This window comes from Amorphus sp. MBR-141 (assembly GCF_053628695.1).
Genome location: NZ_JBRJGW010000005.1, coordinates 224,595 through 281,966 on the forward strand (window position 1 = coordinate 224,595; position 57,372 = coordinate 281,966).

At 69.2% G+C, this 57,372-nt stretch carries 45 protein-coding genes (2 of these 45 running past the window's edge); 23 read left to right on the forward strand and 22 right to left on the reverse strand.

Going from position 1 to position 57,372, the window contains the following annotated elements:
- The 4 genes from fabF to gmk form a co-directional block, all read left to right on the forward strand.
- A protein-coding gene (gene fabF, locus ACSSVZ_RS09160) for a beta-ketoacyl-ACP synthase II (RefSeq protein ID WP_453969507.1) crosses the window boundary here: on the forward strand, nt 1-829 show its 3' portion. It extends 437 nt beyond the left edge of the window; the window shows 829 of its 1,266 coding nt (coding positions 438-1,266); the start codon falls outside the window, past its left edge; the stop codon is at nt 827-829.
- A 106-nt stretch (nt 830-935) separates the two neighbouring features.
- Nucleotides 936-2,096 carry an endolytic transglycosylase MltG gene (gene mltG, locus ACSSVZ_RS09165; protein ID WP_453969508.1) on the forward strand — a complete coding sequence of 387 codons (1,161 nt, stop codon included), beginning with the start codon at nt 936-938 and terminating at the stop codon, nt 2,094-2,096.
- 58 nt (nt 2,097-2,154) lie between these two features.
- Entirely contained in the window at nt 2,155-3,042 is an 888-nt protein-coding gene (locus tag ACSSVZ_RS09170; RefSeq protein WP_453969509.1) for a YicC/YloC family endoribonuclease, read from the forward strand.
- 46 nt (nt 3,043-3,088) lie between these two features.
- On the forward strand, nt 3,089-3,694 hold the full coding sequence (gmk, locus tag ACSSVZ_RS09175) for a guanylate kinase (RefSeq protein WP_453969603.1): 606 nt from the start codon (nt 3,089-3,091) through the stop codon (nt 3,692-3,694).
- Between the two features lie 168 nt (nt 3,695-3,862).
- Here gmk and rsmA read toward each other — a convergent pair whose 3' ends face one another.
- The 6 genes from rsmA to lptF all read right to left on the reverse strand — a co-directional run bounded on the left by rsmA (nt 3,863) and on the right by lptF (nt 11,547).
- Entirely contained in the window at nt 3,863-4,729 is an 867-nt protein-coding gene (rsmA, locus tag ACSSVZ_RS09180; protein WP_453969510.1) for a 16S rRNA (adenine(1518)-N(6)/adenine(1519)-N(6))-dimethyltransferase RsmA, read from the reverse strand.
- Complete coding sequence (pdxA, locus tag ACSSVZ_RS09185) at nt 4,722-5,768, reverse strand: 4-hydroxythreonine-4-phosphate dehydrogenase PdxA (RefSeq protein ID WP_453969511.1); 1,047 nt, start codon at nt 5,766-5,768, stop codon at nt 4,722-4,724. Before pdxA ends, rsmA begins: the two co-directional genes overlap by 8 nt.
- Before the next feature lie 3 nt (nt 5,769-5,771).
- Nucleotides 5,772-6,707: a SurA N-terminal domain-containing protein gene (locus ACSSVZ_RS09190; protein WP_453969512.1), complete on the reverse strand. Its 936-nt coding sequence runs from the start codon at nt 6,705-6,707 to the stop codon at nt 5,772-5,774.
- Between the two features lie 150 nt (nt 6,708-6,857).
- Nucleotides 6,858-9,170, reverse strand: coding sequence for an LPS-assembly protein LptD (locus tag ACSSVZ_RS09195; protein WP_453969513.1), 2,313 nt, complete (start codon nt 9,168-9,170; stop codon nt 6,858-6,860).
- Between the two features lie 95 nt (nt 9,171-9,265).
- Nucleotides 9,266-10,357, reverse strand: a complete 1,092-nt coding sequence (gene lptG / locus ACSSVZ_RS09200; RefSeq protein WP_453969514.1) for an LPS export ABC transporter permease LptG — start codon at nt 10,355-10,357, stop codon at nt 9,266-9,268.
- Nucleotides 10,354-11,547, reverse strand: a complete 1,194-nt coding sequence (lptF, locus tag ACSSVZ_RS09205) for an LPS export ABC transporter permease LptF (protein WP_453969515.1) — start codon at nt 11,545-11,547, stop codon at nt 10,354-10,356. Before lptF ends, lptG begins: the two co-directional genes overlap by 4 nt.
- A gap of 270 nt (nt 11,548-11,817) precedes the next feature.
- Here lptF and ACSSVZ_RS09210 point away from each other — a divergent pair, with 270 nt between their 5' ends.
- Nucleotides 11,818-13,311 (forward strand): leucyl aminopeptidase, encoded by a 1,494-nt coding sequence (locus ACSSVZ_RS09210; RefSeq protein ID WP_453969516.1) that lies wholly within the window; start codon nt 11,818-11,820, stop codon nt 13,309-13,311.
- A gap of 123 nt (nt 13,312-13,434) precedes the next feature.
- On the forward strand, nt 13,435-13,884 hold the full coding sequence (locus ACSSVZ_RS09215; protein ID WP_453969517.1) for a DNA polymerase III subunit chi: 450 nt from the start codon (nt 13,435-13,437) through the stop codon (nt 13,882-13,884).
- Between the two features lie 12 nt (nt 13,885-13,896).
- Here ACSSVZ_RS09215 and ACSSVZ_RS09220 read toward each other — a convergent pair whose 3' ends face one another.
- Both ACSSVZ_RS09220 and ACSSVZ_RS09225 read right to left on the reverse strand, forming a co-directional pair.
- A complete protein-coding gene (locus ACSSVZ_RS09220) occupies nt 13,897-15,783 on the reverse strand; it encodes an ABC-F family ATP-binding cassette domain-containing protein (RefSeq protein ID WP_453969518.1) in 1,887 nt (628 codons plus the stop codon).
- A gap of 67 nt (nt 15,784-15,850) precedes the next feature.
- The gene (locus ACSSVZ_RS09225; RefSeq protein ID WP_453969519.1) at nt 15,851-16,360 is read right to left on the reverse strand and encodes a DinB family protein; all 510 of its coding nucleotides are present in this window, start codon (nt 16,358-16,360) and stop codon (nt 15,851-15,853) included.
- Nucleotides 16,361-16,457: 97 nt separating this feature from the next.
- Between ACSSVZ_RS09225 and ACSSVZ_RS09230 the strand changes: the two genes are divergently transcribed.
- Together ACSSVZ_RS09230 and ndk are read left to right on the forward strand one after the other, a co-directional pair.
- Nucleotides 16,458-17,150, forward strand: coding sequence for a glutathione S-transferase family protein (locus ACSSVZ_RS09230; RefSeq protein ID WP_453969520.1), 693 nt, complete (start codon nt 16,458-16,460; stop codon nt 17,148-17,150).
- 172 nt (nt 17,151-17,322) lie between these two features.
- A complete protein-coding gene (gene ndk, locus ACSSVZ_RS09235) occupies nt 17,323-17,745 on the forward strand; it encodes a nucleoside-diphosphate kinase (protein ID WP_453969521.1) in 423 nt (140 codons plus the stop codon).
- Between the two features lie 112 nt (nt 17,746-17,857).
- On the opposite strand, the gene ACSSVZ_RS09240 is transcribed toward ndk, so the two are convergent.
- Nucleotides 17,858-18,595 carry an SDR family oxidoreductase gene (locus tag ACSSVZ_RS09240; protein ID WP_453969522.1) on the reverse strand — a complete coding sequence of 246 codons (738 nt, stop codon included), beginning with the start codon at nt 18,593-18,595 and terminating at the stop codon, nt 17,858-17,860.
- A 99-nt stretch (nt 18,596-18,694) separates the two neighbouring features.
- On the opposite strand from ACSSVZ_RS09240, the gene ACSSVZ_RS09245 reads away from it, so the two are divergent.
- On the forward strand, nt 18,695-19,639 hold the full coding sequence (locus tag ACSSVZ_RS09245) for an AraC family transcriptional regulator (RefSeq protein WP_453969523.1): 945 nt from the start codon (nt 18,695-18,697) through the stop codon (nt 19,637-19,639).
- A gap of 96 nt (nt 19,640-19,735) precedes the next feature.
- Here the strand turns inward: ACSSVZ_RS09245 and ACSSVZ_RS09250 are convergent, their stop codons facing one another.
- Entirely contained in the window at nt 19,736-26,800 is a 7,065-nt protein-coding gene (locus ACSSVZ_RS09250) for an apolipoprotein A-IV repeat region-like domain-containing protein (protein WP_453969524.1), read from the reverse strand.
- A 415-nt stretch (nt 26,801-27,215) separates the two neighbouring features.
- Between ACSSVZ_RS09250 and ACSSVZ_RS09255 the strand changes: the two genes are divergently transcribed.
- Nucleotides 27,216-27,536: a 2Fe-2S iron-sulfur cluster-binding protein gene (locus ACSSVZ_RS09255; RefSeq protein WP_453969525.1), complete on the forward strand. Its 321-nt coding sequence runs from the start codon at nt 27,216-27,218 to the stop codon at nt 27,534-27,536.
- A gap of 205 nt (nt 27,537-27,741) precedes the next feature.
- Here the strand turns inward: ACSSVZ_RS09255 and ACSSVZ_RS09260 are convergent, their stop codons facing one another.
- Complete coding sequence (locus ACSSVZ_RS09260) at nt 27,742-29,415, reverse strand: electron transfer flavoprotein-ubiquinone oxidoreductase (protein ID WP_453969526.1); 1,674 nt, start codon at nt 29,413-29,415, stop codon at nt 27,742-27,744.
- Nucleotides 29,416-29,667: 252 nt separating this feature from the next.
- Here ACSSVZ_RS09260 and ACSSVZ_RS09265 point away from each other — a divergent pair, with 252 nt between their 5' ends.
- From ACSSVZ_RS09265 to ACSSVZ_RS09285, 5 genes are all read left to right on the forward strand, one after another.
- On the forward strand, nt 29,668-30,504 hold the full coding sequence (locus ACSSVZ_RS09265; protein ID WP_453969604.1) for a uracil-DNA glycosylase family protein: 837 nt from the start codon (nt 29,668-29,670) through the stop codon (nt 30,502-30,504).
- Nucleotides 30,505-30,697: 193 nt separating this feature from the next.
- Entirely contained in the window at nt 30,698-32,098 is a 1,401-nt protein-coding gene (locus ACSSVZ_RS09270) for a cytochrome ubiquinol oxidase subunit I (RefSeq protein WP_453969605.1), read from the forward strand.
- Between the two features lie 6 nt (nt 32,099-32,104).
- Nucleotides 32,105-33,109 carry a cytochrome d ubiquinol oxidase subunit II gene (gene cydB, locus ACSSVZ_RS09275; protein WP_453969527.1) on the forward strand — a complete coding sequence of 335 codons (1,005 nt, stop codon included), beginning with the start codon at nt 32,105-32,107 and terminating at the stop codon, nt 33,107-33,109.
- Nucleotides 33,110-33,360: 251 nt separating this feature from the next.
- A complete protein-coding gene (locus tag ACSSVZ_RS09280) occupies nt 33,361-34,206 on the forward strand; it encodes a S49 family peptidase (protein ID WP_453969528.1) in 846 nt (281 codons plus the stop codon).
- A gap of 137 nt (nt 34,207-34,343) precedes the next feature.
- Nucleotides 34,344-34,520: a hypothetical protein gene (locus tag ACSSVZ_RS09285; protein WP_453969529.1), complete on the forward strand. Its 177-nt coding sequence runs from the start codon at nt 34,344-34,346 to the stop codon at nt 34,518-34,520.
- 122 nt (nt 34,521-34,642) lie between these two features.
- Here ACSSVZ_RS09285 and ACSSVZ_RS09290 read toward each other — a convergent pair whose 3' ends face one another.
- Entirely contained in the window at nt 34,643-35,062 is a 420-nt protein-coding gene (locus ACSSVZ_RS09290; RefSeq protein ID WP_453969530.1) for a hypothetical protein, read from the reverse strand.
- Between the two features lies 1 nt (nt 35,063).
- Nucleotides 35,064-35,279, reverse strand: coding sequence for a hypothetical protein (locus tag ACSSVZ_RS09295; protein WP_453969531.1), 216 nt, complete (start codon nt 35,277-35,279; stop codon nt 35,064-35,066).
- Nucleotides 35,280-35,567: 288 nt separating this feature from the next.
- Between ACSSVZ_RS09295 and ACSSVZ_RS09300 the strand changes: the two genes are divergently transcribed.
- On the forward strand, nt 35,568-36,515 hold the full coding sequence (locus ACSSVZ_RS09300; RefSeq protein ID WP_453969532.1) for a glycine--tRNA ligase subunit alpha: 948 nt from the start codon (nt 35,568-35,570) through the stop codon (nt 36,513-36,515).
- 67 nt (nt 36,516-36,582) lie between these two features.
- Here ACSSVZ_RS09300 and ACSSVZ_RS09305 read toward each other — a convergent pair whose 3' ends face one another.
- Both ACSSVZ_RS09305 and ACSSVZ_RS09310 read right to left on the reverse strand, forming a co-directional pair.
- A complete protein-coding gene (locus ACSSVZ_RS09305; RefSeq protein WP_453969533.1) occupies nt 36,583-36,726 on the reverse strand; it encodes a hypothetical protein in 144 nt (47 codons plus the stop codon).
- Between the two features lie 125 nt (nt 36,727-36,851).
- Nucleotides 36,852-37,763, reverse strand: a complete 912-nt coding sequence (locus ACSSVZ_RS09310; protein WP_453969534.1) for a LysR family transcriptional regulator — start codon at nt 37,761-37,763, stop codon at nt 36,852-36,854.
- Between the two features lie 91 nt (nt 37,764-37,854).
- Here ACSSVZ_RS09310 and ACSSVZ_RS09315 point away from each other — a divergent pair, with 91 nt between their 5' ends.
- Both ACSSVZ_RS09315 and glyS read left to right on the forward strand, forming a co-directional pair.
- On the forward strand, nt 37,855-38,847 hold the full coding sequence (locus ACSSVZ_RS09315) for an NAD-dependent epimerase/dehydratase family protein (RefSeq protein ID WP_453969535.1): 993 nt from the start codon (nt 37,855-37,857) through the stop codon (nt 38,845-38,847).
- Nucleotides 38,848-39,000: 153 nt separating this feature from the next.
- Complete coding sequence (gene glyS, locus ACSSVZ_RS09320) at nt 39,001-41,232, forward strand: glycine--tRNA ligase subunit beta (RefSeq protein ID WP_453969536.1); 2,232 nt, start codon at nt 39,001-39,003, stop codon at nt 41,230-41,232.
- Nucleotides 41,233-42,657: 1,425 nt separating this feature from the next.
- Here glyS and ACSSVZ_RS09325 read toward each other — a convergent pair.
- Entirely contained in the window at nt 42,658-42,807 is a 150-nt protein-coding gene (locus ACSSVZ_RS09325) for a hypothetical protein (protein WP_453969537.1), read from the reverse strand.
- A 250-nt stretch (nt 42,808-43,057) separates the two neighbouring features.
- Here ACSSVZ_RS09325 and ACSSVZ_RS09330 point away from each other — a divergent pair, with 250 nt between their 5' ends.
- Both ACSSVZ_RS09330 and ACSSVZ_RS09335 read left to right on the forward strand, forming a co-directional pair.
- Nucleotides 43,058-43,465: a VOC family protein gene (locus tag ACSSVZ_RS09330; protein ID WP_453969538.1), complete on the forward strand. Its 408-nt coding sequence runs from the start codon at nt 43,058-43,060 to the stop codon at nt 43,463-43,465.
- A gap of 394 nt (nt 43,466-43,859) precedes the next feature.
- Entirely contained in the window at nt 43,860-44,873 is a 1,014-nt protein-coding gene (locus tag ACSSVZ_RS09335) for a methyltransferase (protein ID WP_453969539.1), read from the forward strand.
- Nucleotides 44,874-44,939: 66 nt separating this feature from the next.
- Here ACSSVZ_RS09335 and ACSSVZ_RS09340 read toward each other — a convergent pair whose 3' ends face one another.
- Genes ACSSVZ_RS09340 through purB form a run of 3 tightly spaced genes read right to left on the reverse strand, consistent with a single transcriptional unit; the run spans nt 44,940 to nt 47,878 of the window.
- Nucleotides 44,940-45,953 (reverse strand): zinc-binding alcohol dehydrogenase family protein, encoded by a 1,014-nt coding sequence (locus ACSSVZ_RS09340; RefSeq protein ID WP_453969540.1) that lies wholly within the window; start codon nt 45,951-45,953, stop codon nt 44,940-44,942.
- Between the two features lie 57 nt (nt 45,954-46,010).
- Nucleotides 46,011-46,562: an RBBP9/YdeN family alpha/beta hydrolase gene (locus tag ACSSVZ_RS09345; protein ID WP_453969541.1), complete on the reverse strand. Its 552-nt coding sequence runs from the start codon at nt 46,560-46,562 to the stop codon at nt 46,011-46,013.
- Nucleotides 46,559-47,878, reverse strand: coding sequence for an adenylosuccinate lyase (gene purB, locus ACSSVZ_RS09350; RefSeq protein ID WP_453969542.1), 1,320 nt, complete (start codon nt 47,876-47,878; stop codon nt 46,559-46,561). The genes ACSSVZ_RS09345 and purB overlap by 4 nt, the downstream gene beginning before the upstream one ends.
- A gap of 277 nt (nt 47,879-48,155) precedes the next feature.
- On the opposite strand from purB, the gene ACSSVZ_RS09355 reads away from it, so the two are divergent.
- Entirely contained in the window at nt 48,156-49,406 is a 1,251-nt protein-coding gene (locus ACSSVZ_RS09355) for an NAD(P)/FAD-dependent oxidoreductase (RefSeq protein ID WP_453969543.1), read from the forward strand.
- Nucleotides 49,407-49,543: 137 nt separating this feature from the next.
- Here ACSSVZ_RS09355 and ACSSVZ_RS09360 read toward each other — a convergent pair whose 3' ends face one another.
- Nucleotides 49,544-50,032, reverse strand: a complete 489-nt coding sequence (locus ACSSVZ_RS09360) for an Lrp/AsnC family transcriptional regulator (RefSeq protein ID WP_453969544.1) — start codon at nt 50,030-50,032, stop codon at nt 49,544-49,546.
- Nucleotides 50,033-50,246: 214 nt separating this feature from the next.
- On the opposite strand from ACSSVZ_RS09360, the gene ACSSVZ_RS09365 reads away from it, so the two are divergent.
- Complete coding sequence (locus tag ACSSVZ_RS09365) at nt 50,247-53,753, forward strand: indolepyruvate ferredoxin oxidoreductase family protein (RefSeq protein ID WP_453969545.1); 3,507 nt, start codon at nt 50,247-50,249, stop codon at nt 53,751-53,753.
- Nucleotides 53,754-53,775: 22 nt separating this feature from the next.
- Here ACSSVZ_RS09365 and ACSSVZ_RS09370 read toward each other — a convergent pair whose 3' ends face one another.
- Together ACSSVZ_RS09370 and ACSSVZ_RS09375 are read right to left on the reverse strand one after the other, a co-directional pair.
- Nucleotides 53,776-54,786 carry a P1 family peptidase gene (locus ACSSVZ_RS09370; protein ID WP_453969546.1) on the reverse strand — a complete coding sequence of 337 codons (1,011 nt, stop codon included), beginning with the start codon at nt 54,784-54,786 and terminating at the stop codon, nt 53,776-53,778.
- A 106-nt stretch (nt 54,787-54,892) separates the two neighbouring features.
- Nucleotides 54,893-56,152 (reverse strand): hypothetical protein, encoded by a 1,260-nt coding sequence (locus ACSSVZ_RS09375; protein ID WP_453969547.1) that lies wholly within the window; start codon nt 56,150-56,152, stop codon nt 54,893-54,895.
- A gap of 213 nt (nt 56,153-56,365) precedes the next feature.
- Between ACSSVZ_RS09375 and glmU the strand changes: the two genes are divergently transcribed.
- A protein-coding gene (glmU, locus tag ACSSVZ_RS09380; RefSeq protein ID WP_453969548.1) for a bifunctional UDP-N-acetylglucosamine diphosphorylase/glucosamine-1-phosphate N-acetyltransferase GlmU crosses the window boundary here: on the forward strand, nt 56,366-57,372 show its 5' portion. Its footprint extends 340 nt past the window's final position; 1,007 of the gene's 1,347 nt are visible here — the first part of the coding sequence; the start codon lies at nt 56,366-56,368; the stop codon falls past the right edge of the window.

Genomic DNA, 57,372 nt, shown 5'->3' on the forward strand with positions numbered 1-57,372 from the left:
CAATCTCGCGTCGGGATACGTGTCCATCCGCTACGGCCTCAAGGGGCCGAACCATGCGGTGGTGACCGCCTGCTCGACGGGGGCGCACGCCATTGGCGACGCGGCCCGCCTGATCGCGCTCGAGGATGCCGACGTGATGGTCGCCGGCGGCTCGGAATCGCCGATCGGCCGCCTTTCGCTGGCGGGCTTTGCCGCCTGCCGCGCACTGTCCACACATTTCAACGACGCGCCCGAGAAGGGCTCACGGCCTTATGATCGCGACCGCGACGGCTTCGTCATGGGCGAGGGCGCCGGCGTCGTCGTGCTCGAGGAATACGAGCACGCCAAGGCCCGCGGCGCGCGGATCTACGGCGAGGTGATCGGCTACGGCATGTCCGGCGACGCCTATCACATCACCGCGCCGTCGGAAGACGGCGACGGGGCGTTCCGGTGCATGACCGCGGCCCTCAAGCGGGCGGGAATCACGCCGGCCGACATCGACTACATCAACGCGCACGGGACCTCGACGCCGATGGGCGACGAGATCGAACTCGGCGCGGTGGAGCGGCTGATGGGCAATGCGGCGGGCGGCCTCACCATGTCGTCGACCAAGTCCGTCACCGGCCATCTTCTCGGTGCGGCCGGGGCCGTCGAGGCGATCTTCTCGCTGCTCGCCATCCGCGACAACAAGATCCCGCCGACGATGAATCTCGACAATCCTTCGATCGAGACGGCCATCGATCTCGCGCCAAACGCCATGCGGGAGCGGGAGGTCAACATTGCGCTCTCGAATTCCTTCGGCTTTGGCGGTACGAACGCGTCATTGGTGTTCCGCAGCGTCGACGCATAAGCCCGCGCCGGCCTGACGGGATCTGGCCACAATCGGCGGTCACGAAGCGGTCTCGGCATCGTCTCCGATCGCCGGTTGAGCGTGTGTCGCGGATCAGGGAATCAGGATGAACAAGGACGCGTCAGACAAGCCCGGTCCGGGCAATCGCAACCGGCCTAGGCCCGTCGCCGCGCGTCCGTCCCCGCGCAGCCCGCGCGAGGCGCTGCAGCCGGAGATCGCCCCGCCGCCGCCGCCGAAGGTGCGGTCGCGCCAGGCGCGGCATCCGGTCGTCATCGTCCTGAACTTCTTCCTGACCCTCGGGCTGATCGGCGCCTTCGCCGCCGGCGTCGGGCTGTACTGGAGCCGCTACGAGTACCTGTCGGCCGGGCCGAACGGCTCCGACGCGAACTTCTTCGTCGACCAGGGCGCAACGGTCGAGGGCGTCGCCGCCCAGCTGGAGGACCGCGGCCTGATCTCCAACCGCTGGATCTTCGTCGGCGCGGCGCAGATGCTGAAGACCGCCACCAAGATCAAGGCCGGCGAGTACCTCATCCCCGCCCACGCCAGCATGGATTCCATCATGGAGAAGCTGGTCGAGGGGCGCTCGATCCAGCATGCCATCACCATTCCCGAGGGCCTGACCAGCGCGCAGATCATCGCGCGCATCAACGAGAACCCGATTCTCGTCGGCGACATCGGGTTCATCCCGGCCGAGGGCAGCCTGCTTCCCGAGACCTACAAGTTCACCCGGGGGGCCAACCGCCAGGATGTGCTGGAGCGGATGCAGCGGGCGCACCAGAAGGTGGTCGACGATGCCTGGGAACACCGCAACGAAGACCTGCCGCTGAAGACCAAGGCCGACGTCGTCACGCTCGCCTCGATCGTCGAGAAGGAGACCGGACGGGCCGACGAGCGCACCCGGGTGGCGGCCGTCTTCCTGAACCGTCTCAAGAAGGGCATGAAGCTGCAGTCGGATCCGACGATCCTCTACGGCCTGTATGGCGGCGAGGCATGGGAGAAGTCGCGGACGATCTACCGTTCCGACATGCAGCGCCCGAACGCCTACAACACCTATCAGATCGAAGGCCTGCCGCCGGGCCCGATCGCCAACCCGGGCCGGGCCTCCATCGAGGCGGTGACCAACCCGTCGCGCACCGACGACCTCTATTTCGTGGCCGACGGCACCGGCGGCCACGCCTTCTCCGAGACCTACGCGGAGCACCAGCGCAACGTCGAGAAGTGGCGCGCCGTCGAAGCCAACCGTCCCACCGAAGGGACGGACAATTGATGCCGTCCTCCGCGAACGGTCCGTCCGCGCCGCTGCTGATGCGCCGGGGGTTCCGGCGATGAGCCTCTCGTCGATGACCGGCTTTGCCGCCGCCCGCGGGACCAGCGGCAGCGTCAACTGGCTGTGGGAGGCACGTTCGGTGAACGGGCGGGGCCTGGATCTCCGGGTGCGCCTGCCCCAGGGCTGGGAGCGCTTCGACCCGATCGTGCGCGACCTCGCCACCAAGCGCTTCAAGCGCGGCTCCGTCTCCATTTCGCTGAGCCTTTCCCAGGTCGACACGGTGACCCGCTACGCCATCAACGAGCCGCACCTCAACGCGCTGCTCGAGCTGGTGCGTCCGCTGCAGGAGCGGGGCGACGTGGCGCCCCCGACGGCCGACGGCCTGCTCGCGATCAAGGGCGTGCTGGAACCCGTCGACGAGGGATCCAACGGCAACGGCGACAAGGAGCTCGAGGCCGCGGTCCGCGACGGCATCCAACGGACGCTCGATGCGCTGCACGACAACCGGCTGTCGGAAGGCGCCCGTCTCGGCGACGTCGTCGGGCGGCAGGTCGCGACGATTTCGGGGCTGTCCAAGTCGGCTCGGGCCCATCCGTCGCGCACCTCCGAGGCCATCCGTGAACGGCTTGCCGCGCAGGTCGCGGCGCTGCTCGACGCGTCCGCCTCGTTCGACAGTGTCCGCCTGCATCAGGAGGCGGCCCTTCTCGCCGCCAAGGCTGACATCGCCGAGGAGATCGACCGGCTCGACGGCCACGTCGATGCGGCCACCACGCTGCTCGCGGAGGGCGGCGCCGTCGGACGCCGGCTCGATTTCATCGCCCAGGAATGCCATCGCGAAGCGAACACCCTGACCGCCAAGTCGGTGCACCGCGAGGTGACGGCGATCGGTCTCGACCTCAAGGTCGTGGTCGACCAGCTCCGCGAGCAGGTCCAGAACATTGAGTAGCCCCGCCGTGCCCGAGACGACGACTGTCCCGATCCGGCGCGGGGTCATGCTCGTGCTGTCGTCGCCGTCCGGAGCCGGAAAGACGACGCTGTCGCGCGCGGTGTTGGATACGGACGACAACATCGAGCTGTCGATCTCGGCGACGACGCGCGCCAAGCGGATGAGCGAGGCGGACGGCGTGCACTACCACTTCGTCAGCCAGCGCGCGTTCGAGGCGATGCGGGACCAGGACGAACTGCTGGAATGGGCCGAGGTGCACGGCAACTACTACGGCACGCCGCGCGCGCCGGTGGAGGCCGCCCTCGCCAGGGGCGAGGACATCCTCTTCGACATCGACTGGCAGGGAACCCTGCAGCTCTACAAGACCTGCCGGGAGGACGTCGCCTCGATTTTCATTCTGCCGCCTTCGGGCAAGGAGCTGAAGGCGCGCCTGGAACGCCGGGCCGAGGACGACCCGGAAACCATCGCGAAGCGGCTCGTCAATGCCAAGACCGAGCTGGCACACTGGCACGAGTACGACTACGTGATCGTCAACGACGATCTCCAGCGGGCACTCGCCGGCGTCCGGGCGATCCTGTCCGCCGAGCGCCTCAAGCGCACGCGGGCACCGGCGCTGGACGGCTTCGTCGATCGGCTGATCGGCGATCTCTGAGCCCGGCCGATCTCAGGAATTGCTCTCAACCGTCTGATTTCAGGTCGATTCAGGCCTAGAGCATTTCCCGTTCAGATCGCAGCGATCTGACCGAAACGGATTTGCTCAAGGTATTGATTCTGGAGCCATTTCTTATCGGTCAGGTGAGTCCACTTGACCGGAAAGGCTCTATTGGTCGGGGCTTGGCCCGGCCTTGCGGGCTGCCTCGACGGCCCGGGCGAGCGCCACGAACCCTTCCACCGGCACATTCTCCGCCCGCTCGGTCGGCTCCAGTCCGGCCGCCTCGATCAGGGCCATCGTGTCGAGGCCGAGGGTCTTCAGGCTCTGGCGCAGCATCTTGCGGCGCTGGCCGAAGGCGGCCGCGGTGACCCGGCTCAGGATGCGTCCGTCGCAGGCGAGCGGCTCGGCGCGCGGCCGGACGTGCACCACCGACGACCACACTTTCGGCGGCGGGGTGAACGCCTTCGGCGTCACGTCGAACATGATCCGCGCCTCGGCCCGCCATCCGGTGAGCACGCTGAGGCGACCGTAGCTGTCGCTGCCCGCGGCGGCGACGAGGCGCTCGGCCACCTCGCGCTGGAACATCAGCGTCAGCGACTGCCACCAGGGCGGCCACGGGTCGGTCTCCAGCCAGCCGACCAGCAGGGCCGTTCCGACGTTGTAGGGAAGGTTTGCCACCACCGCGCCGGGCCGCCCCTCAAGGCGTGCGGCCATGTCGACCTGGAGGGCGTCGCCCTCGACGATGTCCAGCCGGTCCGGATAGTGGGCGGCGATCTCGCCGAGCGCGGCGATGCAGCGGCGGTCGCGCTCGATCGCCACCACCTTCGCTGCTCCCTCCATCAGGAGCGCGCGGGTGAGGCCGCCCGGACCCGGGCCGACCTCGATGATGGTCATCTGCGACAGGTCGCCGGCGGTGCGCGCGATGCGCCGGGTCAGGTTGAGGTCGAGCAGGAAGTTCTGGCCGAGCGACTTGCGCGCGGACAGCTCGTGCTCGCGGATGACGTCGCGCAGCGGCGGCAGCGGATCGTCAGACATGGGCGGCGGTTTTCCGGCCGGCAGCGGTCATCCGGTCGGCCATGGCGATCGCCGCCAGGAAGCTGTCTGGCCGCGCCCGGCCGCTGCCGGCGAGGTCGAAGGCGGTTCCGTGGTCGGGGGACGTGCGCACGAACGGCAGCCCCAGGGTCACGTTGACGGTCTCGTCGAAGGCCAGCGTCTTCACCGGAATCAGCGCCTGGTCGTGGTACATGGCCAGCACCACGTCGTAGGTGGTGCGGGCGGCGGCCGAGAAGATCGCGTCGGCTGGGAAGGGGCCGCGCGCATCGATGTTGCGCAACTGCAGCTCGCCGACGGCCGGCGCCACGATGAGCTCGTCCTCGTGTCCGAGCGCGCCGCCTTCGCCGGCGTGGGGATTGAGGCCGGTGACGGCGAGACGCGGGGTGGCGATGCCGAACCGGTCGACGAGGTCACGCGCCACGATCTGACCGGCGGTCACGATCATCGCCGCCGTCAGCGCACCGGGCACGTCGCGCAGCGGAATGTGCACGGTCACAGGGACCGTCCTGAGATCGGGGCCGGCCAGCATCATGATGGGGGTGGCGGTGACCCCGAACAGGCGCTGCGCCAGCGTGCCCAGATATTCGGTATGGCCGGGATGGGTGAATCCCGCGGCGTAGAGCGTGCGCTTGTGGATCGGCGCGGTGACCACCGCGCGCGCCGTTCCGGAACGGATCGCCCCGACGCAGGTATCGATGGAGGCGATCACGCCGTCGGCGTCGGCGCTGCTCGGTTCGGCCGGCCGGCCGCACGCGGCGTGGCCGGTGGCGACGACGGGAAGCGCATCGGCAAACACGCTCGCTGCGTCGGCCTCGGCGCACGCCTGGATGGCCACATCGAGCCCGAGCAGGTCGGCGCGCCGGGCAAGGAAGTCCGGATCGGCGGCAACGAAGAACGGCGGCAGCCCGCGGGCGCGGCGCTCCAGCCAGGACTGCAGGATCAGGTCGGGCCCGACGCCGGCCGGCTCACCGAGGGTGACCGCCAGCGGAAGGGCGGGAGAGGGAGGTGTGCGATCCACCATCCCTCAGCGCCGTTCGATCACGGCGTCCTTTCTGAGGTTGCGGAGATACTGCCGCGAGAACAGCGCTCCTTCCTCGCCGATGATCTCCGACTGGACCTCCTGGATCGCCGCTTCGGTGCTGCGCACGGTATCTTTGGCGCAGACGGCGTACATCTCCAGGCCTTCATCGGTCTTGTCGGGGGCGGAGAGGTGACCGACTTCGGTGGTTTCGATGAGTTTCAGGACGTTGTCGGGGATCTCGTTCGACGTGCGGCGGCCGGCCTGCTTCACCACGACGCCCTTCGCCTGCTTGGCAAGATCCAGGCCGGTGTCGCAGGAGGTAAAGCGCGAGCGGAGCTGCCGGGCCGTGGTCTCGGCGGAGGAGACTTCGCCGCGCGAGGCCGACTTCGGAATGACCACGATGACCCGTTCGAGGAGATACTGGGACGTTTCCTTGCTGGACTCCGTGCCCTTGCTGCGCAGCGTGGCAATCAGATCCTGCTCGGTGACCTTGCGGGAGGAGCGGAAGCGCGTTCCAACCACCCGGCTCCACGCCAGCTGCACGCGCAGCCGGTCCTTGAGCGTCTCCGGATTGACGCCGTTCTGGTTGAGTGCCGTGGCGAAATTCGCGGGCGACAGCTTCACCCGCGTGGCGATCTCGGCGAAGGCCTCGTTTACCTGGGCGTCGGAGATCGTGACGTTCGCGCGCTTGGCCTCCTGGCGCTGCAGGACTTCGTCGATCAGCTGCTCGATGGCCTCTTCGCGCACGTTGCCCTTGGCACCGGTCAGCTTGAGAAGCCGGGCACGCTGATCGATCGCGTAGTTGGTGATCGCCTGGTCGTTGACGACGACCTCGATGCGCGTCGCCGCCTCGCCTGGCCCCGCAAGCATGATGCAGATGCCGAGCAGAGCTCCCAAGCTCGCCAAGACGGCCCGGACGGGTCGAGTCGCTGTCGCCACGAATATCCTCCTGCTGGATGCGCTGTCATCCATCCCGCCCCCACGTCAAGTCGGAGCCGGTTCAACGTTCTGATGTCATTCTACAGGATCGAGTGCCCACTTCGTAGGGCGAAAGCGTGGCAAACCGGCGATCTAGGCGATCCGCAGGCCTCAGTTGCTCAGATAATCGCTGAGGCCGGTCGACAGGTCGCTGTCGCCGAGCGTGCGCAGCCCGAAGCGCAGGAACACCGAGCGGTCGATATCGGTGGTGTCGCTGCGGTCCTCGGCGAAGGTCACCGACACCGACAGCGAATCGTCGTCATAGCCGACGCCGAAGCCGTCGCGCACGATGCCGGAATCCTCCAGATCGTAGCGCACGCGGCCGAACAGCCGCCATTTGCGCAGCAGCTGCAGGCTCGCCGCACCCTGAACTTCGCTGCGGTCGTCGTTGATGCCGAGGTCGGGCTGGGCGCGCAGGAAGGCGTAGATGAGCTGCGACGTCAGGGGGCCGCTGACGCCCGTCGCCTGGGCCTCGAAGCGGTTGGTCTGCAGGTCCTCGTTGTCGAAGCGGCCCTGGGCGCTCATGCGCACGCCCATGTTGGTATCGAGGTAGAGGCTTGCGATGTAATCGGACTGGTCGGTCTCCAGGCCGGAATACTGGGTCGCGTCGAGAATGCCGGGAACCGCGTAGGAGTTCTCGCCGGCCAGCTGGAACGACTGGCCGACCAGGCCCGAGATGAAGCCGCCCGAATAGGTGGCGACCGTGTACTTCATGCCGAGGTTGGCGCGGGTGCCGCCTTCGACGCGGTCGAAGCCGGAGAACTTGTCGGCGTCGAACAGCGTCGTGTCGTCGAAGACGATGCTCTGCGCGTCTTCGTTGGGCAGCTTGCCGATGCTGGTCTCGTTCGGGCGCACCACGATCTGGCCGATCGGTTCGAACAGCTGGGTGCCCCAGGAGTGGGCGCTGAGCCATGGGTAGCGGTAGGTGACGCCCGCCGCCGGCATGGCCCGCGCGACCAGCGTCTCGCCCTCGAGCGCGCCGACGTTGTTGTCGGTGGAATTGAGGACGAACAGGTCGGCCTGGGCCGACACGAACGGCGTGAAGACCTGGCCGATCGGATCGATCATCTGTCGGCGCCATTCCGACTTGGCGGAGGTCCGGGTGAACGTTCCTGCGACGCCACGGAAGCGGGCCTGGCCCGTCGACGTGAAGATCGCGTCGGTTTCCTGGCGCGTCAGCGAGGTGAAATTGGTGTCGAAGGACAGCTCGCCGCCCAGGATCGACTGGCCGATGAGGCCGTTATAGTCGATCACCGGATGGACGTAGGGCTGCTTTTCCTGCTGGTCGATGCCGGAGCCCGTGAACGGCGAGCCGGCCGGCGGCTGGGTCGTGCCAGCGTAGACATAGTCCTCGCGCAGGATCTGATACGCGTAGCCGCGCATGTCGAAGTAGTTGTTCCTGCCGAGACCCGTCAGGAAGATCGACGAGGTGCTCGTCGACTGCCACAGCTTGGCATAGTCGTCGGCGAAGGTGACGTCGCTGAACAGCGCCGCGTCCCAGCCCCACGTCCAGCGCGGATTGATCCGGAAGGCGCCGTGCGTGGTGACCACGCCGCGCCAGTCGGTGTCGCCGGCGTGGCCGGAGAACGCCTCGGGATCCAGCTGGTAGATCCCCGCGCCGCGCACCGTCATTTCGCCGGAGCGGAACGTCTTGCGGAATTCCGCGTCCAACAGCAGGCCCTGGCGCGACAGCGGCGTCGCGATGAACGTGACGTCGTAGCTCTCCGCCGCCGCCCAGAAATACGGGATCGACGCGCCGAACCCGAGGTCCTCCGAATAGAACGCGCTCGGGCGGAGGAAGCCCGACTTGCGCTTCACGGTCGGGTCGGGGTGGCTGAAATAGGGGAAGTAGGCCACCGGCACGCCCCAGAACTCCAGGCGCGGCGAGGTGTAGCTGATCCGCTGCTCGGTCTTGTTGTGGACGATCTTGGTCGCCTTGATCTGCCAGGTCGGCGGCCGGTCCGGATGGGCGAGGCAGGAGTAGCAGGCGGTGTAGACGCCCTTGTACATCGTCGTGACGTCGCCGTTCTCGCGCTCGGCGCGTTCGGCGGCGATGCGCGTCCGGTTCACCGCGTCGATGCGCAGTGCCTCGACGAAGCCGTCGCGGAAGTCGTCGGTCAGCTCGATCGTCTCCGCGACGATGATGTTCTCGTCGGGTTCGGTGAGCTTGGCACCGCCTTCGGCCCGGAAGCGGCCGGTCGTGCGGTCGAGGCGGACCGTGTTCGCGAACAGGGTGTAGCCGTTGTAGTACATCTCGACGTTGCCGACGGCCGAGATGACGTCCTGGTCCTTGTCGTAAATGAGCTCGTCGGCCTGCAGCACGAGCTGCGATTCCTCAGGCGCACGCACGCCGAAGAGGTCATCGCCGGCGGCGACCTGCGCAAAGCCGGTGGAGGGTGCAAACAGGAAAAGCACGCTGACCATCACGCACGCCAGCGCACGCGCATTCCGTCGCCGGGACCGACGACGAGGGTGCGAGCGCTTTGTGCCCGTCTGCAACATGCAACGGGTGCCCAGCCTCATCCGTCCTCCTGGTGCAGCAGGATCGAAACGCCCAACAATATCGCAGCCAGGCCGGGAGCCCACGCGGCTGCCGCCGGCGCGATCACCCCGGCGCCCCCTAGGTCACTCGTGATCTCTGCCGTAACATAAAGCACGAACCCGGCAGCGACGCCACCAGCAATGGCGCGCGCAATGCCGCCCAATCGAGCGAGCCTTAACGAAACGGTAGCGGCGATCAGAACCATGGCTGCGAGCAGGACCGGACGGGCGAGAAGGGACTGGAAGCGCAGCCGATATCGGTAGGCCGGAAGGCCGGCGCGCTTGGTGAGGGTGATCACGGACGGCAGGCGCCAGAACGGAACGGCGTCGGGCTGTCCGATCGTTTCCCGCACCTCGGTGGGGGTGAGAAACGTGGAGACGGAATAGGTGTCATGGTTCGTCGCCTCTCCGTCCGTGGAGTAGGCCGTCGCGTCCCGCAGGAGCCATTCTCCGTCACTGAGTATCGCCTCCTTCGCGTTGATGCGCTGCCTGAACGTGTTGTTGTCGTCGAACTGGTAAACTACAACTGCGAACAAATGCTTGCCATTCTCGACGACCTGTCCGGCATGGACGATGGATTCCCCGTCGTCGCCGTCCTGGCGGAACCACACGTCGCCGGTGGTCTGGATCAGGGCCTTCTGCTCGCCCTCGAAAAGGGTCGCCCCAAGCAGGTTGGCGCGCTCCTTCAGCACGGCGGAGACCGGATTGTAGATCGTCGTTGCGGCGATGCCGATCGCCACCGCGACGACGAGGGGCGGCAGGATGAACTGCCAGACCGAGACCCCCGACGCGCGCACGACGACGAGCTCCAGCCGGCGGGAGAGGCCGATGAAGGCCGCGATCGAGCCGAACAGGACCGCGAAAGGCAGGAACTCCTCGGTGAGGGACGGGGTGCGGAGGCTGGAAATCAGGAGCGCGCGAAGCACGGTGACACTGTCTGAGTCACTCGTGCGGCGCAACAGCTCGAGGAAGTCGGCCAGCAGGATGATCGCGCTTCCCAACAGGAAGACCGCCGCGATCCAGCTGACGAACCGAATGGCGAGATAGCGGGGGAGGATCGAGCCGCTCATGACGCGGCCCGCTTGCGGCGCATGGTCAGCGGCTTGCCGGCTCGGGATTCGGTCATCCGCTTGATCCAGTCGGAAATCGCCGCCGTGGCGCGGTCGTGAACGGTGATGGTCCGGTCGGTCAGGATGATCCACAGCGACAGCGCGCTGAAGCCGATCGGGATGCCGTACATGGCGACGGTGGCGATGGGGAAGCGGACGGCGAGCGTCGTCGCGACGAAGCCCAGGAAGCGGACGGCGCCGATCGCCACGATGGCGCCCATCACCGCCGATGTCCGGCCCTGGCGCAGGGTCTGCGGATCGCCGACGAACAGAAAGCCCAGCAGCACGAGCGCGATCGGATAGAGCGGCTGCGACAGCCGGTCGTGGAACTCCACGCGGAACCGGTCGGCGTTGTTCTTGGCGTACTCGTCGTCCGGCGGCGGGTTCATCAGCTCGAACACAGTGCGCTCGCTCGGCCGGAACGTGGTCGACACGTTGTTCGGGAGCATGCTGGTCAGGTCGAACGCATAGGCGTCGAACTGGACGATCGACATCTCGTCGTTGCGGCGGTCGAAGCGCTGCATCGATCCGTCGCGCATGACCAGGAGGGTGGTGTCGGCGGTCTCCACGATGCGGCCGGAGGCGGCCAGATAGGTCTGGCTGCGCTCTGGATCGCGTTCGTCGGACAGCACCAGACCCTGCAGCGATCCGTCGCGCAGGCGGTCGCGGATGTGAACCGTCAGCCCCTGTTCCATCGACATGAAGCGGCCGGGCTGCAGCACCGTCGCGATGACGTCCGCGCGCACCTTGGTGATCAGGACGCGCACGTTCTTCAACCCCATCGGCGCGACGTAGGTGGAAACCCCCAGCATGGCGATGGTGACGAGCACGCCGAGAATCATACTGGGCTTCAGGAGCTGCCAGCGCGAATTGCCGGCGGCGCTCATCACCACCAGCTCGCTGTCGCCGTTGAAGCTGTTGTAGACGGTGACCATCGCCATCACGAGCGCGATGGGCGCGGTGAGCAGCATCAGAAAGGGGATCGCCAGCAGGGTGAGTTCGAGAAACAGGCCGATCGTCTGGCCCTTGGAGGTGACGACGTCGAGCTGGCGCAGGGCCTGAGTCGTCCACACCACGGCGGTGAGGACGAGCATGACGGCCAGGAAGCCAGTCGTCACCCGCCGGAAAATGTAGAGTTGGATCAGACGCATCTACTCGGAACCAGGATCGTCGCTTGCCGCCGCGTTCTTGTTAGCGTGCCTTTGCCGCCGGTGCACCCGTCGATTTGAGCACATCCAAACTTGCCCGGCCGGCCGCAATCCGCAGCAGCCGACCGTCGCGCCGCCGATAGTCGGCATTTGCGGCTTCCGCGAGACGACCGCCTTGCGGGCAACCGTGTTGGGGTCCATTTTCCCGATCGGTGCCGATCGTCACAAGTCCTCCCTCCCGCCGTCCACTCCGCCAGCGAGGTTTGCGTTGTCATGACTGCTTCTCCCACCATCCGTTTCGTTGAAACCGCCCGTCCGACGGAGGGCTCCGTCGTGCTGTTCGTCGACGATCAGCGCGCATTCGGGGCCATCGGCCGCGCCCTCGACGACGAAGCGGGCGGCCTGCTAACGCGGGCCATGGAGCTGGCCAAGTTCAAGGGCAAGCGGCTCAAGACGATGGAGCTGCTCGCTCCCGCGCACCTTCCCTATGACCGGATCGTGATCGCCGGGCTCGGTTCCGATACGCCGAGCGAAGCCGAGTGGACCTCGCTTGGTGGCGCCGTGTCGGGTGCGCTGTCCGGCGGCGGCGCCGTCACGGTGGTCGCCGAGCGCCCGGGCCACGTCGCCGTTTCGGCCGAGGATGCGGCCAGGCTGGCGCTCGGCATGATGCTGCGCGCCTACGGGTTCGACCGCTACAAGACCAAGTCCGACAACGGCGACAAGGATGCCCCTGGCGCCGATATCTCCATTGCGGTTGCCGACCCGTCGGCCGCGGAGGGTGCCTGGCAGTCGGTGAAGGGCATCGGCGAGGGCGTCATCCTCGCCCGCGATCTCGTCAACGAGCCGGCCAACGTGCTCGGCCCGGTCGAGTTCGCCGAGAAGGCTGCGGCGCTTTCCGCGCTCGGCGTCGAGGTCGAGGTCCTCGAGGAACCCGACATGCGCAAGCTGGGCATGAATGCGCTGCTCGGGGTCTCCCAGGGATCCGAGCGTCCGCCGCGCCTCGTCGTGATGCGCTGGCAGGGCGGGGCCGCCGATGCCCAGCCGCTGGCGATCGTCGGCAAGGGCGTCGTGTTCGACACCGGCGGCATCTCCATCAAGCCGGCGGCCGGCATGGAGGACATGAAGGGCGACATGGGCGGAGCGGCGTGCGTCGTCGGGCTGATGCATGCGCTCGCCTCCCGCAAGGCCAAGGCCAACGTGATCGGGGTCATCGGGCTGGTGGAGAACATGCCGGATGGCAAGGCCCAGCGCCCGGGTGACATCGTCACGTCCATGCAGGGCCAGACGATCGAGATCATCAACACCGACGCTGAAGGCCGCCTCGTCCTCGCCGATGCGCTCCACTACACGATCGACCGGTTCAAGCCGCGCTTCGTCGTCGACCTGGCGACGCTGACCGGCGCGGTGATCATTGCGCTCGGCCACTTCAACGCCGGCCTCTTCTCCAACGACGACGGACTGGCGGGCGAGTTCGCCGCCGCCGGCATCGCCACCGGCGACACCGTCTGGCGGCTGCCGGTCAGCGCCGAGTACGACAAGCTGATCGATTCGAAGTTCGCCGACATGAAGAACACCGGCGGGCGGGCCGCGGGGTCCATCACCGCGGCGCAGTTCCTCAAGCGGTTCGTGGGCGAAACTCCGTGGGTGCATCTCGACATCGCCGGCACCGGCATGGGCGCGCCCGCCAACGAGATCAGCCGCACCTTCGGCTCCGGCTTCGGCGTCCGCCTGATCGATCGGGTCATTGCCGACCACTACGAGGGCTAGCGTCCACCGCAAACCTCTGCCTCCATCCGGTCCGGGGGTCTCCGGTTCGGACGGAGTCAGAATTTCGCTGAGCGACCGAAGCGGACCGGATCCGGTCCGGGATGAGACGGGAAGGGGCGGGTGATGGCGGAGGTGCTGTTCTACCATCTCGAGCGCCAGCCGCTCGAGATGGTGCTGCCGACGCTCCTGGAGCGGTCGCTGCAGCGGGGCTGGCGGGTCGTGGTGCAGACCGGCGACGAGGAACGGCGCGACGCCCTCGATGGACATCTGTGGGCGTATCGGGACGATTCGTTTCTGCCGCACGGCACCGCCCGCGACGGCCATCCCGACCTGCAGCCGGTCTGGCTGACCTGCCTGGACGAAAATCCCAACGGCGCAACCGTCCGCTTTCTGGTGGACCGGGCAAGTTGCGCCGACCTCGCGCCCTACGAGCGGGTCGTCTACCTGTTCGACGGGTTCGACCAGGCGGCGCTCGCCGACGCGCGTCTGCGCTGGAAGGAAGCCAAGGCCGGCGGCCACGGCGTCACCTACTGGCGGCAGGGCGAAGAAGGCGGCTGGACCAAGATGGCCTGAAGCCGTTCCGGATCAACCGGTTGCGAGCGCCTCTTCGTACTCGGCAGAGAGCGCGAGCCAGTTTTCCTCCAGCTGTGCGATTTCCTCGACGGTCCGTGCGCGGTCCTTGGCGAAGCGCGCGCCCTTTTCCGGATTTCCCGAGAAGAGCTTCGGATTGGCGAGCGCGTCGTCCAGCGTGGAAAGCCGCATCCGGGCCGCCTCGATCTGCCGTTCGGCGGCCGAGATCTTCTTCTTCAGCGGCGCCAGCTCGGCGCGGGCCTGGGCGGCTGCCTTGCGGCGATCCTGGGCCTTGCCGCGGCCGCGGTCGTCGCCACCGCCGCCCTTCGACGAGGTGTCGCGCTTCAACACCATCTCCCGGTACTCGGCGAGATCGCCGTCGAAGTCCGAGACGGAGCCGTTGCCGACCAGCCAGAGCCGGTCCGCGCACGCCTCGACCAGGTAGGGATCGTGCGAGATGAGGATGACGGCGCCGGAATAGGCGTTGATCGCCTGCATCAGCGCCTGCCGGCTGTCGATGTCGAGGTGGTTGGTCGGCTCGTCGAGGATGATCATGTGCGGCCCGTCGAAGGTGGCGAGCCCCAAGAGCAGGCGGGCGCGCTCGCCGCCGGAGAGATCCGCCGCCTTGGTGTCCATGCGGGCGCCGGCGAGCCCGAACTGGGCGGTGCGGGCGCGTACCTTCGATTCCGCCACGCCCGGCAGGCGTGCGCGGACATGCTCGACCGGCGTTTCGCCGCCGACCAGTTCGTCGAGCTGGTGCTGGGCGAAGTAGGCGACCTTCAGCTTGTCCGCCTTGACGATGCTGCCGCCCTGAGGCGCGAGCCGCCCGGCCAGGAGCTTGGCGAAGGTGGACTTGCCGTTGCCGTTGGAGCCCAGCAGGGCGATCCGGTCGTCGTCGTCGATGCGGAGATCGAGGCGGGAGAGGATCGGCCTGCCCGGCTCGTAGCCCACCGAGACGTGGTCCATGGCGACGATCGGCGGCGACAGCTTGCCCGGCGGCTCCTGCAGGCGGATCGGCAGCACGGTGTCGTCGACCACCGGGGCGATCTGCTCCATCTTTTCCAGCCGCTTCATGCGCGACTGGGCCTGGCGGGCCTTCGATGCCTTGGCCCGGAAGCGGTCGACGAAGGCCTGCAGGTCCTTGCGCTCGGCCTCCTGCTTGGCGATGCGCTTGCCCTGCAGCACGGCCTGTTCGGCGCGCTGGCGGGCGAACGAATCGTAGCCGCCGGAATAGGTCGTGAGCTTGGTCTGGTCGAGATGCATGATCTGGGTGACGGCGCCGTTCAGCAGGTCGCGGTCATGGGAGATCAGGATCACGGTGTGCGGGTAGCGGGCCAGGTAGGTCTCCAGCCACAGCGTGCCTTCCAGGTCGAGATAGTTGGTCGGCTCGTCGAGCAGCAGCAGATCCGGGGCGGAGAACAGGATGCCGGCCAGTGCCACGCGCATCCGCCAGCCGCCGGAGAATTCGTGGCAGGGGCGGGCCTGGGCCGCGGTCGAGAAGCCCAGGCCGGAGAGGATCCGCGCGCCGCGGGATTCCGCCGAATGGGCGTCGATGTCGGACAGGCGGATGTGAATGTCGGCGATCCGGTTCGGGTCGGTCGCCGTCTCCGCTTCCGCCAGCAGCCGCGCCCGCTCGGTGTCGGCGGCCAGCACCCATTCGATGAGGCTGTCGTCCGAGGCCGGTGCTTCCTGGGCGACGGAGCCGATCCGCGTGGAATTGGGCAGCCGGATGCTGCCGCTTTCCGGGGACAGCTCCCCCTGGATCAGCTTGAACAGCGTCGTCTTGCCGGTGCCGTTGCGACCGACGAAGCCGACTTTGGAGCGCGCCTGCACGGTGGCGCTGGCGCCGTCGAAGAGGGTGCGTCCCGCAATGCGAAAGGTGAGGTCTGAAATCGTGAGCATGGGCGCGTTGTGACGGCAAATGCGCCGCGCGGCAAGCCGGCTTGACGGCAATGCAGCATGGATTCCGTCAGCTCAGGCCGATGCCGGTCTGCAGATTGAAGTAAACGAGGTCGAGCGACGGGGTATCGACCCCGAGTCGCGTCAGCAGCGCTGTGGCCTGGCCACGGTGATGGGTCTGGTGATTGAAGAGATGATGCAGCGCCGGCAGGAGCGGGTAGGTGACATCGGCCGGCTGCGAAAGCGCCCGATAGTGCAGCACCGACGCGAGCTTGTCGTCGTCGAGGCCATCGACGAAACGGTCGATCCGTGCGTCCTCGGCGCGTCTTGCGGCGCGGAGGCGGTCGAAGTCGTCGTAGAGGATCTCGTCCAGCGCGGTCGGTACGGGGCCGGTGCCGGTGAACCGGGACAGCCAGACCCGGTCGCCCACGAGTACGTGATTGAAGGTGCCGTGGACCGACTTGAAGAACGCGCCGAGATCGGCACGGTAGTCGGCATCGGACAGCCCCGCCGCGGCCTCGTACAGGCGCTCGTTGCACCAGGCATTGTAGCTTGCCATCATCTTGAAATGGGCGCGCATGGCGTCGGCTCCGGATTGGGGCTGGATCAATAGCATGGCCGCGGCACCGCATGCGGATGCGTTGTCTGCCGGCCGGAAAAGGGAACAGGGCAGCGGAATGTCGATCGTACTCTATGATCTGTGCGGCGCGAACGACGCGCGCTTCTCGCCCTATTGCTGGCGCGTCAAGATGGCGCTCGCCCACAAGGGTCTGGCGTTCGAGAGCCGGCCGGTCCCGTTCACGCAGATCCCGACGATCGCCGACGGCGCCCAGAAGACGGTGCCGGTGATCGAGGACGACGGCCGCCTCGTGCGCGATTCCTTCGACATCGCGGTCTACCTGGAAGAGACCTATCCGGATCGTCCGAGCCTGTTCGGCGGAGCGGGCGGTCTCGCCGCTGCGCGGTTCATCGAGAGCTGGTCCCGGGTCGTCGTCCACATGGGGCTGACGGGGCTGATCGTCGCCGACGTCCATTCGGTCCTGCAGGACGTCGACGACCGCTATTTCAGGGAAAGCCGCGAGAAGCGGCTGGGTCGGACGCTGGAGGAGGCGCAGTCGGGTCGCGAAGACCGGCTGGAGGCGTTCCGCGCGAGCCTGGCGCCCGCGCGCATGACGCTCGAGCTTCAGCCGTTCCTGGGCGGCAGCACGCCGCTGTTCACCGATTACATCCTGTTCGGGGCGCTCCAGTGGGCGCGCGCCACCAGCCCGTTGCGGGTGCTGGCGGACGACGACCCGCTGGCCGCATGGTTCGATCGCTGCCTCGATCTGCACGACGGCCTCGGCCGGGCGCAGCCGGCGCGCGCCGCCTGATCTGGCGCCAATCCGGCCTGATCGGGACGTTTTGCGGCCGAAACTGGCGCCAATCTGCGGTGGGGGCCTTGCGGGCAATTCGTGCCTAAAGCTATAGCAGCGCGACGCGGCCGGCTTTTGCCGGCTGCCACGCATTCTTCACCGACAGACACTCCGGAAGGAACTGACCGCCATGGCGCTCGAACGTACGTTTTCCATGATCAAGCCGGACGCCACGCGGCGCAACATCACCGGCAAGATCGTCGACCGCCTGGAGTCCGCCGGCCTGCGCGTCGTCGCCCAGAAGCGGATCCTGATGTCGAAGGCCACCGCCGAGGCGTTCTACGCCGTGCACAGCGAGCGTCCGTTCTTCCAGGAACTGACCGAATTCATGTCGTCCGGCCCGGTCGTCGTGCAGATCCTGGAAGGCGAGAACGCCGTCCTGAAGAACCGCGAAGTGATGGGCGCCACCGATCCGGCCAAGGCCGATCCCGGCACCATCCGCGCCGACTTCGCGGAATCCATCGGCGAGAACTCGGTCCACGGCTCCGACGCCGTCGAGACCGCCAAGGAAGAGATGGCCTTCTTCTTCTCCGGGTCCGAGATCACCGGCTGACACGTCACCTGAGCGGGCCGGGCGACCGGAGCCGGTCTCGACGCCTGACACGACAGGGCCTGCCGCGGGACGCCGCGGCAGGCTTTTTCATGTGGGCTCGACGCCTGCGCGGTTACCCCTGCGCGGTCGGCCGCACGACGATCTCGCCGATCTCGACGTCGGCGGGCTGTTCGATGGCGAACGCGATGGCGCGCGCGATCGCCTCCGGCGGAATGGCGATCCGGTCCCGCATCGCGAGAACTTCGGCCTTGAGCCGCTCGTCGGCGACGTGCGTTGCGAAGTCGGTGGCGACGAACCCCGGCGACACGCTGCTCACCCGCAGGGTCGCGCCCGCCTCCTGGCGGAGCGCTTCCAGGATCGTCCGCACGGCGTTCTTGGAGCCGGCATAGACGCCCTGGGTCGGCACGATCCGCAATCCGGCGGTCGAGAGCACCGTGACGAACTGCCCGCTGCCCTGGGCGCGGAAGGCGGGGAGCGCGGCCGCGATGCCGTAGAGAGCGCCCTTGAGGTTCACGTCGATGATCTCCTCCCAGTCGTCGACGCGCAGGTCGTCCATCGGCGAGGTCAGTCCGACGCCGGCGCAGCCGACGAGCACGTCGAGGCGACCGAATCGGTCGACGGCTGTGGCGACGAGCGCCTTGAGGTCATCGCGGCGCCGCACGTCGGTCTCCTGGCAGACGGCTGTCCCGCCGGCCGCTTCGATCCGGCGGGTCACGTCGGCGAGCCGGTCGCCCCGGCGCGCCCCGAGCACGACCTTGGCGCCGCGCTCCGCCAGCAGCAGGGCGGTCGCCTCGCCGATGCCGCTGCTCGCCCCGGTGATCGCCACCACCTTGTCCTTCAGTCCCATCATGTCGACCGTCGCTTTCTCACCTGTTGCGGCCATCCGGCCGCGGTGAGACAAGGCTATGGCGGAACGCTGGGATTAAGAATGATCGAAAGTCCCCGAAGCATGCGTGAGAGTACCGGAATGGACGGCGACCCGATCTCGGACATCCTCGCGCTGACCGATGCGCGCACCACCGTGAGCGGCGGCTTCACGGCGGGCGGCGACTGGGCCATCCGCTTTCCGCCGCCGGGCCGGATCAAGTTCTTCGCGCTCGTCCGTGGCCATTGCACCCTGCGGATGGACGGCAGCGACGCAGCCGTCCCAATCGCGAGCGGCGACGTGTTCCTGCCCTCGGCGGCCTGCGGGTTCGTGCTGTCGGGCGGGGCGGGCGCCGCGCCGCGCGATGCGGTGCAGCTGTTCGCCGGTGCCACCGACACCATCGTCGACGCCGGCGGCGACGACTGTCTCGTCATCGGCGGCCATGTCCACCTGAACCCGGTGAGCGGCAGCCTTCTGTCGGACATCCTGCCGCCGCTCATCCGGGTGCCGGCGGCCGCCGAGGGCGCGGCGGCGATGCGCTGGCTTGTCGATCAGCTGATGGTGGAACGCGCCGGGCGCGCGCCGGGTGCCGAGGTCGCGCGGGCGCAGCTTGCCCAGCTCGTGTTCGTGCACCTCATCCGTGCCCACCTGGCGGGCGGCGACGACGTGCCCAGGGGGCTGCTGCGCGCCGCCGGCGATCCGCGCCTGATGGCGGCGCTGCGGCTGATCCACGGCGATCCCGCGCGCCGCTGGCAGCTTGCCGACCTGGCATCCGCCGCCGGCATGTCGCGGACGAATTTCGCGCTCCGCTTCAAGGAAGCGGCGGGCATTGCCCCGCTTGCCTACCACACCCAGTGGCGGATGCGGCTTGCCGACCGGATGCTGCGGGAGGACCGCGCGCCGATCGCGGCGGTCTCCCGGGCGCTCGGCTACGCCTCCGAGAGCGCGTTCAGCAACGCGTTCAAGCGGGTGACCGGCCTGGCGCCGCATCATCACCGGCGGGCGGCGGGCGCGCGGTCCGGATCCTGAGTTCTCAGGCCGCGACTTCGCCCGGTCTCGAAAAGAAAAGGCCCCGGAGCGCTCGCCCCGGGGCCTGTGTCGTGTCGGCCTGTGTGCGCCCGAAGATCAGGCGAGGCGGCCGCTCGCGTGGGCGAGCATGGTGTAGAGCTTGCCGGTCTCCGAGGTGAGATAGGTCCGGCTCGTCGATCCCGAGCGGTCGGTCTGTGCCACGTCGGAGATCAGCTTCTCGAAGTCGTCGACGTAGCGGTCCACCGCGTCCCGGAAATCCCGGTCCCGCTGGTACTTGCGGCGGATCTCGTCGAAGGTCTGCTGGCCCTCCATGGTGTAGAGCCGGCGGCTGAACACCTTCGATTCGCCGCGGTTGTAGCGCGACCACGCATCCCGGTAGCTGTCCTCGTCGACCGCCCGTGCCATGTCGTTGGTCAGCACGTCGAGGCTTTCGGCGGCGGGCGAGGGTGCCTCGTCCGTCTGCGGGCGGCCACGCGGTCCCCGGTCGTCGTCCTCGTCGACGGAGGCCCGGCGCAGCAGGCTCGCCACCCATCCGTCGGCGTTGCCGGTTCCCTCGTCGGGGTCGGGCAGGCGCATGGCCGGGTGGGGCTCGCGGCGTCCACCGCCGCCGCCGGTGCCGGCGTCACGCTGGGCTGCAGCGCGGAACTCGGGTTCCGGATCGGCCGGGGCCCGCTCCATCACCGCCGCGTCGCCCGGTCCTTCCGGCGCGCGTTCCCGGGCAACCGGCTCGGAGCGCGCTTCGCGGCGCGGGGCCTGCCGGGCGCCCTGGGGCTGCTCGGTGTGCACCGACACGATGTTGGCGAGCTCCTTCAGGGCGTCGATCTGCTCGGTGACGGCCCGGCGCATGGCGGCGGAGTTCTCCGCTGCCTCCTCCGGCAGTTCCAGCACGCCGCGCTTCACTTCGGCGCGGGTGAGCTCCAGGTCGCGCTTCATCTGCTCCGCCGCGGACCGCATGTCCTCGGTGGCCTTGGTGAAGCGGGTGGCCATGTCCTTGAGCGTGCGGGTCATCTCTTCGGACATCACCCCCTGGGCCTCGCGCACGGCTTCCCGGGCCTGGTTGCCCTGGTCGCTGGCGACCGAGGACAGCGACGCAAGCTGGTCGGCCAGCGTCTGCGACGCCTGTTCGACGGTCCGCTCGATGAGGGCCGAGGTCTCCTGGGCGCGGCTTTCGGCGGTCGAGATCGACCGTTCGACGCGGCCCAGGAAGGACTTCATCAGTCCGTCGACTGTCTCGGTCTTGCTGGCCAGCGCCGAGGTGATCTCCTCGATCGTCTGGCGGTGCTCGGCCAGCGTCGTCTCGACCGACTGGTTGGCGACCTCGAAGCGCTCGGTGGCCGACACCAGGCCGTTTGTGTGCTCGTTCACCTGGCCGTACAGGCTCTGCAGGTCGCGCAGCGCGCTGCCGGTCAGGCGGCGCAGTTCCTCGGTCTGGGAGCTGAGCATGCGCCCGGTCTCCGAGGTCGAGTTGCCGGCCTGGGCCACGGTCGTCTCGAAGCGGGCCATCTGGTCACCGAGCGCGTTCTCGATCTCCGCCATCGTCGAGCCGATGGTGGAGAGCGTGGTGTGCAGCGAGCCGTTGCTGTCCTCCAGGTTGGCGACCAGCGTGCCGAGCTCGTTGCGCAGCGACTGCTTGAGGGCCTCGGATTCCCGGGCGAAGCGATCGGCGGTGTCCGACAGGATGTCCTGCAGGGTCGCGCCGTTCGCCGAGATCCGGTCGGCGAGGTCGGTGAGCGGCGTGATGGCGTTGTCGATGCTGCTGCGGACGACGGCCTGCAGGGCATCCTGGGCGCGGTCGCTCTCGTCCTTGAGGACGCTGGCGATCTCGCCGGTGCCGTCGCGGGTGAGCCGGTCGATCTCCTCCAGGTGACCCTTGAAGGTCGCCGTGATCTCGGTCTGGCCGGCGTGCAGGCTGCTGGCGACGTCGCGGGCACGGGTCAGGAGGGTGTCGCTCAGCTTCTCGATGCGACCGTCGAGCGCCTGCTCCATGGTCTCGATGCGGCGGCCGAGCACGGAGTCGATCTCCTCGCCGCGGGTGCCGACCGTCTCGACGAGCGAGGCGGCGCGACCATCGATGAGCTCGCTGAAGCTGCCGATCTGGCCTTCGAAGGCTTCCTGCACCGAGCTGGCGCGGACCGTGAGCATGGTCTCGAGCCGGTCCAGCTTCTCCTCGAGCGCCGACTGCAGTCCGTCGCCGCGGCTCGCCAGCAGGTAGGAGAGACGCTCGGCGTAGCTCTCCAGCCGGGTGTCGACGGTGTTGCTGGTATCGCCGAGCAGCGTCTCCAGCCGGCCGAGGTTGGTCTCCAGTGAGCTGTGGAGGGAGTCGCCGCCGTTGCTGAGCAGCGTGGAGAACCGCTGGGCATGGCCGTCGAGCTGGGTGTTGATCTGGTTGCCCGACCGGGAGAACAGCTGGTCCAGTCGGTTGATCTGCTGCTCGAGCGTGCCCTGCATGCCTTCACCCCGGTCGGCGATGACCGCCGACAGGTGCTCGGCGTGGCCGGCAAGCCGCGCATCGATCCCCTCGCCGGAGCGGGCGAGCGCCGTCTCCAGGCGTCCGATGTTCTCCTCCAGCGAGGTGTGGATGCCTTCGCCGTTGGTCGACAGCACGTGGGAGAGCCGGTTGGTGTGGCGGGTCAGGCGGCTGTCGATGGTCTCGCCGGACTGGGAAAGCAGAGCCTCCAGGCGCGCGATGCTTTCCTCCAGCGAGGTGTGGATGCCTTCGCCGTTGGTCGACAGCACGTGGCCGATGTGGTCGGCGTGGCCCGACAGACGGCTGTCGAAGGTCTCGCCGGTCTGGGAGAGCAGGGCCTCCAGACGTCCGATGTTCTCCTCCAGCGAGGTATGGATGCCTTCGCCGTTGGTCGACAGCACGTGGCTGATGCGATCGGCGTAGCCCGACAGGCGGCTGTCGATGGTGTCGCCGGACTGGGAGAGCAGGGCCTCCAGGCGCCCGATGTTCTCCTCCAGCGAGGTGTGGATGCCCTCGCCGTTGGTCGACAGCACGTGGCTGATGCGATCGGCGTAGCCCGACAGACGGCTGTCGATGGTATCGCCGGACTGGGAGAGCAGGCTCTCCAGGCGGCCGATGTTGCCCTCGAGCGAGGCGTGAATGCCTTCGCCGCTGCTGGACAGCACCTCCGCCAGGCGGTCGGTGTGATCGCCGAGCTGCGCGCCCAGGTGCTCGCCGGACTGGGTGAACAGGCTGTCGAGGCGCCCGATCACGGTCTCGATCGAGGCCTGCACGCCTTCGCCGCGGTTCGACAGCACATAGGAGAGGTGCTGGGTGTGGGTGTCGAACTGGGTGCCCAGGGTCTCGCCGGACTGGGCGAACAGCTGGTCGACCCGGCCGATCTGCTCCTCGAGCGTGGCGTGGATCATCTCGCCACGGCCTGACAGCAGTTCGTCGATGCGGGTGACGTTGCCGGTGAAGGTCTGCTCGATGCCGTCCTGATGGACCGCGAAGACCTCTTCCAGGCGGGTGGCACCTTCTTCGCTGGCGATGCGGATCTGGTTGCCCCGATCGGACAGGAGGTCGCCGATGCGGCTGACATTGTCGTCCACGGAGGTGCGGATCTGCTCGCTGTAGGAACCCAGCAGCGAGTCCATCCGGCCGACGCTGTCGTCGACGGCGTAGCGGACGGTGTCGCCATGGGAGGACAGGATCCCGTCGAGGCGGCCGACGCTCTCGTCGACACGGGCGCGGATTTCCTCGCCCTGGACCCCGATGCGGTCCGCCACCGACCCGACGCTCTCGGTGAGTTCCTCGGTGATGCGGGTGCCGCGCTGGACGATCGCCCGCGAGATCTCGGCACCGGCGGTGGCCAGCGTCTCGCCGAGTTCGGTCGTGCGGTGTCCGAGCGAGGCGGAGGTTGTCTCGACGACCTCCTCGATGCGCGCGTTGAGGGCGTTGGTCTGGGTCTCCAGCGCCTCGGCGAGCGCCGCGGTGGAGCGCGAGAAGGTTTCGGCGATGCCGTTCGACGAGCGGTCGAGGTGTTCTTCCAGCGAACGGCCTTCGACGGTGATCGTCTCGTGGATGCGGACGGCGGTCTGCGAGAGCTTCTCCGCCAGCTCCAGGCCGGAGACGGTGATCGCCTCGTCGAAGCGCGACGCGGTCGTCTCCAGGTGGCCCGAAAGGGCATCCACCTGCTGGGTGAAGTCGGAGACGAAGGTGCTGCCGCTCTCCTGCAGCGCGGCGACGGCACGCTCGGCCTCGCCGGACAGCTGGGTGGTGACGCTGTCGCCGAAGCCGGTGAGCGAGCTGATCGCCCGTTCGGCTTCGCCGGACAGCTGGGTGGTGATGCTGTCGCCGAAGCCGGTCAGCGAGCTGACAGCCCGTTCGGCTTCGCCGGAGAGCTGCGAGGTGATGCTCTCGCCGAGGCCGGTGAGCGAGGCGACGGCGCGCTCCGCCTCTCCGGTCAGCTGCGCCGAAATGCTGTCGCTGAAGCCGGTGAGGGAGGTGACGATCTCCTCGCTGCGGCTGCCGAGACGGCTGTCGAGGGCGATGGTCGCCCCGTCGAGGGCCTCCTGCAGTTCGCGGGTGCGGATGTCGAAGGTCTGGTTGAAGGTCTCCTGGCGGCCGGCCAGGATCGCATCGGCCTTCTCAACATGGCCGAGCACGGCTTCCGAGAGTTCGGTGGAGCGTTCGTGGATGACCTCGCCGACACGCCCGCTGAGATCGGACAGCGTCGTCTCGATTTCGCTCATGCGGCCGTCGACGCTCTCGCCGAGCGCGGCGTTCGCCGCGCTGATGGTGCCGAGCAGGCGGTCGCCGGTCTGCGACAGCGAGTAGTGCAGTTCGCTGACCTTGCCGTCGATCGACGACACCAGGCGGGTCGCGGTCTCGGTGAGGTTGCCGTCGATGGTGAGGGCGCGATCCTCGAAGCCCTTGACGATGCGCTCGGTGACTTCGCCGAGGTTGCTCTCCAGGCCCGACAGGCGCTCGTCGAGATCGACGGTGAAGCGGCCGGCGGTTCCGAGGATGGCAGTGTCGATCGCCGACAGCCGCTCCTCGATGGACTGGCTGAGCCGCTCGCCGGCCACCGCGACAGTGGTGTCGACGGCGGCGAGCCGGTCGTCGATCGTCCCGGTGAACTGGGCGCCGGCGCCGTCGAGGGAGGCGGTGATGCGCTCGTGGGCAGCATCGAGCGCCAGCAGCAGCGCCTCGGACCGGTCCTCGACGCCCGAGGTAACCCGCTCGGAGGCGGCCGCGATGGTGCCGTCCAGCGTCTCCAGCCGGCCGTCGACCAGCGTGGTGAAGCGGCCGCTGGCCGTGTCGATGGCGTTGGTGACGCGGTCTTCGGTGGTGAACAGCAGCTCGTGCAGGCCGTTGTAGCGTTCGTCGAAGGCCGAGGAGAGGCGCTCGCTGGCCTGGGCCACGGAGCCGTCGAAGGTCTCCAGGCGCTCGTCGACGGTCGTCGTGAAGCGGCCGCTGGCGTTCTCGATGGCGCTGGTGACGCGGTCCTCGGTGGTGAACAGCATCTCGTGCAGGCCGTTGTAGCGCTCGTCGAAGGCCGCGGCGAGGCGCTCATTGGCCTGGGTGACGGAGCCGTCGAACGCGCCCAGGCGCTCGTCGAACATCGCCTGGAAGCGGCCGCTGACGCCGTCGACCGCCGCGGTGACGCGGTGCTCGGCGGAGGTGAGGGCCTCATGCAGGCTGCTCGACCGCTGGTCGAACGACGACGCCAGGCGCTCGCTGGCTTCGGCGAAGGTGGCGTCGAAGGCGCCGAGACGGTCTTCGACAGAGGTGGAGAGACGGCCGGCGGCCGCGTCGATCGACGAGGTCACCTGGTCCTCGGTGGTGAGGAGCGCCTCGTGCATGGCGCCGGAGCGCTGCTCGAAGGTCGTGTTGAAGCGCTCGCTGGCCTCGTCGAACAGCGCGTTGAAGGTGCCGAGGCGCTCGTGGACGGCCAGCGTGAAGCGGTTCGAGGCCTCGTCGATGGCGCCGGTCACCTGCTCGTGGGTGCCCGACAGCGTCGCATGGAGGCGGTCGGTGCGTTCCTCGACCGAGGCGCTCAGGCGCTCGCTGGCGCCGGTGACGGCGCCGTCGAGCAACGCCAGGCGCTCGTCGATCGTGCCGGTGAAACGGCCGGTCGCGGTGTCGAGTTCGGCGGTGATCTTTTCATGGGTTTCGGTCAGCGAGGTGCTGAGCGCCTCGAAGCGGCCGCCGACGGACTCGAGGATCAGGTCGCCGGAAGACGACAGCGACGAGGTCAGGGTTTCACGGGCGGTGTCGACTTCGCTGCGCAGCGAGGAGACGACGGTCTGCAGCGTACCGGTCAGGCTCGACTGGCTGCTGTCCATCTGTTCCTTGAGGAGGGTGGCGTTGTTGGCCACCTCCTGGCGCTCGTTGACGAGTTCGTTGATGAGGCTGCGGATCGCCACCTCATGTTCGCCATAGGAACGCTCCAGCGCGGAGACTTCGCGCTTCACCATCACCTCGAGCTCGCTCGCCCGGGCCAGCGCCCGTTCGATGCCGTCGCCCATTGCGGCGACTTCGCGGCGGATGGTCTGGCCGACGCTGACCATGCCCTCGGCGGCGTGCACCTCCGGCTCGGACAGGCGCAGCGCGATGTCCGTCATCGAGGCGGCGGCGCGGCGGTACTCCTGGCCGCGGCGGACCATGTAGGCGAACGCGAAGAACCCGAGCACCGGCACCAGGGCCAGCGCGAGCAGCGCGAGGAACTCGCCGGTGGCGGTGAAGGCGGTGAACGATGCTGCGTCGTCGAACGCGCCCGGGAACTGCCGGGTGACGATCAGCGCGCCGGCGCCGAGCCAGGCGAGGCTCAGCAGGGCGGCGATCCACAGCGGCCAGTTCGACGGCCGCTGGGCGGCGGCGAGGGCGCGGCGGGCGTCGACGCGATCGTCGTTGGCTGCCGAGCTCGGGCGCGCCAGCTTCGGCCGGGCGCGGCGGTCCTTGCCGGGGAGGGGCGCGGCATCGCCGTCGAGGCCGTCGTTGGCCACGGTCGGGGCGGCGCTCTCCGCCTCGCTTTCGTCGGAATAGAGCGCGGCGTCGTCCGCCTGCGCATCCGACGTCTGCGCGGTGGCGGCGGACGTGGTGTCCTCGTCATCGCGCAGCGATGTGGTGCCGAGATCGAACAGGGCCTCTTCGACCGCCGACAGGGCAGCTTCCGCGGGGTCGTTCGCCTTCGAAGATTGCGTGGCCATGGTGTGCGTCGCCTCGCGTCCGTACGCTTTACTCATCGGGACCGGCCGCTGCTCTCTCAACACAGAGAACTGCCGGCGGGAAAAACCGTTTACGCATTGCTTCCGCTTCCCTTTCGCCGCCGCTCCCGAGACGATGTCTCGTCTGCGGAAGGGAAACTGCGCGCATCGTCAGCCGATACGGCCAGAAACGGAAATTGTTAACGAATTGGTAATGACATATCCGCCGCCCCGGAACAAGGAAATGCCTTGGATGGACAAGGCCCTATGGTTAACGACTGCCGCAGTTCGGGCGGATATTTGGCGAAACCGTGGCGGCCGCGGCCGCGGGCACTTTGGAAAGGCTCCGACTTGACGCGGCGCAGCAACCCGATATGTCGATCGGACGCAGGCTCACTCAGTGCATCGAAGGAATCCCATGGCGAAGATCATCTACATCACGGCGGACGCGGAAACCCACGAGGTGAACGCCGAGCCGGGCTCGACCGTCATGGAGAACGCCGTGCGCAACATGGTGCCGGGGATCGAGGCGGAATGCGGCGGCGCGTGCGCCTGCGCGACCTGCCACGTCTACGTGGACGAGGGGTGGCGCGAGCGGGTCGGGGATCCGAGCCCGATGGAAGAGGACATGCTGGATTTCGCCTACGACGTGCAGCCGAACTCGCGCCTGTCCTGCCAGATCAAGGTCACCCCGGAACTCGACGGCCTCGTCGTGCGGGTGCCCGAACGCCAGGCGTGACGGTGCGCACCAAGGTGCTGCGCACAGGCGATATGTCGTTCTAAATCAACGGCCTGACGGCATCCGTTGGCATAGCTGGCGCGGGTCGCCATGCTGCGCACTGCTGCGCACGGACCGACATGCAGAAAGCGCACCCACATCTGCGCTTTTTGCCCCTTAAGGCGCGCGCTTCTGCGCACTGGAGTGCGCGTTCTCGCGCCTCCGCCTACATGTTCGGATAGTTCGGGCCGCCACCGCCCTCCGGCACCGTCCAGACGATGTTCTGGTTCGGATCCTTGATGTCGCAGGTCTTGCAGTGGACGCAGTTCTGCGCGTTGATCACGAACCGCGGGTCGGTGTCCTGGTCCACCCATTCGTAGACGCCGGCCGGGCAGTAGCGCTGGGACGGGCCGGCGTAGACCTCCCATTCGGACTCCTTCTGCAGCGCCATGTCCTTCACCTTGAGGTGCACCTGCTGGTCCTCCTCGTGGTTGGTGTTGGACAGGAACACCGACGACAGCCGGTCGAAGGACAGCTTGTTGTCGGGCTTGGGGTAGACGATCGGCTTGCAGTCGGCGGCGGGCTTCGTCGAGGCGGCATCGGTCTTGCCGTGCGACAGGGTGCCGAACGGCGAGAAGCCGAACAGCGACTGCACCCACATGTCGAGGCCGCCGAGGCCGATGCCGAGCATCGTGCCGAAGCGCGACCACAGCGGCTTGACGTTGCGGACCCGCCAGAGGTCGCGGCCGATCTCGGAGCCCCGCCAGGCCTCCTCGTAGCCGACGATCTCGTCGTTGGACCGGCCCTCGGCCAGCGCCGCGTGGACGTGCTCGGCGGCGAGCATGCCCGACAGCATGGCGTTGTGGGAGCCCTTGATGCGCGGCACGTTGACGAAGCCGGCCGAGCAGCCGATCAGCGCGCCGCCGGGGAAGGTGAGCTTCGGCACCGACTGGTAGCCGCCCTCGGTGATGGCGCGGGCGCCGTAGGCGAGGCGCTTGCCGCCTTCCAGCATCTCCGCGATCGCCGGATGGGTCTTGAAGCGCTGGAACTCCTCGAACGGGTTCAGATAGGGGTTCTGGTAGTTCAGGTGGACGACGTAGCCGACGGCCACCTGGTTGTCCTCGAAGTGGTAGAGGAACGAGCCGCCGCCGGTCTTGCCGTCGAGCGGCCAGCCGAACGAGTGCTGGACCAGCCCCGGCTGGTGCTTCTCCGGCGGGACCTGCCAGATCTCCTTGAGGCCGATGCCGTACTTCGGCGGCTCGCGCCCCTCGGCCAGGCCATACTTGGCGATCGCCATCTTCGACAGCGACCCGCGCACGCCCTCGGCGAACAGCACGTACTTGCCGCGCAGCTCCATGCCCGGGGTGTAGCTGTCCTTGTGCTCGCCCTCGCGGCCGATGCCCATGTCGCCGGTCGCCACGCCGACCACCGCGCCGGCGTCGTCGTAGAGGATCTCGGCGGCGGCGAAGCCCGGATAGATCTCCACGCCCAGCCCTTCCGCCTTTTCCGCCAGCCAGCGGCAGACGTTGCCGAGCGAGACCACGTAGTTGCCGTGGTTGGACATCAGCCGGGGCATCAGGAAGTTCGGCAGCCGGAGGCCGCCGCTCTGGCCGAGGAACAGGAAGCGGTCGTCGGTGACGGCCGTCTTGATCGGCGTGTCCTCGTCGCGCCAGCCGGGCAGCAGCTTGTCGAGACCGATCGGATCGATGACCGCGCCGGACAGGATGTGCGCGCCCACCTCGGAGCCTTTTTCGAGCACGACCACGGACAGCTCCGTGCCGGCCTCGTCCGCCAGCTGCTTCAGACGGATGGCCGCCGACAGCCCGGCCGGTCCCGCACCGACGACGACCACGTCGTAATCCATGCTCTCGCGTTCGACCGCTTCGTTGGTGTCGACCATGCCTGTCCTCTGTTCTTGGGGCCGCGACGGGATGCGGCGAATCCGGAATTGCTCCAGAATACTTGCATCACCCGGGCGTCACGTGAACACTGTCTTCTCAACGCACGATCGGACATCATGGATCCGATGGCCGACGGCGCCGCCCGGCCGACAGTCGCTCCGGGGCGACAGCCATAGGGCAGGGGTGTCGCCCGTGCAATTGCAGGGTGCAACAGACGCCGCGTCCGAAGCGGCGGGGAGCTTGGGGTGGTGATCGAGGGGGTGGGCGACAGCCGGCGGGCGGCAGCGGAAGCGCTGCTGGGCTGGTACGAGGCGATCGGTGTCGACGCCGTCGTCCTTCCCGACGCCGTCGACCGCTTCGCCGAACCGGTCAGCCCGCCGCCGCAGGCCGTGGCGCTCGCGCCGGACCCGGTTCCGGCGGGACGCTACCCGGAAGCCCCGTCCTCCGCGCCCCGGCCGCGACCTTCAGCGCCGGCTGCGGCGGGCGACGAGGTGATGCTGGCCCGCTCGGAGGCCGCCCGCGCCGAAAGTCTCGACCAGCTGCAGGAGATCCTCGCCGGCTTCGAGGGCTGCCATCTCAAGGCAACGGCCCGCCAGCTGGTGTTCTCCGACGGCAATCCCGCCGGCCGGCTTATGCTGGTCGGCGAGGCGCCGGGGCGGGAGGAGGATGCGCAGGGCACGCCGTTCGTCGGCCGCTCCGGCCAGCTTCTCGACCGGATGCTGGCGGCCATCGGGCTCGACCGCTCGTCGGTCTACATCGCCAACGTGGTGCCCTGGAGGCCGCCGGGTAACCGGACGCCCAGCCCGCTCGAGACCGAGATCTGCAAGCCGTTCATTGCCCGGCAGATCGAGCTGGCGGACCCGGACGTGCTGGTCTTCCTGGGGGGAGCCGCATCGAAGGCGATCACCGGATCCAGCGAAGGCATCCTGCGGGCGCGCGGCAAGTGGGCGAGCCACCAGACCGGCCGGCGCGAAATCCCTTGCATGGCGACCCTGCATCCCGCCTACCTGTTGCGACAGCCGGCCCAGAAGCGGCTGGCCTGGCGCGACTTCCTGGCCGTCAAGCGGCGCCTCGACGGGAGGGACTGACATGGCGCGCCTTTCCGCCGGTGTCGCATGTCCGCTACATATCGTCTCTACGACGTTTGGCCGACTCGCGGGGTGCTTGCGGCGGCGGTAGATCGAAGTCGACGCGGCGGCCGCACATAGCCGCCGGACATCGGGTGGCGTGCCGGCGGCCGGGGTTGCCGCGGCGCGGCGTGTTCCAGGAGGGACTGAGATGATGGATATCGATCCCGTAATTCTCGCCAGAATACAGTTCGCATTCACGGTGTCGTTCCACATCATCTTCCCGTCCTTCACCATCGGCCTTGCCGCATGGATCGCGACGCTCGAGGGTATGTGGCTCAGGACGAAAAACGAGCGCTATCACACGCTTGCGCGCTTCTGGACCAAGATCTTCGCCGTCTCCTTCGGCATGGGCGTCGTCTCCGGCATCGTGCTGAGCTACCAGTTCGGCACCAACTGGAGCGAGTATTCCCGCATCGTCGGCAACGTCGTGGCGCCGCTCATCGGCTACGAGGTGCTGACCGCCTTCTTCCTGGAGGCGACCTTCCTCGGCATCATGCTGTTCGGCTGGAACCGGGTGCCGGCGTGGCTGCACTTCACCGCCTCGGTGCTGGTGGCGCTCGGCACCACGATGTCGGCCTTCTGGATCCTGTCGGCCAACTCCTGGATGCAGTACCCGGTCGGCCACGCCATGCAGAACGGCATCGCCGTTCCGGTCGACTGGCTGCAGATCATCTTCTCGCCGACCTTCCCGACGCGCCTCCTGCACATGGTCATCGCGGCCTACATCACCACCGCCTTCGTGGTGTTCGCGATGGGCGCGCGCTACTGGCTGCAGGGCCGCTTCATCGAGCACGCCGAGACCATGCTGCGCATGTCGCTGGGCCTGCTGATCGTGCTGGTGCCGCTGCAGATGATCGTCGGCGACCAGGCCGGAACGACGGTGGCCAAGTACCAGCCGGTGAAGCTCGCCGCCATCGAGGGGCACTGGAACGGCGACGAGTCGCCGGTGCCGTTCGTGCTGTTCGCCTGGCCCAACCAGGAGCAGGAACGCAACGACTTCGCGATCCAGATCCCGCACGTGGCGAGCCTGCTGATCACCCACACCTGGGACGGCAAGTTCCCCGGCCTCACCGACGTTCCGCGCGAGGATCGTCCGCCGGTCTGGCCGGTGTTCTTCTCGTTCCGCATCATGGTCGGCCTCGGCCTGATCATGCTGGCCACGGTGCTGACCGGCGCGGTGCTCTGGTACCGCGACCGGCTGTTCTCCACCGGCCTCTATCTGCGGGTCGTCTCGTTCATGTGGCCGATCGGCTTCGTGACCATCCTGTTCGGCTGGTTCACCACCGAGATCGGCCGGCAGCCCTGGGTGGCGACCGGCATATTGCGCACCGTCGACGCGGCGTCGCCGGTGCCCAGCGGGTCGATCATCGTCTCGCTGGCCATGTTCGTGGTGGTGTACGGCATCGTCTTCTCCGCCGGCATCTACTACATCAACCGGCTCCTGCGACGCGGCCCGGACCACTCCGGCACCGGTGGCGACGACAGCTCGAGCCGACGTCCGATGTCCTTTGCCCAGGACTCCGGCCGCGAAGCCATCCAGGCAGGGGAGTAAGACGCCATGGAAGCCTATCTTCCCGTCATCTGGGGCGGCCTGATCGCCACGGCGGTCACGCTCTACGTCATCCTCGACGGCTTCGACCTCGGGGTCGGCATCCTGTTCCCGTTCGGCCGCACCGAGGCCGAACGGGACCACATGATGAACTCCGTCGCCCCGTTCTGGGACGGCAACGAGACCTGGCTGATCCTGGGTGGCGGCGGGCTGTGGGTGGCGTTCCCCACGGCCTTCTCGATCATCATGCCGGCCATGTACTTCCCGATCATCTTCATGCTGCTGGCGCTGGTGTTCCGGGGCGTCGCCTTCGAGTTCCGGTTCGTCTCCAAGCCGCACCACCACATGTGGGACGTGGCGTTCTCCGGCGGCTCCTACGTGGCGGCGTTCTGCCAGGGCCTGGTGCTGGGCGGCGTGCTCGACGGCATCACGGTGACCGATGCCCGCTTCACCGGCGGCACCTTCGACTTCCTGTCGCCGTTCGCCATCGCCTGCGGCTTCGGCCTGATCTGCGGCTATGCCCTGCTGGGCTCGACCTGGCTGATGATGCGGCTCGAAGGCAGCGTCGGCACCAAGGCCCGCACCTGGGCGTTCCCGGCGCTGATCCTCATGCTGGTGTTCATCGTGGCGGTGTCGGTGTGGACGCCGCTGATCGATCCGCACATCTCCGAGCGCTGGTTCTCGACCCCGAACATCTACGTGCTGTGGCTGGTGCCGATCGCCACCGCGCTGCTGGCGCTGCTGGCGATGCGCAACATCGATGCGGGCAGGGGCTTCCCGGCCTTCGCCGCGTCGGTCGGGCTGTTCCTGCTGTGCTTCCTTGGCCTCGGGATCTCCACCTTCCCCTATCTGGTGCCGCCGACGCTGACGGTCTGGGATACGGCGGCCGTGCCGGCGAGCCAGCTGTTCACGCTGGCGGGCGTGCTGGTGATGCTGCCGATCATCCTGTTCTACACGGCGTTCGTGTACTGGACGTTCCGCGGCAAGCTGATGGAAGGCGAGGGCTACCACTGACCGGGTGCTGACGGCGTTCCGGCGCGGCCGCCGGAGCGCCCGATCGACGTCCTCGGCCGGACCGAGTTTCGGAGCGCGCATTGTCCCGATGCGCGCTCCACCCATATCTGGAGCACGCCGTGCGAAGCCATGCGACCGCGCGGCGTCCCTTGACCGGCCGGACGTGGCTCCGACGGTCAGTGGCTCAGAACTTCATCGGCTCCGAAATGCCCGGGCATGTTCCGCGCTCCCTCGCTTGAAAGGTTCCCATCGTGATCGACCGTCTGCGCTCGCTCCTTCCGGCCCGCTGGTCGAAGTCGAAACCGGTCGTTCCCGTGGTGCGGATTCACGGGGCCATCGGCCTGTCCACGCCACTGCGGCCCGGCGTGACCATGGGCAGCCTGGCGCCGGTGCTGGACAAGGCGTTCGGCATCAAGAAGGCGCCGGCGGTGGCGGTGGTGATCAATTCGCCGGGCGGCTCGCCGGTGCAGTCCCACCTGATCTTCAAGCGCATCCGGGCGCTGGCGGAAGAGACCGGCAAGCCGGTGCTGGTCTTCGTCGAGGACGTCTGCGCTTCCGGCGGCTACATGATCGCGGCGGCCGGCGACGAGATCTACGTCGACGAGCATTCGATCGTCGGCTCCATCGGCGTGGTGTCCCAGAGCTTCGGCTTCGTCGGGCTGATCGACAAGCTCGGCATCGACCGCCGCGTCCACACCTCCGGCGACCGCAAGGCGATCCTCGATCCGTTCCAGCCGGAACGCCAGGAGGACGTCGACCATCTCCTGCATCTGCAGGAGGAGATCCACGCCGAGTTCCGCGACCTGGTGAAGGGCCGCCGGGGCGACCTGCTGAGCGACGACGGCGACCTGTTCTCCGGCCTGTTCTGGACCGGGCGCACGGCGATCGGCCTCGGCCTTGCCGACCAGGTGGGCGACGTGCGCGGGGTGGTGAAGGCGCGCTTCGGCGAGGACACCCACCTCAGGCTGATTTCGGCACCGCGGCCGCTGCCGTTCCGCCGCCCGCCTTCGGGGGTCGAGCTCAAGCTCGACGGATGGTCGGCCGACGTGCTGTCGACCATCGAGGAACGGTCGCTGTGGAGCCGCTTCGGGCTCTGAGCCGGTCCGCGGGGTGCGGCGCCGCCGGGACGAAATGTCCGCGACGAGACGCTTCCATTTGCGCCGGAAAGCCCTAGATTCCACCCATGCTGCCGGCGCGCGGGAAGGGTGCGCGCGTGCCGCGAAGGGAGTATCGCATGCCTCAGCTCGTGTTCGTGGCGCTCGCCGCCGGTGCCGCCATCTTCGGATCCCGCTGGATCAAGCGCGAAATGGCGCGCGTCGGCGCCCGCATGCAGCCCCAGCGGGCCCGCGACGATCGCGGGCCGCGCCTCGAGCAGGATCCCGCCACCGGCGTCTACCGGCCGGAGAAGTAGGACCGCGATCCGGGCGACCCGGCATCGCGCCCCGCCGGTCGCGCCAGTGGTCGAGGCGGGCCGCCCGCTGGTCTGAGCAGTCCGCCTCAACGCTTTGATTTCATTCCCATGATGCGCTGCGCTCAGCGGTAGCCGCGAATCACCTCGCCGCAATCCCGATAGATCACCATGCGCCCGTCCGGCAGCAGGTCCTGCTTCAGGTAGCAGGCCTCGTTCGCCTGGTAGGCGTCCGGCGGCCGCCGGCGGTTGGGATTGTTCGGCGTACGCGGCACGTGGGTGACCACCGGCGCTGCCGCCGTGCCCCCGCCGTAGCCGTCGCCCTTCAGCACGCCGTCCTCGATGAAGGCGTTCGGGTTGGCGCAGCCGGTGCACACGATGACGCGCTCGCCGCCGCCACCGCCGCCACCGCCCGTGCTGCCGATGCCGCCGCCCTTGCCGCCGTTGCCGTTGGTCTGGGCAACGGCGCCGCCGGCCGCCGCGAGGGCGACGACGGACACCACGAGGGCCGAGGTCATCAGGGTCGTCACTGTCGTCCGGTTCATGTCAGTCTCCCATTCCGGTTGGAGATGAAGGCGCGCCCGCAGGCTCCGTTCGCGAGCCGGAAGGCGCCGTCACCGGCGGCACGGCCGGAGCGGCGTCCGGTCCGAGCGGACCGGACAGCGCGACGACCCGGCGGGCGGACAGGGTGGCCCTGCGGGCCTTGCCGAGCACTCCGAAGATCGGAAGGCTGACGGCGTCGAATGGTCCGTTCCGGGTCATGGCTCTCCTCCGCCGCTGGTCCGTGCCGCTGGTGACGATCCGGATTTCGGCACGGCGCGGGGCCGGCGCGAGGGGGGCGGCCGGCCGGATCGGCGGGGATGTGACGGACGACACGGGCCGGCGGCCGATTGGTGACGGGCGTCACGCGCTTGACCGGAGTGCCGTGGCCTGCCTACCGTGCCGCCGCCTTCGCGAGGGCCGGCCGGCCGGTCCCGCGCTCCCCGTATCCGACCGATCCTCCGCGATCGCCGGCGCCCCGTGCGGCGCCCCAACCGTTCGAAGTTTCCGATGACCGAGACCGCCGACCCGCTTTCGCCGAAGACCTCGTTCCAGGGGCTGATCCTGACGCTGCAGCGCTTCTGGGCGGGCCAGGGGTGCGTGGTGCTGCAGCCCTACGACATGGAGGTGGGGGCGGGCACCTTCCATCCGGCCACGACGCTCAGGGCGCTGGGGCCGCGGCCCTGGAAGGCCGCCTACGTGCAGCCGTCCAGGCGGCCGACCGACGGGCGCTACGGCGAGAACCCCAACCGGCTGCAGCACTATTACCAGTTCCAGGTGCTGCTGAAGCCGAGCCCGGCGAACCTGCAGGAGCTCTACCTGGAGAGCCTGCGCGAGATCGGCATCGACATGGGCCTGCACGACGTGCGCTTCGTCGAGGACGACTGGGAGAGCCCGACGCTGGGCGCCTGGGGGCTCGGCTGGGAATGCTGGTGCGACGGCATGGAGGTGTCGCAGTTCACCTACTTCCAGCAGGTGGCGGGCTTCGAGTGCGCGCCGGTGGCGGGCGAGCTCACCTACGGGCTGGAGCGGCTGGCCATGTACGTGCAGGGCGTCGACAACGTCTACAACCTGAACTTCAACGGCCGCGAGGGCGCCGAGCGGGTGAACTACGGCGACGTGTTCCTGCAGGCCGAGCAGGAATATTCCCGCCACAACTTCGAGCACGCCAACACCGACACGCTGCTGCAGCACTTCCGCGACGCCGAGGCCGAGTGCCACGCGCTGGTGGAAGCTGGCTGGACGGGCGAGGGCGACAACCGCCGCCACCTGATGGCCCAGCCGGCCTACGACCAGTGCATCAAGGCGAGCCACATCTTCAACCTCTTGGACGCGCGCGGCGTGATCTCGGTGACCGAGCGCCAGAGCTACATCCTGCGGGTGCGCCAGCTTGCCCGCGCCTGCGGCGAGGCGTGGCTGGCGACCGCGTCGGGCGGCGCGGAGCCGGTCGCGGCCTGAGCCGAAAGACAGGCGGGCGCGGCCCCGCTCTGGCGGGCCGCGCGGCGCATCGTCGTGGCCGGCGGGCTCAGTCGTCGGTGAGGGTCCAGACGGGGGCCGGGCGATCCGTCGAGGCGCGCGGCCCTTGGGCCAGCGAGGCGAGCGGCGCGGCGGCCGCGAGGATGGCCATCGCCAGGACCAGGCAGACGACCTGGGGCAGTTTCGCGGACATGGTGACGTCCTCCACAACGATCGCCCTGGGACCTGAGGTCTCGGGCGTCATCCCGGTTTAGGTCCGCCGCTGCAATCGATCTGTGTCGCGGATCACATTTTGTCGCTCCCGCGCCGGCTGGAGGGTCAGGGCGCCTCGGAGGGGCGCTCGCGGGTGACCACCGGGGCCAGCCCGTCGACCAGGGCGTCGAAGACGGCGCGGCAGCGGGCGCTGGTCCTCAGGTCCTCGTGCATCACCACCCAGACATCCAGGTCGACCGTGAAGCGGTCGGCGAGCACGCGCACCAGGGCGGGGTCGCGGGCGGCGATGGGCACCTGGCAGACGCCGATGCCGAAGCCGGCCCGGATCGCCGCCAGCTGCGCCACGTCGCTGTCGGTGCGCAGCGCGAATCGGGACCGCGACAGGGCGGGGAAGCGGGCGACGACCGCGCGGATGGCCGGCGTTTCGGCGTCGTAGCCGATCAGGTCGTGGCGGCCGAGATCGTCGAACGTCTCCGGCACGCCACGCCGGTCGAGATAGTCGCGCCGCGCATGCATCCCCACCGGGATGGTGCCGAGCCGGCGGGCGACGAGGGCCTGCTGGGCCGGCTGCACCATCCGCACCGCCACGTCCGCCCTGCGCCGGGACAGGTCGTCGACGGCGTTGGACAGCATCAGCTCCAGGGTCAGACCCGGATAGGCGCGGCGCAGGCCGGCGAGGATCGGCGGCAGGTGCTCCATGCCGACGACCTCGCTGGCGCTGATCCGCACGGTGCCCTCGACCACGCCGGGCCGGCCGGTCGCGGTCCGCACCAGCGCGTCGGCGGAGGCGGCGAGCGAGTCCACGTAGGGACGCAGCTGCAGCGCCGCGTCGGTGGGCGACAGCCCGCGCTGGGTGCGCACGAACAGATCCGCGCCGATCGCCGCCTCGAGCGCGTCGATGTGGCGGGAGACGGTCGGCTGGGTGAGCCCCAGGCTGCGTGCCGCCGCCGACAGGGAGCCCTCGCGCAGCACCGCGCCGAAGGTCCGGTAGATATCCCAGCTCGGATCCGTGTTCATCGATTTCCGTATAGCGTCGCCACGGATTTCGACAATAGCGTTGAATCCCGGCAGGCGCGATATCAGCCGCATCACACCGATGGAGGTTGTCATGACACGCGACATCGCACTGGTTCTGGGCGCGACCGGGGGCATCGGCGGCGCGGTCGCCACGCGGCTGGCCGCCGCCGGCTGGCAGGTAAAGGCGCTTCACCGCAATCCGGGCGGGCTCGCCAACCGGCGCCAGTTCGACTGGATCGCCGGCGACGCCATGAACGCCGACGACGTGGCGGCGGCGGCGCGCGGCGCCAGCCTGATCGTCCACGCGGTCAACCCGCCGGGCTACCGCAACTGGGGCCGGCTGGTGCTGCCGATGCTGGACAACACGATCGCCGCGGCGCGCCGCGAGGGCGCCCGCATCGTGCTGCCGGGCACCGTCTACAACTACGGCCCCGACGTGCTGGACGCCGCGGCGATCGCGGAGGACGCGCCGCAGAACCCGGTCACCCGCAAGGGCCGCATCCGGGTGGAGATGGAACGCCGCCTGGAGGCCGCGGCGCGGGCCGGCACCGCGCGCACGCTGATCGTCCGCTGCGGCGACTATTTCGGCCCGAACGCCCGCAACAACTGGTTCGGCCAGGCGCTGGTGACGCCCGGCCGGGTGCCGGAGCGGATCGTCACCCCTGGCCGGCCCGGCGTCGGACACCAGTGGGCCTACCTGCCCGACGTGGCGGACACCATGGTGCGGCTGCTGGCCACGCAAGGGCTCGACGATTTCGCCCGCTTCCACATGGAGGGCGTCTGGGACGCCGACGGACGGCAGATGGCCGAGGCGATCCGCTGGGTGCTCGACCGCCCCGACCTGCCGCTGAAGCGGTTCCCGTGGCGGCTGGTGCGGCTCGCCTCGCCCGCCGTGCCGCTGTTCCGGGAGCTCGCCGAGATGCGCTATCTCTGGGAGCGGCCGGTGCGGATGGGCAACGACCGGCTGGTGGCGACGCTGGGCGCGGAACCCCGGACACCGATCGACGCGGCGGTCCGCGCCACGCTCGCCGGCCTCGGCTGTCTGGAGGAGGCGCCCGGGGCCGCCGCTTCGGTCCCCGCCTGAACGCTCTTCGCCGGGCGGGCGGGGGGCGGCGCGCGACAGCGTCGCGTCTGCCGCCTCTGGCCTCGGACGCCAACTCGGTTTATGTCCGCTGCGAATATCCGGCAGTGCCCACCGGTCCCCGTTTTCGTCCCGAGCCCGAGCGTCCGCGTCCTCATGCCCGAACTCCTGCTTGAACTCTTCTCCGAGGAAATTCCCGCGCGCATGCAGCGCCGTGCCGCCGACGACCTGAAGGCGCTGGTGACCAACGGCCTGGTCGAGGCCGGCCTCGTCTACGAGGGCGCCATGGCGACCGCCACGCCGCGGCGGCTCTGCCTGCACGTGATGGGCGTGCCCGGCCGCTCGCCGGAGCGCACGGAGCTGCGCAAGGGGCCGCGCGTCGGCTCGCCGGAGAAGGCGCTGGAGGGCTTCCTGCGCGCCGCCGGCCTCGCCTCCATCGACGACGCGGAGATCGTCACCGACCCGAAGAAGGGCGACTTCTACCAGGCGACGATCGTGACGCCCGGCCAGGATGCGGCCGCCGTGCTGACCGAGCTGCTGCCCGAGGTGGTGCGCAAGTTCCCGTGGCCGAAATCGATGCGCTGGGGGGCGGCGTCGACCGAGCCCGGCGCGCTGCGCTGGGTGCGGCCGCTGCATTCCATCGTCTGCACGTTCGGGCCGGAGACGGAAGAGCCGGAGATCGTCCGCTTCGAGGTCGGCGGCATCGCATCCGGCGACGAGACGCGCGGCCACCGCTTCCTGGCGCCGGCGCCGTTCAAGGTCCGCCGGATGGACGACTACGTGGCGAAGCTTGCGGCCGCCAAGGTCGTGCTCGACCTCGACCGCCGCAAGCAGATGATCGTCCACGACGCCCGGGACCGGGCGCTGGCGCTGAACCTGGAGCTGGTCGAGGACGAGGGGCTGCTGGAGGAGGTGGCCGGGCTGGTGGAATGGCCGGTGGTGCTGGTCGGCCGCTTCGACGAACAGTTCCTGGCGCTGCCGGACGAGGTGATCCGCCTCACCATCCGCGAGAACCAGAAGTGCTTCGTGATGCGCGACCCGAAGACGGGCCGGCTCGCCGACGCCTTCGTTCTGACCGCCAACATCGAGGCGAGCGACGGCGGCGCGGCCATCGTCGCCGGCAACCAGCGCGTCGTGCGGGCGCGGCTGTCGGACGCGGAGTTCTTCTGGAAGACCGACCTGAAAACGCCGCTCGCCGACCACGCGAAGAAGCTCGCCTCGGTGACCTTCCACGAGAAGCTGGGGTCCCAGGCGGAACGGGTCGAGCGCATCGCCGCGCTGGCGAAGGCGCTGGCGCCGATGGTGGGCGCCGATCCGGACGCCGCCGAGACCGCCGCGCGCCTCGCCAAGGCCGATCTGGTCACCGGCATGGTCGGCGAGTTCCCGGAGCTGCAGGGCTATGTCGGCCGGCGCTACGCCGAGGCGCAGGGCGTCGATCCGGCGATCGCCGCCGCCATCGAGGAGCACTACAAGCCGGCCGGACCGTCCGACGGCGTGCCCACCGCGCCGGTCTCCATCGCCGTGGCGCTCGCCGACAAGCTCGACCTTCTGGTGTCGTTCTGGGCCATCGACGAGAAGCCGACCGGGTCGAAGGACCCGTTCGCGCTCAGGCGTGCGGCGCTGGGCGTGATCCGGATTGTGCTGGAGAATGGGCTAGAGTTGCAACAGGCCGACATAGTGCATCGACATATGGTCATTGTTCAGTTGGCAGTTGAGAGACAGAAAGTTATCGATCTTGGCTCTTCCGCTTACAATCTATACGCGGCTGGTGGTCTTGATATGAAGGAAATTGAGTCGGTAATAGAGAAAATTTTACCTGATGCTGATGATAAGTTCTATGGTGAGGCGCGGATTAAGGCTGATGATCTACTTATCTTCTTTATCGATCGACTGAAGAATCAACTCCGCGACCAAAAGGCTCGGCACGATTTGGTGGATGCGGTTCTAGCTTCCGAAGACGGCTTCGCAGACTTGCTGGTGATGGTTCGCCGCATCGAGGCGCTGTCGGCGTTCCTGGCGAGCGAGGACGGCGCGAACCTCTTGTCCGGCTACAAGCGCGCCGCCAACATCCTGCGCGCCGAGGCGAAGAAGGACGGCCGGTCGTTCGACGGCGAACCCGATCCGGCGCTGCTGACGGAGCCCGAGGAAAAGGCGCTGTTCGCGGCCATCGCTCCGGCCCGCGAGAAGGCCACCGCCGCCGTCGCAGCGGAAGATTTCGCCGGTGCCATGGAAGCCCTTGCGGGCCTGCGCCCGCCTGTCGACGCGTTCTTCGACAGGATCCTCGTCAACGCCGACGACCCGGCGCTGCGCGAGAACCGGCTGAAGCTGCTCAGCGCCATCCCGGCGGCAACAGCGGCGGTTGCGGACTTTTCCAAGATCGCGGGGTAGGGCGCGGGGTCTTTCCGCGCTCGTGCGGGACGCTTCGGCAGGTCCCGCCCTGTTCGGTCTGATCACCGGCTCGGTGCCCGCTCGCCCTGGATTCCAGCCTTCGCTGGAATGAGCGGAGATCTTGGCGGCGCCGGTGCGCCGACCCAAGGCCAGGAATTCCGGCGTCGATCCGGGGCCAGGCATTCCGGCTTCGGCCGGGGACCAGCCGTGGGGGAGACGCCTCCGGTTACGGATCCCGACTTTCGGCGGGATGGCGGAGAACTTGGCGGCGCCGGTCGCCGACCTTTGGCGCGGTTGTGCGGGGTCGGCGGCGGGGTCTGTTCCCGGTCGCCCGGAGCCTTCGGCAGGCCCGCCGTATTCGGCCGGATGGGGTTCTCCTGCGAGCGCTCCATAGTCCGCTCATTCCCGCGAAGGCGGGAATCCAGGGCCCCAGACCGCGGTCACGGTTCAGTCTGATGACAGGCTCTCGCCGTCACAACCGCTCATGCTCGCGCATTCCGGAATGCCATTGCGGCTTCGCAGCCTTTTCCGCCTGGAGGGAGAGGCATCCGCCCAAGCCGCCGGTCGCGATCAACACCGCGCCTTGATCACCGGGACTGTGCCGTGCCGCCCTGGACTCCCGCCTTCGCGGGAATGAGCGGAGATCCTGGCGGCGCCGGGGCCGGTCTTGCGCGGTATGCGGAGCGGCGGGAGGCGGGGTCTGTTCCCGGTGGTCAGGATCCCTTCGGCAGGCCCGCCGTATTCGGCCGGATGGGGTTCTCGTGCGAGCGCTCCATAGTCCGCTCATTCCCGCGAAAGCGGGAATCCAGGGCCCCAGACCGCGGTCACGGTTCAGTCTGATGACAGGCTCTCGCGGTTACAACCGCTCATACTCGCGCATTCCGGAATCCCATTGCGGCTTCGCAGCCTTTTCCGCCTGGAGGGAGATGCGTCCGCCTATGCCGCTGGTCCGGATCAGCACCACGCCCTGATCACCGGCTCTGTGCCGAGCCGCCCTGGATTCCCGCTTTCGCGGGAATGAGCGGAGAAGGGGGCGGCGCCCGGGCCCCCGACCAATCCGCATCCTTCGGCCTCATGGGTTTCTCCGACGGCTCGGTCGACGTTCCGCTCATGACAGCGAGGGCTGGAATCCCGTTGCGGCCGCGCCACTTTTTCCGCCTGAAGGGGAGATGCGCCCGCCTATGCCGCTGGTCCGGATCAGCACGGCGCCTCGATCACCGGCTCCGTGCCCGCTCGCCCTGGATTCCAGCCTTCGCTGGAATGAGCGGAGATCTTGGCGGCGCTGGTGCCCGGCCCGGGGCCTGGTATCCGGCGTCGACCCGGGGCCAGGCATTCCGGCTTCGGCCGGGACCAGCCGTGGGGGAGGCGCCTCCGGTGCCGGATCCTGGCCCGAAATGGCAGGGGTGGCGTCGGCGCCCCGACCTTTCAGCTGAAAAGGCCCCCGTCGGCGCCGATGCTGTCGTCCAACAGCGTCTCGGATGCGATGGACGCCTTCTGCAGCCTGGGCGGCGACCAGGCAAGCCGTTTGCCTTCGGCGGGTAACTGGTCGGCGCGTTTGTCGTCGGTCTTCTGCATGGCCCTTCTCCCCGGTCCGAACTGCGCGTGTCGCGCACCTGGAGCGGGACTTTAGCTCCAGGTGATCCACGTTGGAAATGGGGCATGTGCCGGGACGCGTTGCAGGGGCAAGGCGGCCCCTCCGGTCAACCGCCACCTGGCGTTTCACCGGCAAAATGCCGGATGAGCGGCGAAGCGCGTCCCCTGTAGCCTGCCGGCAGAACCAACCAGGCCGGCGACAGACCGGCCGCACCGGAACAGGGGATCCCACATGGCCCGTCTGCGCCACATCGCCATCGTCGTCCGCGACCTCGAGGCGATGACCGAGTTCTACAAACAGGTGTTCGAGCTGGAGTATGTCGGGGCCGAGACCATCGGCACCGGAACGGCGAACTACCTCACCGACGGCGTCGTCAACCTGGCGCTCCTGCATTTCACCGACAAGACGGGCGAGGAGCTGGACCGGATGGCCGGGCTCAACCATTTCGGCGTGCAGGTCGACGACGTGGCGGAGTACGAGCGGCGGGTCGAGGCGGCGGGCGGGAAATTCTTCTTCGAGCTCGCGGGCTCCAAGCAGGGCAACTCCGAGCGCAAGTACAAGGACCCGGAGGGCGTCGTGTTCGACATCTCCGCCCACGGCTGGGTCGGCACCGACGGGCGCGTCGAGGCGGCGGAGTAGGAGGCGTCCGGCGGGGCTGGCCCGGGGCACGCGGGGGGGCCGCGCGGGCGACGCGGGGCGGCCCGTGGTCCGGGCGACCCCAGGGCCAGGGGCCCGGCCATCCTGACCGCGCTCGACCCGGGGCGATGGCGCATCCGTCGATCGACTGCCGAGCCGCGCTCGCGTGCGGGTCGACGGGCCCTCGGACCGTGCCGATCCCCGGGCGGTGCGCCGAAAGCGGGACCGCGGCGCCGTGAGTCCGGCACGCCGGGCTAGAACTTTCGTCCTCAACGCATTGACACTGAAAGCGAAACGCGGTGAACGACCTGCCGCCTTGCGCCGCGCGCCTAGCCACCCCCGTCGCAAAGCGGCTATCCTCGTCGCAATCGAAACAGCGACGGCGAGGCGGCCCGACATGACGCTCCTGACCACGGCCGAAGAGATCTCCGACATCGCCTTCGGCTTCATGGGGTCGAAGGCGCTGTTCGCGGCGCTGCACTTCGGCGTGTTCACGCACCTTGCCGAGGGACCGATGACGGCGGAGGAGCTGGGCAAGGCGGCCGGGCTGCCGGCGGAGCGGGCGCGGACGCTGCTCACCGCCGTCGCGTCGCTGGGACTGGTTTCGGTCGACGACGAGCGCTTCGCCAATGCGCCGGCGGCGGAGTCCTTCCTGGTTCAGGGTGCCCGCCACGACTTCGGCGACTATCTGCGCCTGCAGGTCGACCGCCAGATGTACGGCCTGCTCGACCAGATCGAGCCGGCGCTGGCGAACCGCCTGCCGGAGGACGCAACCGGCAGCTACGCGGAGTGGTTCGACGACCCGGAGCAGGCGCGGATCTATTCGGAGAGCCAGCACGCCGGCTCGCTCGGCCCGGCGCGCGGCCTCGCCAAGATCGTCGACCTGACGGCTGCGCAGACGCTGCTGGACGTGGGCGGCGGCACCGGCGCCTACGCGATCACGCTGTGCAACGCCTGGCCGGAGCTGACCGCCACCGTGGTGGATTTCCCCAACGTCGCCGCCATCGGCCGGGAGTACGTGGCGGAAGCCGGCCTCACAGACCGGATCGCGTACGTGGAGGGCGACGCGCTGGTGACCGGATGGCCGGAGGGCCAGGACGCGCTGCTGATGTCGTACCTGTTCTCCGGCGTGCCGGGCGACGCCCACGAGGGGCTGATCGCCCGGGCCTTTCAGACGCTTGCGCCCGGCGGGCTGATGATGCTGCACGATTTCGTGGTCTCCGCCGACCGCACCGGCCCGAAGCTGGCGGCGCTCTGGCAGCTCCAGCACACGGCGTTCACGCCGACGGCGCGCAGCCTCGACGCGGCGACGCTGGCCGACATGCTGACGGCGGCCGGCTTTGCGGACGTCTCGGTGGGCGAGATGATCCCGGGGCTGACCATGCTGGCGACCGGCCGCAAGCCCGGCTGAGGCGCGCGGGGCACCGCGGACGGAACCGGCGATTCGCCGGTTCCCGTTTGACGTCAGAGGCTTGCGTCAAAACCCTTCGAGCACGATCTTGCCGCGCGCCGTGCCGCTTTCGAGCTTCGCGTGGGCGGCCTTGAGGGTGGCGGCGGTGATCGGCCCGAGGCTCTCGGTCATCGTGGTGCGGATGCGGCCGCTGTCGACCAGCCCGGACACCTCGTCGAGCAGCGCCCGCTGGGCGGCCATGTCCGCGGTCTGGAACATCGACCGGGTGAACATGTACTCCCAGTGGATCGACACCGACTTGGGCATGAAGGCGGCGAGCGGAATGTCGCCCGAGCGGTCGATCATGCCGAAGCGGCCCTGGGGCGCGATCAGCTTTGCGATCGCCTCGGCGTGCTTGCCGGTCTGGTTGGTGGAGAACACGAAGGCCGGCGCGCCGATGCCCAGCGCCGCGACCTCGGCGTCGAGGGGGTTGGAATGGTCGACGACGTGGTGGGCGCCAAGCTCGCGCACCCAGGCCTGGGTCTCCGGCCGCGAGGCGGTGGCGATGACGGTGAGGCCGGTCATGGCACGCAGGATCTGGATGGCGATCGAGCCGACGCCACCGGCGCCGCCGACGACCAGGACGGCGTTGGCGGCCCCCGGCACGGCCCGGCGCACGTCGAGGCGGTCGAACAGCATCTCCCAGGCGGTGATGGCCGTCAGCGGCAGGGCGGCCGCCTCGGCCATGGTGAGGCTCGCCGGCTTGCGGCCGACGATGCGCTCGTCGACCAGGTGAAACTCGGCGTTGGTGCCCTGGCGGACCACCGAGCCGGCGTAGAAGACGTCGTCGCCGACCCGGTAGCCCTCGACATCGTCGCCGACGGCGGCCACCGTGCCGGCCGCGTCGTAGCCGAGCACGCGGACGGGCACGTCGATGGGCGCGATGCCGGCGCGCACCTTGGTGTCGACCGGATTGACCGACACCGCCTTCACCTCGACCAGCAGGTCGCGGCCGGACGGCGCCGGCCGGTCAAGGGTGACGTCGACGAGGGCATCGTCGCGGTCGATCGGTCCAGGCTCGCGAAACCCGACAGCCTTCATCTCGTCTCTCCCCGTTTTATGGTTTTGCACCCGCGCCGCGCCGGCGCCGGCCGATGGTCAGCCGATCCGTTTCATCAGGACGGCGAAGCGGGTGAGGCCTTCCGGCCAGGGGCCGTGGCCGCTTTCGTTGTTGAGGTGGCCGGCGTCGCCCGCGTCGACGAGCTCGGAGCCCCAGCTTGCGGCGAAATCCTCGGCGCGCTCGTAGGAGCAGTACGGGTCGGTCCGGCTCGCCACCATGAGGGAGGGAAACGGCAGCGGATCGCGCGGCAGCGGCGCGTAGGCCCTGGTCGCCTCCGGCATGTCGTCGCGCTCCAGGTCAGGCACGCCCACCAGGAACGCGCCGGCGACGCCGGGCAGCGACGTTTCGGCCGCCGCATGCACGGCGAGCGCCACGCCGAGCGAGTGGGCGATCAGCACCACGGGGCGCTTCGCCTCGGCCACCGCCGTGACCAGCGCGTGGGTCCAGCCGGCGCGGTCGGGCGCGTCCATGTCGTCGAGCGCGACGCGCCGGGCGCTCGTCAGCTGGGTCTCCCAGCGGGAATACCAGTGCTCCGGCGTGCCGCCGCCAAGGCCCGGAAGGATCAGCAGTTCGGCATCGGACGTCTTCATGCGGTGGCCCCGTCGGTGCCGAACACCCGGTCGAAGATGGTGTCGACGTGGGCGAGATGATGGTCGAGATCGAAGAGCGCGTCGATCTCGTCGGGCGAGAGCTTCGCGGCGACGTCCTTGTCGGCCTTCAGGAGCGCCTTGAAGTCGCCGCCCTGCTGCCAGACCGGCATCGCGTTGCGCTGGACCATCCGGTAGGATTCCTCGCGCGACACGCCCGCCTGGGTGAGCGCCAGCAGCACGCGCTGGGAGTGGACGAGGCCGCCGAGCTTGTCGAGGTTGGCCTGCATGCGGTCCGGATAGATCAGCAGCTTGTCGATCATGCCGGTGAGGCGGGCCAGCGCGAAGTCCAGCGTCACGGTGGCGTCCGGGCCGATCATCCGCTCAACGGAAGAGTGCGAGATGTCGCGCTCGTGCCAGAGCGCCACGTTCTCCATGGCGGGCAGGGCGTAGGCGCGCACCATGCGGGCAAGCCCGGTGAGGTTTTCCGACAGGACAGGGTTGCGCTTGTGGGGCATCGCCGACGAGCCCTTCTGGCCCTCGGAGAAGTACTCCTCCGCCTCCAGCACCTCGGTGCGCTGCAGGTGGCGGACCTCGGTGGCGAGCCGCTCCACCGACGAGGCGACGACGGCGAGCGTGGCGAAGAAGGCGGCGTGGCGATCGCGCGGGATCACCTGGGTGGAGACCGGCTCCGGCGTCAGCCCGAGCCTCTCGGCGACGTGCGCCTCGACGTTCGGCGAGATGTTGGCGAAGGTGCCGACGGCGCCGGAGATCGCGCAGGTGGCGACCTCCTCGCGGGCGACCTCCATGCGCCTGCGGCAGCGGGCAAACTCCGCATAGGCCTGGGCGAGCTTGAGGCCGAAGGTGGTCGGCTCGGCGTGGATGCCGTGGCTGCGGCCGATGGTCGGCGTGTACTTGTGCTCGAAGGCGCGGCGCCTGATGGCGGCAAGCAGCTGGTCGAGATCCTCGATCAGCATGTCGGCGGCGCGCACCAGCTGCACGTTGAAGCAGGTGTCCAGCACGTCGGAGGAGGTCATGCCCTGGTGGACGAAGCGCGCCTCGGGGCCGACGATCTCGGCGAGATGCGTCAGGAAGGCGATGACGTCGTGCTTCACCTCGCGCTCGACCTCGTCGATGCGGTCGACGTCGAAGGTGGCGTTGCCGGCGCGCTCCCAGATGGTGGCGACGGCCTCCTTCGGGATCACCCCTTCCTCGGCCTGGGCCTCGGCCGCGTAGGCCTCGATCTCGAACCAGATGCGGAACTTCGTCTCCGGCGACCAGATCGCGGCCATGGCGGGGCGGGAATAGCGGGGGATCATCGTTTGGTGCGCTCCGAGGGGGAAGGAGGCTCGCCCATAGCAAAGCCCGCGCCCCGCGACAATCGGCGCGGCGCATGCGTGATCCGCAGGCGGCCCGGCGGTTTCGTGAGCAGCTGCGGCTAACCGGCTGATGCAGATCGGCTAATGGCCGATTGTGCCGGAACGTGCGCAGGTGCGCGCGGCGCCGGCCCGCCTTGCGGGACCGGGGCGAGTTGCGCACTATCGGCGCAAGCCCCGATTGCACGGGGCGCGCGGCAAGCGACCCGGGAGGACAGGAATGACGGAGCGCGCGGACATCGTCGTGCTCGGGGCCGGCATCGTCGGCGTCTCGACGGCCCTGCATCTCCTGATGCGCGGCCGGGACGTGCTGCTCATCGACCGGCGCGAGCCCGGCGAGGAGACCTCCTACGGCAACGCCGGCGTGGTGGAGCGCGAAGGCCTGGTGCCGGTGATGTTCCCGCGCGGCTTCGCCAAGCTGCTGCCGTTCGCCCTCAACCGCAGCGTCGCGGCGCACTACCGCGCCCGCGACCTGCCGAAGTTCGCCGGCTGGCTCGCCGGCCTGCGGGCAAATTCCACACCTGAGCGGGTCGACCGCTACACCGCCGCCTCCAACGCGCTGAGCCGGGAGGCCGCCGCCGAGCATCACGCGCTGGCGCGCGCGGCCGGCGCGGAGAGCTATTTCCGCAAGACCGGCTGGCTGCGCTGCTACCGGACCGGTGAGAGCTTCGCCGCCGCTCAGGCCGCGCACCTGACGCGCGCCAAGCAGCTTGGGCTGCCGTTCGACATCCTGACCGCCGAGGAGGTCGCCGAGATCGAGCCGCACCTGACGCCGGAGTTCCACCGGGCGGTGCTGTGGCCGGAAACCGAGAGCGTGTCCAGCCCGGGCCGGGTGACCAAGGCCTACGCCGCCCATTTCCTCGGCAGCGGCGGCCGGTTCCTGCTCCAGGAGGCCCGGGCCATCCGGGCGCTGCCGAAGGGCTACGAGGTGGCCACCGACGGCGGCACCGTACATGCCGGCCAGGTGGTGGTGGCGCTGGGCCCGTGGGGCGCCGACCTCGTCCGGCCGCTCGGCTATACCCTGCCGCTGATGCCCAAGCGCGGCTACCACCGGCACTACCGGCCGCGCGGCAACGCCAGCCTCGCGCGGCCCGTCGTCGACATGGACAACGGCTTCGTCATCACGCCGATGGTGGACGGGATCCGCCTGACCACGGGAATCGAGTTCGCCGACCGGGATGCCCCACCGAGCCCGGTGCAACTGGCCCGGGCCGAGCCGATCGCGCGCCGCCTGTTCCCGCTCGGCGAGCCGGTGGAGGCGACGCCGTGGATGGGCTCGCGTCCGTGCTTCCCGGATTCGCTGCCGGCCATCGGCCAGGCGCCGCAGCACGAGGGGCTGTGGTTCAATTTCGGCCACGGCCATCTGGGCTTCACCCAGGGCCCGGCGTCGGGCCGGCTGATCGCCGAGCTGATGACCTGGACCCGGCCGCTGGTCGATCCCTTGCCCTATTCGCCGAAGCGGTTCGGATAGGTCTTGGGTTTTTTTCCCCTCACGCCGGGTTCGCTACGCTCACCGGCTCCGGGAGGGCGGCCTGACCGGCCGGCGCGCGGTCGCGCGCTGATCGGAGACTTACGGACAGCCTCGCGCTAGGCATCTCGCCGCGCGCTTCAATCCTCGCGGATCGGGAGGGCGGGGGTGTCCTTCACGGTGGCGATGACGATGCGCGACTGGACGTCGGAGACGAGGTCGTTGTTGAGCAGCTTCAGGCGCAGGAAATCGTCGTAGTCCTTGATGTCGTCGGCGACGATCTTCAGCAGGTAGTCGACGGCGCCGGTGATGCGCTCGCAGATCACCACCTCGGGCCAGCGGTTCACCATCCGGTCGAACTCCTCCATGTTGTCCCGGCTCGGGATGGAGAGCTTCACGAACGAATAGGACGCGAACGACAGGCCGACCTTTTCCCGGTCGACCAGCGCGGCGATCTGGCGGACGACGCCGCTGTCCTTCAGCTTCTTGATGCGCCGCCAGCAGGGGGTCTGGCTCATTCCGGCCTGGCGCGCGATCTCGGCGATGGAGAGCGATGCGTCGCGCTGCAGAATGCGCAGGACACGGATGTCCGCCGGGTCGAGGTGGGTTCTTCCGGCACTGGCCTTCATTCCGGATCAATCTTCCTGTTTTATCGCGCTTCGGTGTCACGATAGCAGAGAAATTCCCTCCCAAGAGAACAAACTCTCCACCAAGGGGAGCCCGTCTCCCGTCCGCGAGCGGTCGGCCGCGCGTTGCAACCTTGCCGGGGACAGGCCGCCGGCAGGTCCAGGCAACCAAGGCCGATCGACCGCGTTATCTCTTTTGAAGACGCCGGGAGGCCTCATGACCGCGCAACCGACCAGCATCACCCTGCAGGACAAGTACAGGTTGGAGCGTGGCACCGTCTACCTGACGGGGATCCAGGCGCTTTTGCGGATCGGCATCGACCAGATCCGTGCCGACCGGGCCCACGGCCACAAGACCGGCGGCTTCTATTCGGGCTATCGCGGCTCGCCGCTCGGCGGCCTCGACCAGAACCTCGGCCGCGAGAAGAAGCTCCTCGACGAGCACGACATCGTCTTCAAGCCCGGCGTGAACGAGGAACTCGGCGCGACGGCCGTCTGGGGCACCCAGAAGGTCGGGCTGCACGGGCAGGGCTCCACCCACGAGGGCGTGTTCGGCATCTGGTACGGCAAGGCGCCGGGCGTCGACCGGGCCAGCGACGCGCTGAAGCAGGCGAACGCCAGCGGCACCGCGGCGCTCGGCGGCTGCCTGGCGCTGTGCGGCGACGACCACCTCGCCAAGTCGTCGATCCTGCCGGCCCAGAGCGAGTTCTCGCTCCTCAATTTCGAGATGCCCGGCCTCAACCCCGCCGATCTGCAGGACGTGCTCGACTACGGGCTGCACGGCCTCGCCATGTCGCGCTTCTCCGGCCTGTGGACGGGGATCCTCTGCCTCGCCGACACGATGGATTCCTCCGGCCTCGTCACCGTCGATCCGGAACGGCTGGCGATCGTCACCCCCGACGAGCACGATCCGCGCCGCGAGGCCGACGTGAACCGCGTGCTGCTGCTGAAGAACCGGCTGGAGACGGAGCGGGTGCTGCGCGAGCACAAGATCCCCGCCGCCCAGGCCTATGTGCGGGCGAGCGGCCTGGACAAGGTGGCGTTCGGCTCGCACCGGCCGCGCTACGGCATCGTGACGACGGGCAAGGCCTACCGCGACCTGCGCCAGGCGTTCGAGCTGATGGGCATCGACGAGCAGGTGGCGCGCCGCATCGGGCTCGCGGTCTTCAAGGTCGCGATGCCGTGGCCGCTGGAGCCGACGCGGATCGCGGCGTTCGCCCGCGGCCTCGACCGGCTGATGGTGGTGGAGCACAAGCGCGCCTTCATGGAGCCGCAGATCAAGGAATTGCTCTACGGCTGGCCGGAGCACCAGCGGCCGCGCATCTGGGGCAAGAAGACGCCGGACGGCGCGCCATTCCTGTCGGACCTCCTGGAACTGCAGATGCAGGAGATCATCGAGGCGATCCTCGGCTTCGTGCCCGAGGTGCAGGAGGACGGCGCCATGCGCGAGGTCGCCGAACGCCTGGTGATGCGCTCCGCCTGGGCCGGCGGCCACGCCGAGAAGGCCCAGCGGAGCGCCTACTTCTGCGCCGGCTGCCCGCATTCCTCGTCGACGGTGGTGCCGGAGGGCGCCCGCGCCCAGCCCGGCATCGGCTGCCACGCGATGACGGAGATCAACGGCCGCACGACGGACGGCCAGATCGCCATGGGCGGCGAAGGCGTGCTGTGGGTCGGACAGGAGCCGTTCTCCAACGACCGGCACATGTTCGTGAACCTTGGCGACGGGACCTATTACCATTCCGGCATCCTGGCCATTCGCCAGGCCGTTTCGGCAAACGTTCCAATCACCTACAAGATCCTCTTCAACGACGCCGTCGCCATGACCGGCGGCCAGGCCTTCGACGGACCGCTGTCGGTGCCGCAGATCTCCCGCCAGCTGGCGGCCGAGGGCGTCGAGAAGATCGTCGTGCTGTCCGAGCGCCCCCACCTCTACGAGGGCGAGAAGGGGCTGGCGCCGAACACGCCGGTGCTCGATCGCGGCGAGATCATGAACGTGCAGACCGAGCTGGCGCAGTATCCCGGCGTCTCGGCGATCATCTTCGACCAGACGTGTGCTGCCGAGAAGCGCCGCCGCCGCAAGAAGGGCGGCTACGAGGACCCGGACAAGCGGCTGTTCATCAACCCGCGCGTCTGCGAGGGCTGCGGCGACTGCTCGGTGCAGTCGAACTGCATCGCGGTGGAGCCGCTGGACACCGAATTCGGCCAGAAGCGCCGCATCAACCAGTCGAGCTGCAACAAGGACTTCTCCTGCGTGAAGGGCTTCTGCCCGTCCTTCGTGTGGGTGGAAGGGGCCGAACTGGTCACCGCCGAGGACGCCCACATCGACATCGACGCGATGGTGGCCAAGCTGACGGCGCCGCGCCCGGACGTGCCGACCGCCACCCGCAACCTGCTGATCGCCGGCATCGGCGGCCTGGGCGTCACCACCGTCGGCGCGGTGCTGGCCATGGCCGGCCACATCGACGGCCTCAACGTCTCGACCCTCGACGTCACCGGGCTCGCCCAGAAGAACGGGCCGGTGACCTCGCACGTGCGCTTCGCGCCGAAAGGGCGCGACATCGAGGGCGCCCGCATCCCGACCGCCAGCCTCGACGTGCTGCTGGCCGCCGACATGCTGGTCGCCTGCAGCGCCGACGTGCTCAGCCTCGCCGATTTCGGCCGCACCTCCACCGTCGCCAACACCCATGTGGCGCCGACGGCGGAGTTCGTCATGAAGCAGACGCTCTCCTACGAGGAGGCGCGCCTGAAGAAGACGCTGGAGGAGGGCAGCCGCGCCTATACCGCCGTCGACGCCGCCGACCTGGCCGAACGGCTGATGGGCGATGCGCTGTTCACCAACATGATGCTGGCCGGCGCCGCTTGGCAGCGCGGCGAGATCCCGCTGTCGTTCGAGGCGATCGAGACGGCGATCCGGCTGAACGGCGCCGCCGTGGAGAAGAACCTCAAGGCGTTCGCCGTGGGGCGTGTCGCCGCCGCCGACCCGTCGGCGCTGACGGCGGCGCTGCCGAAGGAGGAGCACCCGGAGGAAGAGACGCTGGACGAGCGGATCGCGCTGCTTTCCGACGAGCTCGTCGCCTATCAGGGCCGCGGCTACGCCCGCCGCTTCCGCGATCTGGTCGGCCGCGTGCAGGCGGCCGACGCGGAGACGGGCCAGGGCACCATGCGGCTCACCCGGACCGTGGCGGAAAACCTCTACAAGGTGATGGCCTACAAGGACGAATACGAGGTGGCGCGGCTCTATTCCGAGCCGGCGTTCCGGGCGCGCCTGAAGGACACCTTCCACGACCACAAGCGCCTGACGGTGATGCTGGCGCCGCCGATGCTCACCGGCACCGACCCGGCGACCGGACGCCCGAAGAAGCGGGCGTTCGGGCCGTGGGTGTTCAAGGCGTTCGGCGTGCTGGCGGGGCTGAAGGGCCTGCGCGGCACCGTGCTCGACCCGTTCGGCTACACGAGCGAACGCCGGGCCGAGCGCGATCTGGTCAAGCGCTACCGGGCCGACGTGGAGACGATCCTCACGCGGATCGGCGAGGCGAACTACGGGCTGCTGGTGGAAATCGCGCGGGTGCCGGACCTGGTCCGCGGCTACGGGCCGGTCAAGCAGGCGAACTTCGCGGTCGCCGACCGCAAGCGCGAGGGGCTGCTGGCGCAGCTCGACGGCGGCGCGGCCGGCGGCCCCGATGCCCCAGCCGCCCGCCACCGGCTGCTGGAGGCGGCGGAGTAGGCGGTCCGTTCAGGCCGCGCCGTCAGCCGCCGAAGCGGTCCGCCCAGGTCGGCAGCACGTCGCGGTCGGCCGCCGCTGCCGCGTGGACGCCGCGGGCGATGGCGCGGGCGAGCGTCGCCGCCGCCGCCGCGCCCAGCTCGATCGGCTCGAACAGCGCGTCGGCGATCGGCCGGCGCCCTGTCGACAGCGTGAAGATGGTGTCGCCGTCATAGGGCGTGTGGGCCGGCCACAGGGCGCGCGAGAAGCCGTCGTGGGCGGCGATCGCCAGCCGCTTGAGCTGCGCCTTGGAGAGGATCGCGTCGGTGGCCACCACCGCGATGGTGGTGTTGGCGCCGGCCTTCAGGGCGTCGAGCTTGGTGATGAGCCGGCTGGCATCGGCGGGCAGCGGATGCGGCATGCCGCGGCCGCCGAATTCGCCGTCGAGCTCGAAGGGGGCCGCCCAGAAGTGGGCGCCGCCGGCGATGGTGGCGGTGCCGACGGCGTTGACGCCGACGATCGCCGCGACCGTGTGGCCGCTGGGGAGCACGGTGGAGGCCGAGCCGAGGCCGCCTTTCAAGTCGGCCGTGGTGCAGCCGGTGCCGAGGCCTACGGTGCCGATGCGCACGTCGTCGGCCGAGGCGGCGCGCACGGCGGCCAGCCCCAGCGCGCGGAACGGCGGCACGTCCCCCCACGCCTTGTCGCCGCCGTTGGCGAGATCGAAGACGATCGCCGCGGGCGCGATGGGCACCCGGAACCCGGCCACCTCGGCGCCGCGGCCCATGGCGGCCAGCGCCGACAGCGCGCCGTCGGCGGCGGCCAGCCCGAACGCCGAGCCGCCGGACAGCACGATCGCATCGACCGCTGGGATCATCTGCTCCGGCGCCAGCAGGTCGGTCTCGCGGGTGCCGGGCGCCCCGCCCAGCACCGCTACCGAGGCCGCCGCCGGCGCGTCCGGCACCACCACGGTCACGCCGCTCTTGACGTGGGGATCCTCGGCGTGGCCGACGGTCAGGCCGGCGACGTCGAGCAGGTGATTGCGGGGTCCGGGGCGCATCGGCGTTGCCTCCGATCGGATGGGGAAAAGGGGGCCTGAAACGACAACGCCCGCCGGCCGGGGAGACCGGCGGCGGGCGCTGCGAACGCGTCGGGCGCGGACGCCGCTACTGCTTGGCGGGCGCGTCGCCGCTCGCCGGGTTCCCGGGGCCGGAGCCGTCCGTCGCGCCGGTGGCCGGCTCGGCGGCGGGCTCGTTCGCGGCGACGCCGACCGACAGCACGTTCGGCAGCGTCTGCGGCGCCATCATCACCGTGCCGACGATCTGGGCGAACGGCACCGGGGCCGCCGGCTTCGCGGTGATCTCCAGCGACTGCGGGTCGTTGAGGAACATCTTCACCGCGGCGGAGACCTTCTCCTCGAAGCCCTTGTTCTCGAGCATCGCCAGCATCTGCGACACCTGCATGTTGAGGGTGTCGATCAGCTCCGGCTTGGTGACGCTCTGATCCTTGGCGGTGAGCTCCATCGCGCGGCCGGCCAGCGAGGCGTCGTCGTAGCGGATCGTCAGGCCCGCGACGCTGACGCCCTGCATGGTCTGCATCAGCTGGGAGAAGTCGTTGTCGTCCTGCTGCAGCGCGGCCACCACCTCGGGCGTCAGGCCGAGGAACTGGCCGGACATCTTCAGGGTGCCCATGTCCTTGGCGGAGACCTCCAGCTGCTTCAGCGTCGCGGTGCCGTCGTCGGAGTTCCAGTCGCCCTCGGCGGCAAGGTCGACGACGATCTCGGAGTAGCCGAGGTCGGTGAGCCGCTTGCGGGTTTCCTCGTCCTCGATGGTGGCCGTCTCCATGACGGCGTTCTCGAGCTTGATGGTGCCGCCGCGCGGATCGCCGTCGATGCGCCTGGTGACGGCCAGCAGGGCGCGTTCCACCGGCAGCTCCGAGCCGTTCTCGTCGGTGAAGACGAGCTTGGTCAGCTCCGCGTCCTGGTAGTCGGAGAGGCTGGAGGACGGCTCGCCGCTGGCGGTGGCGGGCCGCTCGATCGGGATCTCCGGCTTGTTGACGACGATGCTCGCGACCGTCAGCTTCGACTGGCTGTCGACCTCGTCCATCGTGACGTCTTCGATGGAGAGCGAATCGGCGGTCAGCACGCCGTCGGCGACCCGGCCGTTGGCGATGGCGGTCGTGCCGAGCAGGGCGGTGCCGCTTCCGGCGTCGCCGGTGTAGCCGACCTTGATGTCGCTGATGGTGACGGTGGAGCCGGAGGCGGCCACGTCGCCATGGGTGAGCGTGCCGCCGTCGTTCGGCTCGATTGCGGTCAGGAAGGCGTCGGCCACCTCGTTGCCCGTCGGCTCGATGGCAAGCGACGGCTGCGCGAAGGCGACGAGCATGGAAACCAGCGCAGCGGTGCCGGAAACCCGGAGAGCGTTCATATCAGTGACCTCTGAAATCTCATCTGCTTCGGACGTGGCGGGCGCTCGATCGGTGCCGGAGGCGCCAGTTCGGCGTCACTCTGGTGGAGGATGTCGTCGAGAGCAAGACAACCGGGCCGCTTCCGCCGTGACGTGCGTCACGGACTTGACGGATGCGGGCGGCGTGGACAGGTTCTCGGCCGGAAGCCGAGCCAACCGCAATTCGAGGGACTGATGACCGACCGCTCCTGCCTGGCGATCATCCTGGCGGCCGGCGAGGGAACGCGGATGCGCTCCCAGACGCCGAAGGTCCTGCACGAGATCGCCCATCGGCCGATGATCGGCCATGTGCTGCATGCGGCCGGCGAGGCCGGCGTGGCGCGCCGCGCCGTCGTCGTCGGTCATGGCGCGGCGACGGTGCGCGATGCGGTGGACCGGCTGGACGCCGCGGCCGAGGTGTTCGAGCAGACCGAGCGGCTGGGCACGGCCCATGCGGTGCTGCAGGCGGCGCCCGCCGTCTCCGGCGACCTACACGATATCGTGATCCTCTACGGCGACGTGCCGCTGGTGACGCCGGAGACCATCGCCCGGCTGCGCGCCGGTCTTGCCGCCGGCTCCGACCTGGTCGTGCTCGGCTTCGAGGCGGCGGACCCCACCGGCTACGGCCGCCTGCTCCTGGACGGCGACCGCCTGGTGGCGATCCGCGAACACGCCGAGGCGAGCGAGGCGGAGCGCCGCGTCACCCTGTGCAACTCCGGCATGCTGGCGGTGCGCGCCGACCGGCTGCTGCCGCTCCTGCAGGCCATCGGCAACGCCAACGCCAAGGGCGAGTACTACCTGACCGACGCCATCGAGATCGCCAACGCGCAAGGGCTCGCGGTGTCGGTCGAGGTGACCGGCGAGGAGGAGCTGATGGGCGTCAACGACCGCGCCCAGCTCGCCGCCGCCGAGGCCGCCTTCCAGCGCCGCGCCCGGGCGCGGGTGCTCGCCTCCGGCGTCACCATGCACGCCCCCGACACGGTGATGTTCGCCGCCGACACCGAGATCGAGCCCGACGCGGTGATCGAACCCTACGTGGTCTTCCGCAAGGGCGTGTCCGTCGCCGCCGGCGCGGTGGTGCGGGCGTTCAGCTACCTGGAGGGCGCGCGCCTCGAAGGCGGGGCGCTGGTCGGCCCGTTCGCCCGGCTGCGCGACGGCACCCAGGTCGGCGAGGGCGCGAAGATCGGCAACTTCGTGGAGAT

Coding starts and splice junctions, on each gene's coding strand:
- purB (WP_453969542.1), bottom strand. CDS start 47,878: ATGATCCCCCGCTATTCCCGCCCCGCCATGGCCGCGATCTGGTCGCCG.
- ACSSVZ_RS09245 (WP_453969523.1), top strand. CDS start 18,695: ATGCGTGAGAGTACCGGAATGGACGGCGACCCGATCTCGGACATCCTC.
- ACSSVZ_RS09220 (WP_453969518.1), bottom strand. CDS start 15,783: ATGCTCACGATTTCAGACCTCACCTTTCGCATTGCGGGACGCACCCTC.
- ACSSVZ_RS09375 (WP_453969547.1), bottom strand. CDS start 56,152: ATGAACGCTCTCCGGGTTTCCGGCACCGCTGCGCTGGTTTCCATGCTC.
- ACSSVZ_RS09365 (WP_453969545.1), top strand. CDS start 50,247: ATGACCGCGCAACCGACCAGCATCACCCTGCAGGACAAGTACAGGTTG.
- ACSSVZ_RS09170 (WP_453969509.1), top strand. CDS start 2,155: ATGAGCCTCTCGTCGATGACCGGCTTTGCCGCCGCCCGCGGGACCAGC.
- ndk (WP_453969521.1), top strand. CDS start 17,323: ATGGCGCTCGAACGTACGTTTTCCATGATCAAGCCGGACGCCACGCGG.
- ACSSVZ_RS09225 (WP_453969519.1), bottom strand. CDS start 16,360: ATGCGCGCCCATTTCAAGATGATGGCAAGCTACAATGCCTGGTGCAAC.
- ACSSVZ_RS09250 (WP_453969524.1), bottom strand. CDS start 26,800: ATGGCCACGCAATCTTCGAAGGCGAACGACCCCGCGGAAGCTGCCCTG.
- ACSSVZ_RS09215 (WP_453969517.1), top strand. CDS start 13,435: ATGGCGGAGGTGCTGTTCTACCATCTCGAGCGCCAGCCGCTCGAGATG.
- ACSSVZ_RS09255 (WP_453969525.1), top strand. CDS start 27,216: ATGGCGAAGATCATCTACATCACGGCGGACGCGGAAACCCACGAGGTG.
- ACSSVZ_RS09345 (WP_453969541.1), bottom strand. CDS start 46,562: ATGAAGACGTCCGATGCCGAACTGCTGATCCTTCCGGGCCTTGGCGGC.
- ACSSVZ_RS09295 (WP_453969531.1), bottom strand. CDS start 35,279: ATGACCCGGAACGGACCATTCGACGCCGTCAGCCTTCCGATCTTCGGA.
- ACSSVZ_RS09315 (WP_453969535.1), top strand. CDS start 37,855: ATGACACGCGACATCGCACTGGTTCTGGGCGCGACCGGGGGCATCGGC.
- ACSSVZ_RS09360 (WP_453969544.1), bottom strand. CDS start 50,032: ATGAAGGCCAGTGCCGGAAGAACCCACCTCGACCCGGCGGACATCCGT.
- mltG (WP_453969508.1), top strand. CDS start 936: ATGAACAAGGACGCGTCAGACAAGCCCGGTCCGGGCAATCGCAACCGG.
- ACSSVZ_RS09340 (WP_453969540.1), bottom strand. CDS start 45,953: ATGAAGGCTGTCGGGTTTCGCGAGCCTGGACCGATCGACCGCGACGAT.
- pdxA (WP_453969511.1), bottom strand. CDS start 5,768: ATGGTGGATCGCACACCTCCCTCTCCCGCCCTTCCGCTGGCGGTCACC.
- gmk (WP_453969603.1), top strand. CDS start 3,089: ATGCTCGTGCTGTCGTCGCCGTCCGGAGCCGGAAAGACGACGCTGTCG.
- ACSSVZ_RS09330 (WP_453969538.1), top strand. CDS start 43,058: ATGGCCCGTCTGCGCCACATCGCCATCGTCGTCCGCGACCTCGAGGCG.
- ACSSVZ_RS09285 (WP_453969529.1), top strand. CDS start 34,344: ATGCCTCAGCTCGTGTTCGTGGCGCTCGCCGCCGGTGCCGCCATCTTC.
- lptF (WP_453969515.1), bottom strand. CDS start 11,547: ATGCGTCTGATCCAACTCTACATTTTCCGGCGGGTGACGACTGGCTTC.
- ACSSVZ_RS09300 (WP_453969532.1), top strand. CDS start 35,568: ATGACCGAGACCGCCGACCCGCTTTCGCCGAAGACCTCGTTCCAGGGG.
- ACSSVZ_RS09355 (WP_453969543.1), top strand. CDS start 48,156: ATGACGGAGCGCGCGGACATCGTCGTGCTCGGGGCCGGCATCGTCGGC.
- ACSSVZ_RS09370 (WP_453969546.1), bottom strand. CDS start 54,786: ATGCGCCCCGGACCCCGCAATCACCTGCTCGACGTCGCCGGCCTGACC.
- ACSSVZ_RS09310 (WP_453969534.1), bottom strand. CDS start 37,763: ATGAACACGGATCCGAGCTGGGATATCTACCGGACCTTCGGCGCGGTG.
- ACSSVZ_RS09305 (WP_453969533.1), bottom strand. CDS start 36,726: ATGTCCGCGAAACTGCCCCAGGTCGTCTGCCTGGTCCTGGCGATGGCC.
- lptG (WP_453969514.1), bottom strand. CDS start 10,357: ATGAGCGGCTCGATCCTCCCCCGCTATCTCGCCATTCGGTTCGTCAGC.
- rsmA (WP_453969510.1), bottom strand. CDS start 4,729: ATGTCTGACGATCCGCTGCCGCCGCTGCGCGACGTCATCCGCGAGCAC.
- ACSSVZ_RS09195 (WP_453969513.1), bottom strand. CDS start 9,170: ATGGTCAGCGTGCTTTTCCTGTTTGCACCCTCCACCGGCTTTGCGCAG.
- ACSSVZ_RS09270 (WP_453969605.1), top strand. CDS start 30,698: ATGGATATCGATCCCGTAATTCTCGCCAGAATACAGTTCGCATTCACG.
- ACSSVZ_RS09260 (WP_453969526.1), bottom strand. CDS start 29,415: ATGGTCGACACCAACGAAGCGGTCGAACGCGAGAGCATGGATTACGAC.
- ACSSVZ_RS09290 (WP_453969530.1), bottom strand. CDS start 35,062: ATGAACCGGACGACAGTGACGACCCTGATGACCTCGGCCCTCGTGGTG.
- ACSSVZ_RS09335 (WP_453969539.1), top strand. CDS start 43,860: ATGACGCTCCTGACCACGGCCGAAGAGATCTCCGACATCGCCTTCGGC.
- ACSSVZ_RS09210 (WP_453969516.1), top strand. CDS start 11,818: ATGACTGCTTCTCCCACCATCCGTTTCGTTGAAACCGCCCGTCCGACG.
- ACSSVZ_RS09325 (WP_453969537.1), bottom strand. CDS start 42,807: ATGCAGAAGACCGACGACAAACGCGCCGACCAGTTACCCGCCGAAGGC.
- cydB (WP_453969527.1), top strand. CDS start 32,105: ATGGAAGCCTATCTTCCCGTCATCTGGGGCGGCCTGATCGCCACGGCG.
- glyS (WP_453969536.1), top strand. CDS start 39,001: ATGCCCGAACTCCTGCTTGAACTCTTCTCCGAGGAAATTCCCGCGCGC.
- ACSSVZ_RS09230 (WP_453969520.1), top strand. CDS start 16,458: ATGTCGATCGTACTCTATGATCTGTGCGGCGCGAACGACGCGCGCTTC.
- ACSSVZ_RS09240 (WP_453969522.1), bottom strand. CDS start 18,595: ATGATGGGACTGAAGGACAAGGTGGTGGCGATCACCGGGGCGAGCAGC.